This is a genomic window from Acidovorax sp. sif1233 (assembly GCF_019218755.1).
Lineage (GTDB): Bacteria > Pseudomonadota > Gammaproteobacteria > Burkholderiales > Burkholderiaceae_C > Acidovorax.
Genome location: NZ_JAHUWZ010000001.1, coordinates 1,298,722 through 1,354,876, shown reverse-complemented (window position 1 = coordinate 1,354,876; position 56,155 = coordinate 1,298,722). Strand labels below are relative to the sequence as shown.

Sequence of the window (56,155 nt, the reverse complement as noted above, 5' to 3'; positions counted from 1 at the left end):
CTTTTCCTGCGAATGGACGGCCGGGAACACGCCAGCGGCCAGGATGCCCGCCGTGCCCTTGAGCAGCGAGCGGCGCTGCACGCCTGCAGCCTCGGTAACGACAACAGCGGGGGAATCGGCACGGGAATCATCGGACATGGGAAAACTCCTTGGGTTGCGGAAGGGGACGGGTGGAAAAAGAGGGGACGTGGCGGCGCGGTCAGGCGGCGACGGCCATTGCGGGAGCGGGCACAGACAGCGGGTGCGCCTGGTCGGGCGTCCAATGCAGCTGCACCGCCTGCCCCACCGTGTAGGGCTGGGCGGCAAAGGCGGCTTCCGAGACCATCACCGAGTAGGCGGCCGTGGCGTTGGCCGACAGCGCCACGCCCTGCTTTTGCAGGCCCAGCAGCACATAGGTGCCCTGGTATTCCACGTCGGTCACCACGGCCTGCATGCGCTGGGCACCCCAGGGCAGCCCGGCACTGGCGGGGGCGATCTGCAGGTGGTCGGTGCGCACACCCACCTTGCCTTCGGGCGTGTCGATCACGTTGTGGCCGCCCATGAAGCGCGCAACGAACTCACTGGCGGGACGGTTATAGACCTCGTGCGGCGAACCTACCTGCTCGATCACGCCGTGGTTCATCACCACCATGGTGTCGGCCAGGGCCATGGCCTCTTCCTGCGAGTGGGTCACGTGGATGAAGGTCAGGCCCAGCTCCTTCTGCCAGCGGCGCAGCTCGGCGCGCATCTGGATGCGCAGGAAGGGGTCGAGTGCCGAAAGGGGTTCGTCCAGCAGCAAGACACGCGGCTGGGTGATGAGGGCCCGCGCCAGCGCCACGCGCTGCTGCTGCCCGCCCGAGAGTTCGGCGGGCTTGCGCTCGGCCAGGTGGCCCATGGCCACGCGCTCCAGCAGATCGCGCGCCTTGGCTTGCCGCTCGGCCTTGGCGACGCCCTTCATCTTGAGGCTGAAGGCCACGTTGTCCAGCGCCGAGAGGTGCGGGAACAGCGCGAAGCTCTGGAACATCATGGCCGTGCCGCGCGCGGCGGCGGGCAGGTCGGTGATGTTGCGGTTCTCCAGCAGGATGTCGCCGCTGGTCACCGACTCGTGCCCGGCGATCATGCGCAAGGTGGTGCTCTTGCCACATCCCGAGGGGCCCAGCAGGCAGCAGTAGCTGCCGCTGGCGATGCGCAGGTTGATGGCGTCCACGGCGGGCTTGCCGCTGGCGTAGCGCTTGGTGAGCGCGACGATTTCAATGGCAACCGGGGGCTGGGCAGGGATGGGAGCTTGCATGGCACCCATGAACGCAAGGCCCATGCCAACTTTGTACACAATTTTTCATTGAGTTTGCGTACAAATCGCACCATCCTTGTGCCCGGCCTGTGCCGGCCCCGCGCTGCGCGCACCATCCTTGCCGCTTCGGCTCCTTTTTCTGGTGCACGGAAACGTTTGCGGGGCCCATGGCACACGCCTGAAACATATTCGTATGGCTATACTGAAATCGCAGCAGAAACAATTTCTTACGTAGCGCGCCCTCTTCCCATTCACGCTGGATGACGAACCTCGACCCGCGCTCCATGATCGCCATGGCGGGCTTCATGTCCGCCGTCATGGCCATCGTCCTGCTTTTCATGAGGCGCTACTACCCGCCGTCGATCCAGGGGGTGGGCGCCTGGGCGCTGGCGCCGCTGCTGTGGCTGGCGTCCACGGTGCTTTTCAGCGCGCGCGGCTTCATCCCGGACTGGCTGAGCCTGGTGCTGGCCAACCAGCTGCTGGTGCTGGGCACCGTGACCTACTACATGGGCACGCGCAGCTTCATGGGCAGGCCCTCCACCTGGCGCACTTGGTCCTGGGTCATGGCGGGCACCACCCTCGTGTTCATCTGGCTGACCTACTGGATGCCGCACTACGGCCTGCGGGTCGGGTTCTTCACGGTGGCCATGGGCATCGTCTATGCCGCACAATTGCGCTTCATGCTGCGGCACGGCGGGCGCAACTTCCCCGTGCGGCTGGTGGAGGTCGTCCTGGCGCTGCACATGGGCGTCCTTGCCGTGCGCCTGGGCTCCATCATGGCCGGGCGCGCCGGCGCGGACCTGATGGAACCTTCGCTGTTCCAGACCCTGTACATCGGCGCCTACGTGCTGACGGTGCTCATGCTGTCCATCGGCGCGGTGCTCATGGCCACCGACCGCCTGCGCACCGAGCTGGAACATCTGGCGACGCACGACTCGCTCACCCAGACACTGAACCGGCGCGCGCTGCTGCAGCGCTGCGAGGACGAGCTGGAGCGCGCACAGCGTTACGGCAACGGCCCCTCGATCATGATGCTGGACCTGGACAACTTCAAGTCCGTGAACGACACCCATGGACACCAGCACGGAGATGCCGTGCTCGTGCATTTCGCCGAACGGACGCGCCAGGTCCTGCGCCGCGCGGACCGCCTGGGGCGGTATGGCGGAGAAGAATTCATGGTGCTGCTGCCAGGCACGCAGGGAGTGGCGGCCCGGAGCGTGGCGCAGCGCATCCACGCCGCGCTGGCGACGGGCCACCCGCTCGACTGCGAGGTCAGCATCGGACTCACCAGCTGGGCAGGCCCCGGCGAGACGCTGGACGGCATGCTCTCGCGCGCCGATGCCGCGCTGTACCGCGCCAAGGAGCAGGGGCGCAACCAGACGGTCGAGGCCTGAGAGACAAATCGCACGCCGCCGGGCGCCAGGCGGTGGAAGGCTGCGCCGCAGGGGCGCCGCCCCCTGGTTCAGGCTGTCTGGGTGGCGACCCCGGCCGACTCGAAGCTCGCCATCTCGCTGAGCACCGCGCACGCCGACTGCAGCAGCGGCCAGGCGAGCGCAGCGCCCGAGCCCTCGCCCAGGCGCAGGCCCAGGTCCAGCAGCGGCTCGGCCTGCATCTGCGCGAGCATGAGGCTGTGGCCGCGCTCGCCCGATCGGTGGGCGAACACGCAGCGCTGCAGCACGGCCGGCTGCAGGCGGCTGGCCACCAGCACGGCGGCGCTGGTGATGAAGCCATCCACCACGATCACACGGCGCTCGGCCGCGGCCTGCAGCACCGCGCCCACCAGCGTGGCGACCTCGAAGCCGCCCAGGGCGGCCAGCGCATCCAGCGGGCCGGTGGCCCCGGCGTTCACGTCCAGCGCCTGCTGCAGCACCGCGCGCTTGCGCTCGATGCCGGCCGCATCCAGCCCCGTGCCGGCGCCCGTCACCTCGGCCAGCGGCAGGCCGGCCAGCCGTGCCAGCAGCAGCGAGGCCACGGACGTGTTGCCGATGCCCATCTCGCCCAGCAGCAGCGCATTGCCGGGCAGGCCGCGCACCACCTCCGCGCCGTTCGCCAGGGCCCCAGCGCACTGCGCCGCCGTCATCGCGGGCCCGACGGAAGCGTCCTGAGTGCCCAGCGCCACCTTGCGCAGCAGCAAGTGCGGCTGGCCGGGCGCTGCCTCGCGCGCGGCGATGGGTTTGGCCACGCCGCAGTCCACCACCGTCAGGCCCAGGCCGTGCTGGCGCGCGAGCACGCTCACGGCGGCGCCACCGGCCAGGAAGTTCTCGACCATCTGCCACGTCACGTCGCTCGGAAACGCCGACACGCCCCTTGCGGCCAGCCCGTGGTCGCCCGCGCACACCAGCATCTGCGGCGCATGCAGTGCAGGCGTCTCGGTGCCCAGGATGAGCCCCAGGCGCAGCGCCAGGCGCTCCAGCAGCCCCAGGGAGCCGAGCGGCTTGGTCTTGTAATCGATCACGTGCTGCAGGCGGCTGGCCAACGCGGCATCATGGAGGTCATCAACGGGTGGAAGAATGAAAGGTGCGGTCATGGTGGTAGAGAACACGAAGAAAGATGCCGTGCACGCAGCGGCACAGCGGGGTTATGCGAATGAGGCCCAGACATACGCGCGCGGCCGGCCCGACTACCCGGCGGCGCTGTCGGCCTGGCTGGGGCAGACCCTGGGCCTGGGCCCCGGCCGCCAGGTGGCCGATGTGGGCGCGGGCACGGGCAAGTTCACCGCGCTGCTCGCGGCCACCGGGGCCGGTGTGGTGGGCGTGGAGCCCGTGGATGCGATGCGCGCCAGGATCGATGCCCTGCAATTGCCCACGGTGCGCGCCGTGGCGGGAACGGCCCAGGCCATTCCGCTGCCGTCCGGCGCGCTCGATGCCCTGGTCTGTGCGCAGGCCTTCCACTGGTTTGCCACGAACGAGTCTCTGGATGAATTCCACCGCGTGCTGCGCCCCGGCGGCCGGCTTGGCCTGGTGTGGAATGTGCGCGACGAGTCGGTGGACTGGGTGGCGGAACTCACGGACATCATCACGCCCTTCGAGGGCGATGCGCCGCGCTTCTACAAGGGCGACTGGCGCCGGCCCTTCCCGCACCCCGGCTTCAGCCCACTGGCCGAGACCCGGCTGCCGCATGAGCATGTGGGGCCGCCACAGCAGGTCATCATGGACCGCTTCATGTCGGTGAGCTTCATCGCCGCCCTGCCCGACAGCGAGCGGGCCCAGGTGCGCGCACGGATCGAGGCACTCATCGCCCACCACCCCGCGCTGCGCGGGCAGGGCACCGTGCGCTTCCCGTACACCACGCTCGCATACCACTGCGAACGGGTGTAAAGCGCCGAGGCCCGCCACCGCGGCAGCCCTACGCGGCCACCAGCGCATCCAGCACCCCGGGCGTGAAACAGGGGCCGATGGCGTGCGCCAGGCCGTCGAACACGCTGTCGAGCGTGGGCACCGGCGCGGCGAGCCGCGCACCGAACAGCGCCTGGAGCGCCGCCCCGTCCTCGAACAGGCCGTGCAGGTACACCCCCAGCACATTGCCCGCCGCATTGCTCCAGGCCAGGCCTGGCATCACCTCGTGTGCCACATCGCCCTTGGCCGCCATGGCCGGGTGCTGCGCGGTCTGGCCGTGGTGGATTTCATAGCCCGCCACCTCCACCCCCGACAGCGCCCCCCAGGCGCCCGGCAGCGCACCGCAACGCGCGCGCGTGAGCCGCACCGTCTTGTCGCGCGCGAAGGCGGTGACCAGCGGCAGCAGGCCCAGGCCGGGCGCATTGCCGTCGATGCCCTCGGTGTCGATCAGCGCCTCGCCCAGCATCTGCAGGCCGCCACACACCCCCAGCACGGCCCCGCCGCGCGCGGCATGGGCCGCGATGGACTGGTCCAGCCCCTGCGCGCGCAGCCAGGCCAGGTCGGCGGCCGTCGCCTTGGAGCCGGGCAGCACCACCCAGTCCGTGGGCTTCAGGCCGCCCAGGTCGGCCGGGCTGCGCGCCCACAGCAGGCGCACGCCGGGCACATTCTTCAGGGGCTGGAACTCATCGAGGTTGCTGATGCGCGGATAGGCCACCACGGCCACGGTGGTGTGCACGGTGCCGGCCGAGGTGCTGCGGTCGTCGAACACGCCATCCTCCTCGGGCAGGCCGTGGCGCCAGTGCATCGGCACCGTTGCCACGGTGGGCACGCCGGTCAGGTCCTGCAGCATCTGCGGCGCGGGCGCCAGCAGGCGGGCATCGCCGCGGAACTTGTTGAGCACGAATCCATGGATCAGTGCGCGCTCGTCCTCGGGCAGCAGCGCCCAGGTGCCGTACAGGTGCGCAAAGGCGCCGCCCCGGTCGATGTCGGTCACCAGCAGGCAGCGGGCGCCGGCATGGCGCGCGACGCGCATGTTCACGATGTCGCTCGCGTGCAGGTTGATCTCGGCGGGCGAGCCCGCGCCTTCGATCACCACCACGTCGTTTTCGGCGCGCAGCGCATCGAGCGCGGCGGCGATCTGCGGCCACACCTTTTCGCTGCGGCCGCGCCAGGGCATGGCCGTGAGCTCCGCGCTCACCTGCCCCATCAGCACGACCTGGCTGTGCGTGTCGGCCTCGGGCTTGAGCAGCAGTGGGTTCATGCGCACCTCGGGCCCGGCGCGGGCCGCGAGGGCCTGGAAGTACTGCGCGCTGCCGATCTCGCCCAGCAACCCGCCGGGGCCGGGCACGACGCGCGCGTTGTTGCTCATGTTCTGCGCCTTGAACGGCGCGACCTTCAGGCCCAGGTTGCTGTAGTGGCGGCACAGCGCGGTGGTGAGCCAGCTCTTGCCGGCGCCGCTGGTGGTGCCCAGCACCATCACGCAGCGCGCCATGCGCGGAGAAGTGGATGCGTTCAAGGCAGGGGCCTCACCATGCGGTCCATGATGTGGTCGAGCGCCGCCGCCGCGTCGGTGCAGCGGCCGGTGTGCACGGGCGATGTCTGGATGACGGCGCTGCGCCTGGCGGTGAGCCAGTGAAAGCGCGAGCGGTAGGGCAGCCGCGCAATCGGCCCGCAGCCCTCGTCCCCGGCGCAAATGGCCACGATGGCCGCCAGGTGGCGGCGCACGGTGTCGATGTCGGCCCGCGGGTCGATGGCCAGCAGGCGCGCCTCGTCGAGCGCGATGGCGGCCTGCAGGAAGCCGCTGCGCTGGCACGAGAGGATCACGCCCGCGTTGATGAACTCTTCGCGCTCCACGCGCGGCACCACACGCACGATGGCGTAGTCGTACACCTCAGCCGCGTGCATCGATGGCCCCCTTCACCCAGGCCTCGCGCCCCGCGATGCGCGCCGCGAAATGGTCCACATAGGCCTGGCGATGGCTGGCCGGGGCCGACAGCGGGCCCTCGGCATGCTCGGCGCCGGCCAAGGCCAGGAATTCATCGGGCACATCCGCCAGGATGCCCGTGAGCACCTCGCGCGTGAGCAGCGCCGCCAGTTCGCCGTCCACCTCGCCGATGGCCGTGGCGCGGTGCAGCAGCACATGGTCGGCAATCGGCGCGAAAGGCCTGGCGGGCTGCGCCACCGCGCCATTCCACGCATGGTGGAAGGTGAGCGAGGCGCCATGGTCGATGAGCCAGGGCTTGCGGTGCCACACGAGCAGGTTGGTGTTGCGCGCCGTGCGGTCCACATTGGCCACCAGGGCATCGAACCAGACCAGGCGCGAGGCGAAGTCCTCGGACACCTCGTCCACCGCGGGGTCGAAGTTGAGCGCGCCCGACAGGTAGTCGAGCCCCACGTTGAGACCGCCGCTGGCGCGCACCAGGTCCTGGATTTCGGGGTCGGGCTCGGTCTGGGCCAGGCCCGTGTCCAGCTGGGCGAGCACGATCTCGGGCACGGGCAAGCCCAGGGCCCGCGCCAGGCCCCCGGAAATGAGCTCGGCCAGGAGGGCGCGCACGCCCTGCCCCGCCCCCCGGAACTTGAGCACGTACAGCCCGAGGTCGTCGCCTTCGACCACGGCGGGCATGGATCCGCCTTCACGCAGCGGCGTGACGTAGCGGGTGACGGTGATGGTTCGCACGGGGGCCGGGCCTCCTGAAGAGATAGGGAGAGGAAGATGCATGGATGAATCCGGCATGGTAGCGCCCGCGCGGCGCGGGATCAGCGCCCCCATGCCTGCAGCAAAGCCTGTTGCGACGCTGGCGGCAGCACCCCCAGCCGCACATGGCCCGGCAGGCCGAACGAGGTGCAGTCGCGCAGCTTGATGCCCTGGCCGCGCAGCCCGGCCAGCCGTTCGGCCAGGGACTGGGGATCGGGCCCGCCGTCAGGCCGGGCGCAGAAGTAGTTGGCCTGGCTGCCCGCCCGCACCGCCCAGCCCAGGCCCGCGCACAGCGCCAGCTGGCGCGCTTTCCAGTCGCGCAGGGTGGCAAGGCTGCCCACCACCCACTGCTGCACGGCGGGGTCCAGCCAGGCCTGCAGCAGGGCCACGCCGTGCGCGCCCAGCGGCCACGAGGGAGCCAGCGCAACCAGTGTGTCCACCTGCCCTTCGGCACCCGCGGGCGCCACGGCATAGGCCGCACGCACGCCGGTGAGGCCCAGTGCCTTGTTCGGCGTCCACACCTGCCAGCAATGGGCCGGGGTGGTGGCGGGCCGGCCGGTCCAGGCGCCCGGGCCCTCCAGCCGCAGCGGCGCATAGGCGCAGTCGAGCACGCGCAGGACGCCGGGGACGCCGCCATCGGCCGGCGCATGCCAAACATGCGCGGCAGGGTCTGGCCGGCCCAGGGGACTGGAAGGGTCGCAGGCCCATTGCAAGCCCGCCAAGCCCGCCAGGCCCGCGCCCGCTTCGCCTGCGCGCGCCAGTGCCAGGCCCCGCGCCTGCGCGGCCTGGGCGTAGTCGCCATAGCTGTGCGCGGGCAACGCGACCTGCACGCAGCCCTTCTGCACGGCCAGCGCAGTGATGCGGTGGATGAACTCGCTGGCGCCGCCCGCCAGCACGATGCGCCGGGGGGCCACGCCGTGGAATGCCCCCAGGCCCTCGCGCAGGGCGGTGTAGGCCGGGTCGGGGTAGCGGGTGGCATCGGCCGCCCGCACGGCATGCAGCGCCCCCGGGCATGGCCCGCAGGCATTGCTGTTGGTGGAGAAGTCATGGAGCGCGGCGCCCATCGCATCCGGCCCGCCGTGCTCGGGGGCGGCCGCGCTCCAGCGCAGGGGCCCGCTCATGCCGTGCACACCATCACCAGCAGCAACTGGGCGGCCGCCAGCAGCGGAACCAGCGCCAGCACCGCGTTGCCGCCCAGGCGCGCCGCGCGCCGCGTATCCAGCGGACCGGCCGCGCGGCCCGCGCCATGCAGCGTGTACACGCCGGGCTTGGCCAGCCGCACCCCGAGCGCCAGCGCCATGGCCGCCATCGGCCAGCCGCTGTTGGGCGAAGGCGTCTTGCGGGCCTGGCGCGCCAGCGTGCGCAGCCGCATGCCGCGTGCGCCGGCCACCAGCAGCAAGGCGGTGATGCGCGCCGGCAGCCACGACAGGACATCATCGGCATGCGCGGCCCATTTGCCCGCCCACTGCCAGTAGCGTCCCCCGCGCATGCCGGGGTAGCCCCACATGGCATCGGCCGTGTTGGCAAAGCGGTACAGCGCGGCACCGGGCAGGCCCAGCAGCACGAACCAGAACAGGGGCGCCACCACCGAATCGTTGAGGTTCTCGGCCAGCGATTCGATGGCCGATTCACGCACCTCGACAGCGCTCAGGGCGCTCACGTCCCGGCTCACCAGCCGCGACAGGCGCGCGCGCCCTTCGGGCAGCGACTGGCCCAGCGCCACCTCCACCGCCAGCACCTCGTCGCGCAGCATGCGCCAGGCGAGCAAGGGCTTGAGCAGAAAGGCCAGCACGGCCGCGGCAAGCAGTTCATGCAGTGCGAACGCCGCATGCTGCAACACCGCGGAAACTATCAAAACAATAGCTGCCAGCGCACACCAGACAAGCGCTGCAAGCCAAAAACATCTCCAATCCTGCGCCACGGGCACCGTGGGGGCCAGCCGCTCGCCCCCGCGCTGCAGCGCCTTGCCCATCCACACCACGGGGTGCCAGGCCGCGGGCGGCTCGCCCAGCCACCAGTCGATCACCAGGGCCAGCGCGGGTACCCACACGAGCACGCGCCATGCGGCCCAGCCCGCGCCGGGAACCAGCCCCGCGACTACGCCGTCCATGCGCCTCCCGCATCGCGGGCCGGCCCCTGGGCGCGGGCGGCGCGCCGCCGTGGCACCAGCACCCGCCACGCGATCACGCACGAAGTGGCACACAGCGCGACACCCAGCAGCGAAAGCTCGACGATCAGCCAGGTGCGCAGCACAGGGCGCGCGAGCAGCGGCGCGAAATCCAGGCTGTGCAGGCCGTGGTACAGCACGCGCTGCCACGCCGTGCCCGCGTCGGTGCGCAGCACGATGCGGCCCGACGCCGGGTCGGCATACACCGCCACCCCGTCATCGGCCCAGCGCGCGCGCCACACCGGCAGCGGCCGCGTGTGCAGGGCAGCGCCGTCCTGGCGCCGCGCATAGTAAAGGTCGTCGTAGTGCTCCATCTTCTCCACGGCAGGTGCCGGTGCTTCGGGGCGCAGCATCTGCAGCCGCGCGCGCAGCATGGCGTCGGGCAGTGCCCGCGCCATGGTGGCAGACGGACCATCCGCCCGCACCAGCCATTGTGAAGGAATGCCCGCGGATTCCCGGCCACGCACCCGGTACCAGGCCTGGCCCGCGATGCGCAGCAGATCCAGCTCCTGCACGACCATGCCCTGCGCCGCCGCCAGCACCACCGCATCCCGTGGCCCCCGGCTGAGCGGGGCGGGCTCACCGGCCCACTGCGCCCGCGCCTGGGGCCCCACGGCCGCGCCGCCGAACACGCCAAACGGGTTCATCGACATCAACCCCGAGAACATCCAGGTGAGCGTGAACACCGCGGCCACCAGGCCCAGGATGTGGTGCCAGCGCATCCAGAACCTGCGGTACGGAATCCACCGCTGGCGGTTCAGGAACAGCTGCCAGACGCCGAGCACGATGCCCGTGGCGGCCAGCAGCACCCCGGGGATGGAAAGCCACACCACCACGTGGTGCCAGGCCCTGGGGAACTGCCGCAGCACGGTGGGGTAGATCCAGTGCGGCACGGCGCCCACCCAGTTCCAGAAGCGTTCGGCGCGGCGCGTGTCGCGCACCACCTCGGCCGCGCCGGGCGAGACGTACAGCTGCAGTCCGTCATCGCCGTCCAGCAGCACCTTGATGAGGGGACGGTGCACATCCAGGCCCTGCGGCACCGTCCACTGGTCGCGCTCGACCCACTCGGTGCCCGTGGCGCGGCGGCCGCTGAAGGCCTCGGCCACCCGGGCGGCCGCGTCCGGCGACAGCGGCGCGAGCAGCGTCCCGCTGCGCGCGTCCACGGTGCGCCAGCGCGGCCTGGCATCGGGCTGCGGCGCACGCGCCACGGCGCGTGCCGGCACCGCGTCTTCCGTGGCCAGCAGGCGCCACACCGGCGCATCGCCCAGCATGCCCAGGCGCGCCTCGCCGCCCACCGCAGGCCGCAGTCCCGCGCGCTGGGCGGCATCCTGCGCCGCAAGGCAGCATCCCGGGCCTTCCAGCGTCAGGGCGGGCAAGGCGGCCAGCCGCTCCGCCGCCGTGAGGCTGGGGAACGGCACGAAGTACAGCACCACCCCGCTCACGAACCACATGAGGAAGAACAGCGCCAGCACCACGCCCAGCCACTTGTGCACGAAGATGACGAGCTTCTTCAGCATGCGCCGCGCCTTGCCCGGTTCGCCGCGATCAGAACGTTGCGCGCGCGGTCAGCTGCACGGTGCGCGGCGCACCCAGCAGCCAGCGCGCGTTGGCCGTGCCGGCCAGCGCATAGTCGCGGTCGGCCAGGTTCTTCACGGCCAGGCCGAGCTTGAGGTTGCGCGAATGGTCGTAGGCCAGCGAGGCATCCAGCACCACATACGACGGCAGTTGCGTGGTGTTGGCGGTGTTGCCCTGGCGCGCACCCACGTAGCGCGCGCCAAAACCCGCCTGCCACTGCGGCAGGAAGCGGTAGGTGGTCCAGATGCTGGCGGTGCGCTCGGGCACGCCGGTGGGCGTGTTGCCATCGCGCGAGACCAGGGCGCCGGAGACCAGTTCCTTGAATGCGTCGTAGCGCACACGCAGCAAGGCGGCATTGGCGTCGATGGTCCAGCCGCGCACGGGCTCGGCCGCGAAGGCCAGCTCGATGCCGGTGGAGGACTGCTGGCCCACCTGCTGCGAGAGGTTGGGGTTGCCAGCGTCGCGTGACAGCAGGTTGCGTTTTTCGATCTTGTACAGCGCCACGGTCCACTCCCCGCGCACGGCGGGCACCGCGCCCTTGGCGCCGACCTCGACCTGGCGGCCCTTGGTGAGGTCGAAGGTGTTGCCGCCGCCCGGCAGCGACAGCGCGCCGGACAGCGGGTCGGTGCCGGTGCCGAACTGGCCGTAGAGCGACAGCGCCTCGCTGGGCGACCACACGGCGCCCAGGCGGCCGGTGACGGGCGAATACTTCTTGACCAGGTTCACGCCCGTGCGCAGGTCGGTGGTGTCAAGCTCCATGCGGTCGCTGCGCAGGCCGGCCACGAGCTTCCATTCCTTGGTGAGGTCGAGCGCGTTCTCAGCGAACAGCGCGGTGGTCTGGAGTTCGGACGCGCGGCCCGGGAGGGTGGGCACGGGGCTGATGAAGCCGCCCGGGGCGAAATTGAACGGGTCCACCGTGCTCGCGCCGCCGTACGGGGAGTTGTTGGTGTGCAGCAGCCTGGTGCGGTACCAGTCCAGGCCCACGATGAAGCGGTTCTTCATGCCGCCGAGGTGGCCGTCGAACGCGGTGTCGAGGCGGTTGCCGGTCTGCTGCTGGTCGTGCAGGATCTCCAGGTAGTCGCTGCGGTTCACGGCCGTGCCGGCGGCGTTGAAGGCATAGGCCTCGGCATTGCGCCAGTGGCGGTCGGTGGTCAGGTGGTAGGTCTCGTTGCGCAGGCGCACGCCGGCGGCGGCCTGCCAGTCGACCTTGGCGCGCCAGATGCGGTCGTCGTACTGGACCACCGAGTCGGCCACGTTGAAATTGGTGCGGCGCAGGCGCTCGTCGAGCACGCCATTGCGCAGCGGGGTGCCGAAGTAGCGCGCATCGTCGTTCACGCCACCGTCCAGCGACAGGGTCACATTCAGGTCGGGGCTGGCGCGCACGGCCAGGGCCAGCGCGTAGTTGTGGCGCTGCGTGTCCATGAACTGGCGGTAGCCGTCGCTCTTTTCGGCATCGAGGTAGACCGAGTAGGCCAGCACATCGTTGATGGGGCCGCGCAGGCCCACGCCGCCCTGCACGCTGCCGAACGAACCCACGCTCAGGAACGCCTCGCGCTGCGGCGTTCCGAAGACCGGGCGCTTGGTCACGTAGTTCACGGCCGCGCCGATCGCCCCGTCACCATAGAGCACCGAGGCCGGGCCGCGCAGCACCTCGACCGACTCCATGGGCCAGGTCGAGAACGGGTAGGTGATGGTGCCCGAGGCCACGATGAGGCGCGTGCCGTCCACCATCTGCGCCACCGAGCTGTGGCCCGCAAAGCCGCGCGCCACCAGGCTGGTGCCGCCGTTGCCGGGGGCCGGCGCCTCGGTGATGCCGGGCATGCGCACGGCCACGTCCTGCGCGCGGGTCAGGCTGCGCTCGGCGATGTCGGCCGCGCCCAGGCTGCTCACGCTGGCGGGCGTCTCGCGTGCGGTGAGGCCCAGGCGCGAGCCGGTGGTGCCAGGCAGGTCGAGCCCCAGCGTGCTGCCGGCCGTCTCACGCGGCGCCGTCACCTCCACCGGCAACAGGGTGGCTGACTCGGCCGCAGCCGGTGACTGCATGCCAAAAGACCAGAGGCACAGGGAAATGGAAGTCAGGGAAACGCGCATGGAACAGGACCTTGGGAAAGCGGAAGGGCGAAAGCATAACGCAACCAAGTTGCATTATTGACGCGAAGCGACTTTGAACGTGCTCAGTCCTCGATGCCGCGCTGTGCGGGAATGCCCGCCTTGAACGCGTGCTTGACCATCTGCATCTCGGTCACCGTGTCGGCCAGCTCGATGATCTCGGGCGGGCAGCGGCGGCCGGTGAGGCACACATGCACCTCCTTGGGCCGCTCGCGCAGCGTCTGCAGCACACCCTCCAGCGGGAGCCAGCCGTAGATCAGCGGGTAGGTGATCTCATCGAGCACCACCAGGAAGTGCTCACCCGACAGGATGGCGGCGCGCGCCTTCTCCCAGCCGTCGCGCGCCAGCTGGGCCGAGTGCTCCAGGTCCTTGCTCTTCCAGCTGAAGCCGTCGCCCAGGCCCTCGATGGGCAGGCCGAGCTGCTCGAACATGCGGTGCTCGCCGAAGCGCGCGGTGGGCACCTTCATGAACTGGAAGATCTTCACGGCCTTGCCCCGGCCGTGGGCGCGCAGCGCCAGGCCAAAGGCCGCCGTGCTTTTGCCCTTGCCGTCGCCGGTGTTGACGATGACGATGCCGCGGCGCTCGCCCTCGGGCTTTTCATAGCGCTTCTCGGTGGGTGGGGTTTCGATCTGCATGGTGGGGGTGCTTTCAAGAAGGGTCGATTCACGCGCGGGCCAGGCCGGGCGCGGCGGACAGTGAGAACGGACGGCGCGCCTGCCACGCAGCGCCCGCCAGCACCACCAGGGCCATGACCAGCAGGGCCACGATGCCGGCCATGCGCTCCACGGGGCTGGGTTCTTGGGCGGTGTCGGGGGCATCGCGCTCGGGCTGGCGCTCCAGCAGCACGCCCATGGCGGGCACGGTGGGTGCGGCGGGCGGGGCTTCTGCCTGGGCGGGTGGCGCAGGCAGGTCGGCAGCAGGCGGCACGGGCCGCGGCGCCGGCGCGGCAGGCGACTGCGGCGTGGCCACGGCCATGCCTGCGGGCGCGGATTCCGCCGCTGGCGCACCCTGCGCGGCCTGCTCCACCCAGCGGCGCACGCTGGGCAGCTCGGCCGCCAGCGGTGCGGCACGCGTCAGCTCCTGGTACATCTGCGCGAGTTGCTTTTGCGTGGCGGCATCGGCCTGCCAATATCCCTGGCGCTGCGCCTGCACCAGGCGCTCCAGCGACTGGGCATAGGCCTGCGGATGCTCCTTCAGCCATTCAGGCAGGCCCAGCTGGTGCTTGTCGCGCACCAGCACGTCATAGAAACTCTGCCAATGGTCGCTGCGTACCGTGTCGGGCGCCACGGCCTGCCAGCCCCAGGCGAACTGCACGGCCTTGAGCACCTGCAGCGTGCCCGAATAGCCCTCGGCCTTCTGCGCCTGGAGCCAGCCCGGGTGCAGGTAGCGCGACTGCATCTCCAGCGCAATGGCGCGCTGCGCGGTTTCGGTGGTGGGCTCGCTCACATCCTGCAGCTGGGCCACGTGCAGCTCCAGCCCCTGCGACCGGCCGGCCACACGGGCTGCGGCCGACAGGCCGCCCAGGTACTGGAACGGGTCGTCCGAGCTGACCATGGCGTACAGGTTCGAGCTGCGCGACAGGATGGCGGCGTCGGTACGGCGCAGGTGGGCCCCCAGCGCCTTCGCGGCCGTGCCGCCCGCAACCCCCGTCACCGGTTCGCCCTCCAGATAGGGCTGGCTCATGCGTTCGAGGAACATCTGGCCCAGGCGCGCATCGTTGGTTTGCAGGCCGTCGCTCTGCACCGCGTCGGACAGGCCGGTGCCATAGTCGCCCACCGCGTTGCCGAACGAGCGCACGCGCGCCAGTTGCTCGGCCTGCGCGCGGGGCACACCCTGCTTGCGCAGCTCCTTGCCGATCTGCTCGGTGTTGCGCGCAATCACATTGCCGGGCTCGGCCGTCGCGGCCTGGGCCACGGCGCGGTCGAGGAGCGCCATCAGCGCGGGGAACTGGTCGCGGTACGAGCCGGTGATGCTCATGAGCACATCGACGCGCGGGCGTTTGAGTTCTTCTGCGGCAATGGTCTCCACACGCACCGGGCGGCCCGCGTCGTCCCACACCGGGCGCATGCCCAACGCCACGAGGGCCTGCGCTTCCATGATCCCCTGGTGGCGCAGTGTTTCGCCCGCCCACAGCGACAACGCCATGCGCTGCGGCACCTGGCCGCCATGGCGCGCCTGGTAGTCCTTGAACCAGTCGTTGAACAGCGTCTGCGCCACGGCATAAGCCTGGCGCGTGGGCAGGCGGCTCGGGTCCAGCCCCGTGAGGTTGCGGCCCGTGGGCAGGCTCTCGGGGTTGCGGATCGGATCGCCACCGTACGCAGCGGTGAGGAAACGGCCCTCCAGCCCTGCGAGCAGGCCGGGCATCTCGCCTTCGGTGGCCAGCAGGCGCTCCAGCTCCTGTGCGCGCTGCGCCAGCTGCAGCAGCGCGGGCGTGTCGATGGGCTTGCGCGCGGCGCGGTTGGGCACATGGTCTTCGGCGCGCACCACGTCGGATGCACCCGCCGCACCCGGCGTTGCAGCCTGCGCTGGCAGCACGGGGCGCAGGTCCAGCACGCTGGCGGCCTGCGCGTCGGTCAGCGCCACTTCCAGCCAGCGCGCGGGGCGTGCAGCCAGCACCGCGTCGTGCTTGATGAGAAAGGCCTCATCGATGTCCTCGCCCAGCGCCTCGATCAGCGGCTTGCGCAGCGCCTGCAGGATGGTCTCGCGCCGCTGCTCGGGCGCGGGCACGCGGCCGAACACGGCCAGGCCCTTGGGCTGCGAGCTTTGTGCGAGCTGGTCCAGGTAGGGGTGCAGGATTTCCAGGAAGCCGCTGAAGTCGGCCGCGATGCGCTCGGCGCTCCAGCCCAGGTCGCGGTGCAGCTGGTGCTCCACAAACTGCGCCACCAGCTGCTTTTCGAGCGCGCGGCGCGTGGGGCCTTCGTCCACGGTTTCCCATTCGTGCATCACCTCGTGCATGTGGGCCATGCGCGCCTCGAAGCCTGCAGGCGCGAACACGGGCGTGCGGTGGCTTACCAGCACGGCGCGGCCCCGGCGCTTGGCCGTGAGGGCCTCGCCGAGGTTGTCCACGATGTAGGGGTAGACCACGGGCAGGTCACCGAGTGGCAGCAGCGCGTCGTCGTGCACATCCAGCGCACGCGCCTTGCCACCGGCCCATTCCTGCGTGCCGTGCGTGCCGAAGTGGATGAGCGCATCGGCCTCCAGCTGCGCCCACAGGTACACCGCCAGGTAATGGTGCGACAGCGGCGCCTTGCTCTTGTGCATGAAGGGGTTCTGGCCCAGGCGCAGGGTTTCCTCACGCGGGGGCTGGGGCAGCACGGCCAGCTGGCCCACCTGCAGGCGTGGGATGGCGAACACTTTTTCGCCCTGCCACTCGACCACGTAGCGGCTCTTTTCGGGCGGGCCCCAGTGCGCGTTCATGCGCTCGCGCACGGCCTTCGGCAGCGTGGCCAGGTGCTGCTCATAGCGCGCCAGTGGCAGCGCGGCGGCCTGGCCGTTTTGCAGCAGCGCGCGCACATCGGCGCCGGGGTAATAGGCGGCCAGCAGCGGCTTGAGCCCGTCGATCCAGCCCTGTTCGGGCACCTGCTGCGTGCGGTAGCCCGCCTGGGCCAAGCCGCCAGAGACCTGCTCCAGGCTGCGCGGCACGTTGAGGAACGAGGCGCCGAAGTTGGTGCCGCCCGGCGGGTAGTTGTAGACCATGGCCACCAGGCGCTTGTCTGCTGCCGGTTTGGTCTGCAGCGCGATCAGGCGCCGTGCCTTGGCGGCCACGGCCTGGGCCTGGCGCTCGATGAGGCGAAAGTCTTGCCCCTCGGCGCCGTGGGCGGCGACCAGGACCGGGTCGATGGCACCCGCCGCCTCAGGCTGCGCCAGGTAGAACGGCACATCGGACAGCGACAGGCCCGTGTCGCTGGCCTCCCACGCGGCGGCATCGCCCGCGCGGTAGGGCTGCGTGCCCAGCAAGGGTGCGCCCCAGCGGGCCAGCAGCGGCTGCAGCGCGGCGGCCTGGGGCACGAGCTGGTGCAGCACCAGGGCGGAGGCATGCAGGCGGCCGGGGCCGGTGCCGCTCTCGGAGGGCAGCTCCAGCACGTCGGCCAGGGTCTGCGCCGTGACCTGCTGGCCGAACGCCGCATAGGCGAACAGGCCTTGCTGGCGGAAGGTGCGCAACCAGGCATCGAGCCATTCGGTGCTGCCATCGACAAAATGGTGGCGGTGCACCAGCACGGCCACCGCCGGCAGGCCGCGCAGCGCGGGCTGGCCCTGGCGCCATGCCTCGAGCGCCATGGCGTTGGGCAGCAGCCGGGGCGCGTCGGGGTGGTAGATGCCACGGGGGGGCAGAATGTCGGGCGCGGGCAAGGCGGGCATGGCAGCACCCGCCACGGTGGCACGCGCCAGGGCGATGGCGCTCTTCAGGTTGCGCGGGCCACCGGCCTGCAGGTAGGCCACCATGCGGGCGGGCGCATCGAGCGCGGTCAAGTCGGCGGCGGGGGCGCCCGCAGGCACCCACACCACGCGGCCGGGGGAACGTGTGGCACGGCCATCGAGCTGCGCCCCCGCCATGCGGCGCAGGCGTGCCTCCACGCTGGCATGCGGCGCATCCACCCACACCAGCGCAGCGCCCGCCAGCGCGCGCTCCAGCGTCCGGGCCTGTGCTGCGTCGAGCACCGCCGGCCCGGCGAGCGGGTAGTCGATGTGCGCAAAGCCCAGGCCTGCCTCGGTGGCCAGGCGCTGCACCATGGCCGTGCGCGTGGCCGTGGTGATGTCGGAGGTGAGCCACAGCAGAACGGGTGCGGCCTTGTTGGCGCCCGCTGCGCCCTGGGCCTTGTCCGCCTGCACGGCATGCGCCAGCGGCGCAGCCAGCAGCAGGCACCAGAGTGCCGCGCGCAGGATCAGCGCCTTCATGGCTTGGCGGGTGCCGGCGTGGCGGCGCCACCCGCGCCACCGGCCGAAGCGCCGGCAGGAGCAGCGCCCGTTTCAGGGATGTAGACGATGTTGCCGTCTTCGAGTTGGTAGGCCACGCCCGCGCGCACGCCCTGCCCTTGCGCCGCGCTGCCCGCGCCCTTGAAGCGCACCTCCTTGCCCTGCTCGCGCACCACCACTTCCATGTCGGGCTGGCCGGGGTTGCGGATGATGGTGACGCTCTCGTTGGCGCTGGTCTGGGTCTGCACGGCCACGGCCGTGAGCAGCGCCACCACGAGCACCAGGAACACGTCCACCAGGTTCACGGCCGACAGCATCGGATCGTCGTCGTCCTCGGCCAGCACATTCAGGTGCTTCAAGGTCATTGCGCCACCCCGCGCTCCTTGCGCACCACCAGCAGTTCGGCCAGCAGCCAGCGGCGGCGCACCGAGTACACCACCAGGCCCACCGACGCGGCGGCCAGCGCCAGCACCACGCCTGCAAAGGCGCCGCTGAACACCGCCAGCGCCTGCTGGCCGTTGCCCGCCGCCACGCTCTGCAGCGCGGGGCCCAGCGGGATCATCGTGGCGATCAGCCCCAGCATGGGCGACAGGCGGCTGAGCAGGCGCACAGGCTCCACCTGGCGCACCAGTTGCAGCTCCAGCTCTTCCATCGACAGGCCAGGGGCCACCCGCAGCGAGCGGTACTGCGGCTGGCGCCAGCGCTGCCAGGCTTCCATCAGCGTGGCGCCGCCCGACCACAGCGCGTAGACAAACGCCAGCCCCACCAGCACCAGCACCGGCCACAGCAGCGACTGCGCGACCTGCGAAAAGCCCGATTCGATGTTCATGCTTTCACTTCCTTCATTCCTTGGTTGTTGTTCTTGCGTTGCAGGGAGGGCAGCGCCATCCACATGCCATCCAGATGCCGCACATGGATGCGGTGGTCAAACACGCTCTCCAGCGCGGCGTGGGTATCGGGCGCATCGCAGGCGCCCTGGTGCAGCACGCGGCCCTGTGCCATCACCACCATGTCGTCGGCCTGCAGCGCGAGCGACACCTCGTGCAGCACGCTGACCACCGTGCCGCCCGCATCGACCAGCGCGCGCATGGTGTGCAGCCAGTCCGTCTGGTGGGGAGGGTCGAGGTTGGCCAGGGGTTCATCCATCAGCAGCACCTGCGCCTGCACGGCCAGGGCGCGGGCCAGCAGCACGCGCTGGCGCTCGCCGCCCGACAGCTGCGCCAGCGGGCGGTGGCGCCAGTCCCAGGCCTGCGTGGTGCGCAGCGCCTGCTCGACCGCCGCGTGGTCGGCAGCACTCGGCGGCGCCAGCCAGGCCTGGTGCGGCAGGCGGCCCAGCATGGCCACGTCGTAGCTCGTGAGGTCGTCGGCCGAGCCTTCGTTCTGGCCCAGCCAGGCGAGCTGGCGGGCACGTTCGCGTGCGGGGATCTGCGCGAGTGGGCGGCCCAGCAGCAATACTTCGCCCTGCACCGCAGCACGTGGCAGCAGGCCCGCCAGCACCTTGAGCAAGGTGGACTTGCCCGCGCCGTTGGGGCCGACGATGCTCGTCCAGCGCCCGGCGGGCAATTGCAGGTCAATGCCCTGCAATATCGAGCGATTCCCGATGCTGGCGCTTATTCCATTTGCACTGATAGCTATTGATTTCATAGCGCGCCTCCTTGCGAGGTGCGCCGGTGCATGAGCCACAGCAGGTAGGTGCCGCCCAGCGCCGCCGTGAGCACGCCCACGGGCAGCTCCTGCGGCGCCAGCAGCCAGCGCGCCAGGATGTCGGCCGCCATGAGCAGCACCGCGCCCATCAGGCTGGAGAGCACGATGTGCCGTTCGTGTGTCACGCGCACGATGGAACGCACCAAGTGCGGCGCGGCCAACCCCACAAACGCGATGAGCCCCGTTTGCGCCACGGCCGTGCCCGTGGCCAGCGCCATGGCGGCCACCAGCCCGACGCGCATGGGCATGAGCGGCAGGCCCAGGCTGGCCGCCGTGGCCTCGCCCAGCGTGAGGCCGTCGAGCGCGCGCGCCAGCATCCAGGCGACCACCGAGCACAGCCCCCAGGCCACGGCCATGAGCACGCAGGCCATCCAGCCCACAAAGGCGGTGCTGCCCAGCGTGAACGCCTGCATGGCCTGCAGGATGTCGGGCGAGGCCAGCTCCACCAGGTCGCGCAGCGCGCCCAGCACCACGCCCACGATCACCCCCGCCAGCAGCAGGCGCAGCGTGTGCTGCACGCCTTTGGCCAACAGCAGCGTGAGCACCACCGCCCCCGCCGCGCCCAGGAAAGCCATGCCCGTGATGCCGATGCGGGCCATCCACTGCGCCGCCACCGGCGACACACCGAACAGCGCCATCGCCACCGCCCCGCCCAGCGCGGCGCCCGAGGCGCTGCCCAGCAGGTACGGGTCGGCCAATGGGTTGCGAAACAGCCCCTGCGCCACAGCACCCGACAGGCCCAGCAGCGCGCCCGCCAGCCACGCGCCCAGCGTGCGCGGCAGGCGGATGTCCCACACGATCTGCCAGGCGACGGGGTCGCCGTGCATGCGCAGCACGCTGTCAAAACCCGTGCTGCCCACGCTGGCGCCACACACGGCCAGCACAACACTGGCCAGCAGCAGCCAGGCGGCACACCATGCCGCGCGGCGGCTGGCGGAACCTGTTGGCAAATCCATGGCAAGGCTGGTCATGGAGCTTTCTCCACCAGACAGCGGGCCATGATGCGCGCGGCCTCGGCCATGCGCGGGCCAGGTCGCACCACCACATCCGAATCACCGGGGCCAAACACGCACAGCCGGTTGTCGCGGATGGCACGCATGCTGGCCCAGCCGGGGTACGGCACCATGGCCTGCATGCTGCGGTTGCCGATCATGATGATGTCGGGGTTGGCGCGCACGACGAACTCGGGGTTCAGGCGCGGGAACGGACCGAGCGACGCAGGCACCACGTTGCGCACCCCCAGCCGGGTGAGCGACTCGCCGATGAACGACGCCTCGCCCGCCGCATAGGGCCCCCGGCTCACCTCGAAGTACACGCGCGCATTCTTCGCCTTGGGTGGCAGGGACTGCGCCGCCGCCAGCACACCCGCATCGATCACGCGCCAGAGGCGGTCTGAGCCTTGCGCGCGGGGCACGCCCAGCAGGTCGCTCACGGTGCCCAGCACGCGGCGCACGTCGGCATGGGTCTTGGGCTCCAGCTGCACGACGGTGAGGCCCAGTGCCTCCAGCCGGTCGCTGGCGCGCGAGCTGACGGACATGAGCACCAGGTCCGGCTTGAGCGCCACGATGGCCTCGATGCTGGGATCTATGCCGCCGCCCATCTTGGGCAGCTTGCCGACCACGGCCTCGGGCCAGTTGGAATAGCGGTCCACCCCCACGAGCCGGTGGCACTGCTCCAGCTCGCACACGCTTTCGGTCAGCGAGGGCAGCAGGCTCACGATGCGCTCGGGCGGGCGGGGCAACGCGATCTTGCGGCCCTTGTCGTCGGTGATCTGCACAGGCTGCGCCCGCGCCAGCCCGGCCATGAGCAGGCCCAGCAGCAACAGGATGGCGATCACCCACAGGATGCGGCGCACGGGGGTGGGTTTCATCAGCGAGGTTCTTTCAAAGTGAGGGGCAGCCCGGCGGCCATCAACGTGACGCGGGGGCACGCCTGGGCCACCTGCTGGTTCAGCGTGCCCAGCGCATCCACGAAGGCGCGCACCTCGCGCCCCATCGGGATGACCCCCAGGCCAATTTCGTTGCCCACCAGAACAACGGGGCCGGGGGATTTCCGAATTGCTATCAAAAACATAGCTTCTTGCGCTTTCCAATCAAGCGACAGAGCCTGTTTTTGCTTCAAATCCATGTCTTCGCAGCCCATGGGCATGGTCCAGTGGGTGAGCCACAGCGTGAGGCAGTCCACCACCACCAGGGTCTGCGGCGTGCTGTGCAACACCACGGCAGCGGCCACATCGTGCGGCTCTTCCACCGTCTGCAGACCCGGCACGCGCTCGGCGCGGTCCCGCTGGTGGCGGGCGATGCGCTCGCGCATCTCGTCGTCCCAGGCTTGCCCCGTGGCGATGAGCACGGCGCGGTGGTCGCTGGACTGCGCCAGCCAGTCGCGCGCCAGCAACTCGGCGCGGCGCGACTTGCCGCTTTTCTGGCCGCCCAGAATGAGCTCGGTGGCGATGAGGTGCGGGGTGGCAGTCATTCAGAGACGCCTCCAAGCAGATACGCCGTCGCCTCGGGGCTGGACGGGAACCACGCATGAAAGTAGCTGGCGTGGAGGCTGCCCTGCTGGTACAGCGCCTCGCCCGCATCCGGCGCAACCGCTGCTTCATGGGGGCGGGCCGTGCGGGCCACCACGGGGGCGCTGCTGTCGCTGGTCGAGTAGTGGAAGGTGTGGCCGCGCAGGGCGTGCCCCGCCACCGCCAGTTGCTGCGGCCCGAGCGCCGCCAGGCGTTTTTGCATGGTCACTCGGCCGGGCAGCAGGCCCCACAGCGGGGCCGTGCTGCCGTCGGCCAGCGTGATGGATTCAAACAGCGCCATCATGCCGCCGCACTCGGCCCACAGGGGTTTGCCCGCGGCCCCATGGGCGCGCAGGCTGGCCTGCATGCCGGTGTTGGCCGCTATCTGAGCGGTGTGCAGCTCGGGGTAGCCGCCGGGCAGCCACACGGCATCGCAGTCGGGCAGCGCGGTATCGTGCAGCGGCGAGAAGAACACCACGCGCGCGCCCATCTGTTCAAGGCATTGCACATTGGCGGCGTAGATGAAACAGAACGCGGCGTCGCGCCCCACGGCCACAGTGCGGCCCGCCAGCAGGGGCGGCACGGCCGCAACCATCGCGGGGGCCGGAGAGTCCACGGCCCAGCGCTGCAGGTCCTCCAGCGTCATCTGGCCCAGGGGCGTCGCCGCCAGGGCATCGGCGGCGGCGTCCAGCCGCTGCAGACTGTCGGGCAGCTCATGCGCCGCGACCAGACCCAGGTGGCGTTCGGGCAGCAGCGCCGCACCGGCCTTGCCCGCAGCGGGCGCAGTGCCAGACTGCACCCGCATCAGCGCTCCCATCCAGTCGTCGGCGTCGTGCAAGCCACCCTGCAGCATGTCGGCATGGCGGGCACTGCCCACGCGGTTGGCCAGCACACCGGCCCAGGGCAGGCCCGGCCGGTAGTGGCGAAGGCCATAGGCCAGCGCGCCAAAGGTGCCCGCCATGGCCGAGGCATCGACCACGGCCAGCACCGGCACGCCGAAGTGCCGCGCCAGATCGGCCGCGCTGGGGGTGCCGTCAAACAGCCCCATCACGCCTTCGATCAGGACCAGGTCCGACGTCCGGGCGGCGTCGTGCAGGCGCTGGGCACAGTCCGCCTCGCCGTTCATCCACAGGTCGAGCTGGTGCACCGGCGCTCCGCTGGCCAGCTGGTGCCAGTGCGGGTCCAGAAAATCCGGGCCGCACTTGAACACCCGCACCCGCCGCCCCTGGCGCGCATGCAGGCGCGCCAGGGCGGCGGTGACGGTGGTCTTGCCCTGCCCGGAGGCCGGGGCGGCGATCAGCAGCGCGGGGCACCTGGTCATTTCAGCAACCCTGTGGGACACATTCCCGGCATGCCGATGAAACTGGCACGCACGAAGCCAGTGCCACCGTGGAACTGGCTCCGCCAGGCCCCGGGTGGCATCCCCCCGTGGGGGGAAGGCGCGCAGCGCCTCAGGGGGTGCTTCACTGCGGGGCCCACTTCACGCCGACGTAGGCGGTGCGGCCCGCGGTGGCGTAGGTGCGGGCCAGCTCATAGTGCTTGTCGGCCAGGTTGTCCACGCGCGCCACCAGGGTGAAATCGCGAGCAACCCGCGTGCTGGCATACAGGCTGACCAGCGTGTAGCCGCCCAGCACCGTGGTGTTGGCGGCGTTGTCGAAGCGGCGGCCAGAGGCCTGCACCTCGGCGCCCACCGTCCAGCCAACGAGTTGCGTGTCGGCTCCCAGTGTGCCGTGGCGCTTGGAGCGGCGGGCCAGCAGCTTGCCCGTGGCCAGGTCGCGCGGGTTCTGCAGATCGAGCGAGCCGCGCAGCTGCACGCCGCCGAGGCGGTACGAACCCGCCAGCGTCACTCCCTTGTACTCGGCCCGCGCGGTGTTCACGTAGCAGCCGAAATCCGACGGACAAGGCCCTGCGGCCCCGAACGTGATCAGATCCTGCACCCGGTTGCGGTAGGCGGTGGCGGAGAAGCTGCTGCCGCCCTCGGCCCAGCGCAGGCCCACCTCGACATTGCGGCTGCTCTCGGGATTGAGCGACCCCGTGCCGTACTCGCTGAAGCGGTGGTACAGCGTGGGGGCCCGGAAGGCCGTGCCCACCGATGCCGTCGCGCGCCACTGGGGCGCAAAGGCGTAGCCGTAGGCCAGGCTGCCCGTGCCCTTGCCGCCGAACTCGCTGTCCGCGTCGTGCCGCACATTGGCCTGCACCGTGTGGCCGCCCGCGCTGTAGCCATAGCCCAGCGCAACGGCGTCCTGCGAGCGCTTGCGGTCGATGGGCTTGTTTTCCAGGTTGTCTTCGCGGCGCTCCAGCGCGGCGGTCAGCAGGTGCGCACCCTCGCGCCATTCATTCTGGAACAGGTAGCCGCGCAGGTGGGTATCGCTCAGGTACACCGAGGGCTTGGTTTCGTACCTGTCGCGCGAATCGGTCAGCTGCAGGCGCGTCTTGTACTGCGGGGTCCATTGCGCCTGCCAGTTCAGGCCCAGGGCATGCAGCCTGTGCTTGTTGCGGTCATCCTTGCCCAGGCCGCTGTCGTAGCCGCTGTCGAGGTCGTTGACCAGCAGCGTGCCTTCCAGCCGGTGCATGGCGTTGACCTGCAGGCCCACCCGCGCGTTGGCAGAGGTGCTTTCATACCCGTCGCGGTCGGGGTTCTGCGTGGCGACGGTGCGCGCGTTGAAGCCCTTGCTTTCCTCGCGTGCAATGCCCAGCGCGTAGTCGATCGTGCCGCTGGCACCGCTCACACCGGCTTCGATCTTGCGCGTGCCGTGGCTGCCGAACCCCACGCCCACATAGGGCGCGGTGCCGTTTTCGCCGCGCTTGGTGAAGATCTGCACCACCCCACCCATGGCGTCGGAGCCATAGACCGCGCCCGCCGGGCCGCGCAGCACTTCGATGCGGTCGATCTGCGCCAGCGGGATCGACTCCCATGCCGCGCCGCCGGTGGATTGGGAATCGATGCGCACGCCGTCGATGTACACGGCCGTGAAGCGCGACTCAGCGCCGCGCAGGAACACGCCCGTGGTCGTGCCGGGGCCGCCGTTGCGCGAGAACTCGATGCCGGGGACACGGGCGAGCACGTCGGCCAGGCCGGTGGCGCCACTGGTTTCGATGGTCTCGCGATCCAGGACGGTCACATCGGCCACCAGGTCGGACAAGGGCTGGGGCGTGCGCGTGGCGGTCACCACGGTTTCGGTCAGCGAGGGCGCGCGCAGGTTCTGCGCCAGCAGCACGGGGCCGCCGGCATCGGCCTGCTGGGCCTGCACGGAGCAGGCGCCCACAACGGCCAGCGCCACCAGCGCGGGACGCAGGCACAGCGGCGCAGCAAGGCGCGCACGAGAGGTACGGATTTTCATGGGGAACATCGTCAACAAACAAAACCCGCGCCGGCCTCCCCGCCAGCAAATGGGTGATACGGCTGCGCGCATCCTGATCGGGCGCGTGCAACCACCGTGTTGGCCGGTATCCGGGCTGGCGGAACACCCTTCAAAGCCTTCCCAGGGGCTTGTTCAAGGCACCCAGTGGCATGTGTATGAAGGGGGAATCGGAACGATTCGTCCGCTGACCGTTGCGGGGGCAGCGCAGGCTGGGCGCACCATGGTTGGCGGCACCTCCCTGCTTCCCGTTGAACTGCGGCATGTGAACCACACCGCGAGCACCAACAACGGGATTTTACGACCGTTTACAACCGCCAACCCTACAATCGACAGCTGTATGGCAACACCGTCCACCACCGACCAGATCGCCGAGCGCGTCGAACGCCTGCTGCTGCGGCACGCGGAACTGCAACGCACCAACGCGCTGCTCGCCGATCAGGTGGCCGCCCTCGCGCAGGAGCGGGATTCGCTCAAATCGCGCCTGAGCGCGGCCCGCGCCCGGGTTGACGCGCTGCTGGAGCGGCTGCCCGCGGCGGCCCCTGTCACGAAAGAATCCGAATGAAGCAAATCGAGGTGCAGATCCTGCAGCAAAGCTACCTGCTGACCTGCCCCGAGGGGCATGAAAGCCGCTTGCTGGATGCCGTTGAACGCGTCGACACGGCCATGACCCGCATCCGCGACGCCGGCAAGGTGCGCGCCCGTGAACGCATCGCGGTGCTGGCCGCGCTGAACCTGGCTTTCGAGATTGCGGACCGCGAGGCGGCCGACCTGGCGGCGGGCGCGGCTGCCAAGTCCTCCCCGCCGCCTGCGGCACAGCCCGGAGCACAGGCCGCCTTGCCCCTGCCCGAGCGGGACGAGGACCACCTCAAGGTCCTGGTCCAGCGGCTCGACGAGGCATTGGGCGAGGACGGGCGCCTGCTCTGACGCGGCGCCCCCCGGCACCTCTGAACCCGGCGCGCCGCCCTGCGTCTTTACATGTCCTGGCGCCGGCGTCGGACTCCGCCAGCGCCTACAATCAGGCTGTCTGCGATGCTGTCGGGCTTTATATTTCCTTGAACCAATGCTCAACGAGCTCGGGCTTGGTACATTGCCCGGTGAGCGTGATCATCTCGCGTCAGATGAACCCAATGCTTGGCTGCCCTCGCCCACCTGAACCCCCGGTTCAGGATGAGAGTCCGGTGGCAATCGCAGACACCTTCTTCCTTCCCCATGCCGCTGTCGCCGCCGCCTCACCTTCCCGCTGAACGGCCGACCGGGCGCCGCCTCCCCGCCCCTTGTTCCCTCCCCTTCTCCCTTTTTGCCCCATGCTGGATCCTCTCCTGATCGTTGAACTCGGTGTACTGGGCCTGGCAACCGGCTTTCTGGCCGGCCTGCTCGGCATCGGCGGCGGCATGCTGCTGGTGCCGTTCATGACGTACATCCTGGGTGCCCAGAAGGTGGCACCGGACCTCGCGGTGAAGATGGCCATCGCGACCTCCATGGCGACGATCATGTTCACCTCGATCTCCAGCGTGCGCGCGCACCACCAGCGTGGGGCGGTGCGCTGGGACATCGTCAAGCGCCTGGCGCCCGGCATCGTGCTCGGTGGATTCATCGCCAGCCTGGGCGTGTTCGCGCTCCTCAAGGGCTCGTTCCTGGCGATCTTCTTCGCGCTGTTCGTGAGTTTTTCGGCCTCTCAGATGTTCCTGGACAAGAAGCCCGCCCCCTCGCGCCAGATGCCTGCCGGCGCGGGGCAGGTGGCGGCGGGCGGCGTGATCGGGTTCCTGTCGGGGCTGGTGGGTGCCGGCGGCGGCTTCGTGAGCGTGCCGTTCATGACGTGGTGCAACGTGCCCATCCACAATGCCGTGGCCACCAGCGCCGCGCTCGGCTTTCCCATCGCCCTCGCCAACGTGGTGGGCTACGTGATTGGCGGCCAGAACGTGAGCGGATTGCCCCCGGCATCGCTGGGCTACATCTGGCTTCCCGCCCTGGCGGTGATCGCGACCTGCAGCGTGCTCACCGCGCCCCTGGGCGCCAGGGCGGCGCACAGCCTGCCGGTCAAGCAACTCAAGCGCGTGTTCGCATCCCTGCTCTTCGGCCTGGCGGCCTACATGCTCTGGAAGGGCATCGCGGCCTCCTGAGGCTCTGCCGTGGGGCCACGGCGCAAGGGCAGCGGAGATGGTGGCCAAGGCGGTGGTGCGAAGCCCTTGGCCTCGCGCGCCTAGGTCTGGACGGAATTGCGCCGGCCCTGCGCCTTCAAGGGCAGCGGCTTGCCCAGCAGGGCACGAAACTCGTGGGCAGGAAGCCCGGGCGCGCACAGAAAACCCTGGTAGTGGTCGCATTGCATCTGAAGCAGCACCGCCTGCTGGGTTTCGGTTTCCACGCCCTCCGCCACCACCTCCACATGCATGGCGCGCCCCATGCTGATGATCGCGCTCACGATGGCCCGGTCGCCATCGTCGTCGGGCAGCCCGCGCACGAACGACTGGTCGATCTTGAGCTTGTGGATCGGCAGCTTCTTCAGGTACGCCAGGCTGGAATAGCCCGTGCCGAAATCATCGATGGCGAGGCCAATGCCCAGGCCGGCCAGCACGCGCAGGCGCTGCTCCATCTCCTGCGCATCCTGCAGCAGGATGGTTTCGGTCAGCTCCAGCTCCAGCAGCGTGGGCGGCAGCTGGTGCACCGCCAGCAGGCGCGTGATCCGGTCCACGAAATCGGGCTGGCGAAACTCCAGCGCGGACACGTTCACCGAGATCATGATGGGCATGCCGCTGTGCATCCACACCGCCGCCTCGCGCACGGCCTGCTCCATGACCCAGGCACCCAGCGTGACGATGTAGCCGGACTCCTCCGCGAGGGGGATGAACTGCCCGGGCGAGACCGCGCCGAATTCAGGGTCGGTCCAGCGGATCAGGGCCTCGGCGCCCGTGATGCGCCCCGTGGCCATGTTGACCTGCGGCTGGTAGTGCACCGCCATGCGGTCCAGCCCCAGCGCCTGGCGCATCGCATGCTCCATCTGCATGCGCGACAGCAGGTTGGCGTTCATTTGCGGCTGGTAGAAGCCATAGCTGCCCCGGCCGCGCTCCTTGACGCGGTACATGGCGGTATCGGCCTGCTTGATGAGGTCGTCCAGCGTGGCCCCGTCCTGCGGGTACAGCGCCATGCCGATGCTGCACTGGATGGAGAAACCCATGCCGTCGAGCATGAAGGGCTTGAGCATGTCGTCCAGGATGCGGCGCGCCACGCTCTCGGCCACCACGGCATCCCCACCGTGCAGATAGATGACGAACTCATCCCCGCCCAGCCGGCACAGCATGTCCGTCTGGCGCAGGCAGGCCTGCAATCGCTCGGCCACCAGCTGCAGCACCCGGTCGCCAAAGGGATGGCCCAACGAGTCATTGATGATCTTGAAACGGTCGAGGTCCAGGAACAGGATCGCGAAACCGGTGTCGCTCTGGCGGGCGCCCTGGATGGCCGTGTCCACCCGCTGCGACAGAAGCAGCCGGTTGGGCAGCCCTGTGAGCACATCGCTGTACGCCAGCTCTTCGATGCGCTTCTGGGCCGCATGCTGCAGCGTCAGGTCGCGCATGAAGCCGATGCTCTGCACCAGCCGCCCCTCGTCGTCGCGCAACGCCACCCACGACAGCTGCACCGCGCAATAGGTCCCGTTGTCCCGGGGAAGCCACAGCTCGCCTTCCCAGAAGCCTTCGCTGGACCAGCCTTGCAGCACCTGTTCCATGAACGCCGCATCGGGGCCGCCGCCAAAGAGAGAGGCCGCCGTGTTGCCTTCGAACGACTTGGCCGACGGGCCCACGAGGCGCTCGCATCCCGGGTTCATGCGCAGGACCCGGTGCTGGCTGTCGGCGATGAAGATCGCGTCCAGGCTGGATTCGAACACCCTGGCGGCAAGGCGCAGGCTGGCTTGTATCTCGGTCTGCCGGGTGATGTCCCGGAACGAGTACACACGCCCCACCGGCCGCCCCTGGCTGAACTGGGGGACCGTGCGCAGCTCCAGCACCGCGCCGTTGCGCAGCACCAGGATGTCGGTGCTCTCCTGCATCGGCTCGCGCGCAATCGCGGCCAGGCGCTCCGAATAGGCCGCCGCATCGTTCACCTGCGTGGCCATGTGGGCATACACCGCCCCATCGTCACGCTCAAGGAGCAGGTCGCGCGGAATGTTCCACAGCTGTGCAAGGCGCTGATTGAACGCCCGCACCCGGCCATCAAGGCTGCAGACGAGCATGCCGTCGGCCGCGGAGTCCAGGGTTGCGCGCAGTTCGGACAGCAGGGTTTCCAGTTCGCGCTCGGTGGCCTCCTGGGCACTGCGGTCCAGCATGGTCAGCATGTACACCGTATCGCCGCCCGCTGCGCCCCAGGGCACGCGGCTTACCTGCCGGTCCACGGGCACCAGCGTGCCATCCGCACGCAGAAGACGGGTGTGGGAATGGATGCCGCCCGCCACCACCTCGGCGGGCTCCCCCCAGAACGCCTGGTCCTGCGGCGTGGTGGCCAGGCCAAGCACCGATGCACCGACCATGGCGGACACGGGGGTCCCTACCAGCCGCTGCGCGGCGGCATTCGCGTGCAGGATGAGCAGGCTGGCCTCATCGACAAGCCAGACGGCTTCCTGCAGCGCGTCAAGCCAGCCGTGGGATTGCGAAACCCTCACGAACCTGCCTCTTCATTGCCGGGACTGACCGCACGCTCGAAAAAGTAACAGATGCGCTGACGGGGAGAGAGATAGTCCAGCGCATCGCGTGGCAGCTGCGCGGGCTTGAGGCTGCGCCGGATGCCCAACTCGGGCACCGTTTCCAGGTCCAGGATCGGTGCTTCGTCCTTGGGCACACGGGAATCGTGCACGATGACCTTGGGCCGCAGGGGCCGCGACGAGTTGACCGAGGCAACGATCGCATAGCGGTCATTGACCAACTGGACAATGGAGCCCGGCGGGTACACCCCCATCATGCGGATGAATGCCCCCAGAACCACGGAATCGAAGCGCGCCTTGAGCTGCGCGAAGATGACGGACAACGCCTCGTGGGGCGTGAGCGCATCCACGCCGTTGGCCGGGTTGCACATGCGGTCGTACCGGTTGACCAGCGCCAGCACCTGCCCCGCCCGTCCCAGGTCAGGCCCCGACAGCCGCAGGGGGAACCCGCTGCCATCGGCCATTTCGTGATGCCGCGCAATGGCCGTCAGCACCGCTTCGGGCAGCCCCATGCGCGTGGCGAATGCCACGGACTCGCCCACGTGGGACTCGTAGCGCGTTCGCTCCATGGGGATCATCGAGGGCGTGGGCTGGCGCAGGTTCGGCGGCAGCTTGAGCTTGCCCAGGTCATGGATCAGGGCCGCGATGCCGAGATCATGCAGCTCGGAGCTCTTCATGCCCAGGGCACGGCCCAGCAGCAGGGAGATCACCATCACGTTGATGGGGTGCAGGGCATTGCGCTCGCCAACGCCCTCCGACAGCAACCGGATGACGGAGTCACCGTTCTCGAGGAGTTCCGATACGCAGCCAGCCACCAGCGCATCGCCCTTGGTGCGGGCCTGGTCCGGGTGCTCGGACGCAACGCGTTCGAGTGCCTGGTACTGCCGGGTGGCCTCTCCGAACCGCTGGTTGCAGGCCGCCAAGGTGCGGTTCTGCGCCTCCAGCAATTCGCGCCGGCGCTGCGCCTCCGGGTCCACGGTGGCCGTGGCGCCGGGGGCATCCGGTCCCTGGGCCGAGGGCACCGTCATCTCCGGCACGCTCCAGGCGGCCGGAACCAGCTCCCGTTGCTCCGGATCGCTTTTCTTGGGGACGTATCGCACCTCGGTGAGCCCCAGTTCCCGCAACGTCGCGATCTGGTCCGCCGATGCCACCCGGAAACTGCTCACCGGGAACGGATGGTGCATCCAGCCCACATCGAGCTGGATGTACATGCCGACGCGCAGTTGGCTGATATCGATGAGGATGGAGGAGTTCACTTCGGGGCGCGCGAAACATGGAGACGTGAATGCCACCAATAGTTACACAGATTATCGCCAGTTCGAAGGCCTTGTCGAAGGAGCCCACCCGCGCCGCGGCGGCACGGCAACACTTGCCTGCCCGAAGGCGCGGGGCGGGGCAATCCCCCTCATGGGGATGTGGGTTACCGAAACCGCCGCGCCCTCAGGCCGCCGCGGCCCGAATGCACGCTAGCGGCACCACAGCGAGGGTTTGTAGACGAGGTCCATCCACAGTGCCCAGCTTGCCACCGCGCAGAGCAGGCCACCGGCGGCGCGCGTCCCCCAGTCCGCGCGCACGGTGTTGAGCCGGGCCCGCAACCGCGTCCAGGCCCAGGGCCCGCCGACCAGCCAGACGCCGCTGCCAATGCCAAAAAGCGCCATGGACAATGCGCCCTCCAGGGGCCCTCCGCTCAAGGCAGCCACCAGCAGCGCCGAATACAGCAAGCCACAGGGCATCAGCGCCCAGAGAAACCCCGCGGCAAGAATGCCTCCCGGGGCACGGACCAGAGGCCGCACGCGCTCCCACACGCCACGGCCCGCCTGCTCCACCCAGAGCGGCTGCCGCGCCTGGACCATCAGCATCAGCCCCCACGCCATCACCGCGACGTGCATCAAGGTCCACGCCGGGCGCAGTGCCATGGTCTGCTGAGTGAGCCACGCCAGGCTGTCCATGGCCAGGGCGGCCAGCCCGCCCGCCAGCGCATATCCCGTCAGGCGGCCCGCATGAAAGGCCACGGCCCGCCGGGCCACGCCACCGCGCGGTGCCCACCGCACCGCCTGCACCTTCGGGGGAGCCCCCTCCGCCGGCGCCCCGGCGCCCGGGGCGGATGCGCAGCCCGCGCTCCCCTGCCCCACCACGGCGCCACAAGGTGCCGAGCACATGGCCAGGCAATGGGACCCGCCAACGAGCCCCATCAACAAGGCAGTCGAGGCAACCGTTGCAAGCATGGGATTCAGATGATGCGTGAAAAACGCGCGCGGTTGCGGTCTGCCTGCAGATATCGGTCGAAAACCATGGCGATGCCGCGCACGAAGAACCAGCCCATGGCCGTGACCTCGACACCGTCGGGCCTCACCTTGACCAGCCCCTGCTCGGCCATGGTGTCGAGTTGCGCCAGTTCGGCGGAGAAATAGTGCCGAAAATCGAGGAGCCAGGCCTGTTCCATGGGCTCGAACAGCAGTTCTCCCTGGCACATCAAGGACATGATGACGGCGCGGCGCACGAGGTCGTCCCGCGTCAGGGCCAGGCCACGCACCACAGGCAGACGCCCCTGGTTCAGCAGGTCGTAGTACTCATCCAGGGTCTTGGCGTTCTGGCTGTAGGTGGCGCCGACCCTGCCAATGGCCGACACGCCCAGGCCGATCAGGTCGCAGTCGGGCTGGGTGCTGTAGCCCTGGAAGTTACGGTGCAGGCGGCCCTGCCGCTTGGCGACGGCCAGCGAGTCCTCCGGCAGCGCGAAGTGGTCCATCCCCACATACACATAGCCGGCGCCCATGAACGCGTCGAGCGAACGGGAGAGCATCGACACCTTGCCGGAGGCTGCGGGCAGTTCGGCGGAGAGGATGCGGCGCTGGGGCTTGAACCGCTCCGGCAGGTGGGCATAGGCATACAGCGCAATGCGATCAGGTCGCAACTGAACCACCTGCGCCAGCGTGCGGTCGAACGACTCCGGCGTCTGGCGCGGCAACCCGTAGATCAGGTCCACATTGATCGATTCGAAGCCGAGCGAGCGCGCGGATTCCACCAGCGAAAACACCTGTTCGGCGGGCTGGATGCGGTGCACCGCCTTCTGGACCTCGGGGTCAAAATCCTGCACGCCAAAACTCAGCCGGTTGAATCCAAGCTCCGCGAGCACGGCAAGCCGGTCGGCATTGACGGTACGGGGGTCCACCTCGATAGAGTACTCCCCGCCCGGCGCCAGGGTGAAGCTGCGCTGGAGCATCGCCATGAGTTCCCGCAAGCCATCGTCCGACAGGAAGGTGGGGGTGCCGCCGCCCAGGTGCAGCTGGCTCACCACCTGGCCCGTGCCGCAGTGCGCCGTGTGCAGATCGATCTCGCGGCTGAGATAGCGCAGATAGACTTCAGCCCGGTCGTGGTGCTTGGTGATGATCTTGTTGCAGGCGCAGTAGTAGCACAGCGACTCGCAAAAGGGGATGTGCACATACAGGGACAAGGGCAGCGCCTTGGTCAGGGTGCCCATGCGGCGCTGCTCGAGGGCGAGGGCGTAGTCCTCCTGGCCGAAGGCTTCCACAAACCGGTCGGCCGTCGGATAGGAGGTATAGCGGGGGCCTGGTACGTCAAAACGGCGCAGCAGGTCAGGCGAAACAGCGGTCATGGGGCGAATCCTTGCGTACACCTTGACTGTGCCGTAAGCTGCCCCCCATGTCCTTGACATGAATCAAGTGATGGAGTGGCCGGAACAGCGACAATTTGATGCATGTCAGTCGCCTGCCCGCCCTTCAAGAGACTCCCTCTTCGGCCATCGGGCGGTATGCTCGAAACCTAACTCCGCCCTGTGCCTATGAACCCGCTCACCATCAAAGTCGCCTGTTCCAATTGCAACCTGCGCGAGCTGTGCATGCCGGTGGGCCTGAGCGAAGAGCAACTGCACCGCATCGACGAGGTCGTTGCAGTTCGCCGCAAGGTGAAGCGCGGCGGCACGCTGTTTCGCAATGGTGAGTCGTTCACCTCGCTTTATGCCATCCGCACCGGCTTTTTCAAGACCTGCGTGGCCACCGAGGACGGGCGCGACCAGGTCACGGGGTTCCAGATGGCGGGCGAGATCATCGGCCTGGACGGCATCGTGAATGACCATCACACCTGCGATGCGGTGGCCCTGGAAGACGCCGAGGTCTGCGTCATGCCGTTTGACCGCATCGAGGAACTGTCCCGCGAGGTCACCGCGCTGCAGCACCACGTGCACAAGATCATGAGCCGCGAGATCGTGCGCGAACACGGCGTGATGCTGCTGCTGGGCAGCATGCGTGCCGAGGAGCGCCTGGCAGCGTTCCTGCTCAATCTGGTGCAGCGCCTGCACGCCCGCGGATTCTCGCAGTCCGAGCTGGTGCTGCGCATGACGCGCGAGGAGATCGGCAGCTACCTGGGCCTCAAGCTCGAGACCGTGAGCCGCACCTTCTCCAAGTTTGTGGAAGAAGGCATTGTCGAAGTCAAGCAGCGCCATGTCCGCATCCTCGAGACCGACGCGCTCAAGCGCATCGTGAACAACCAGTCCGCCTGCCACTGAGCAAGGCGAGCCAGGACCGCCCGTCCCGGCAACGCCTTGCCACCGGAGCCCGGCCGGTGCGCTGTTCAAGGGCAGGATGATGTCTTTCGGCAATCATCAGGGCGCTCGCCTTCGGGCACGGGGCAGCGGTTGAGTTCAAAGGGCGACATTGCCAGCAGCGTGGTCAACGCGCTGGAGGCCATGGTGATGGCCCAGAACGCAAAGAACGCGAGCGTGTAGACGCCCTGGCGCGACAGGGCCAGCGGCTGCCCGAACCAATGCAGGTCCTGCGGGTCCACCATCGCAAAAACCAGCATCTCCATCGCGCCCGCCATCAGAAAGGCGGGCCATGCAATCCACATCAGGCGTTGCGTCCACATCGGGGTTGTCTCCTGGTAAGGCCGCGCAGACCCGCTGCTCGGCCAGGGGTTTCAGCGTGGCTGGTCCTGAACCGGCGTTGCCGCGTGGTTGCGGCCCTTCATGGCCGGGGCCAGGCTCTTCTCCGGAGCCTCCAGCGTCTTGTTGATTTCTATGCCCTGGCGGTAGTAGTCCTCGGCGACCACGGGGTCTGGCCGCGAAATCGCCAGCCACAGCGTGACAAAGCCCGCCACGATGACGATGGCAGGGCCGGCGATGATCAGCCAGACGTGGCCGAATTTCCACCAGGGCGCAGCGGTGGCGGGGGCGGAGCCGATGGCTGGATTGGATGGCATGGGTGCTTGCTCCTCAAAAATCTTCTCGGTCATACAACGTCCCCGGGGCCGTGCACCGGGGTGCACGTCGCCTCATCGGGGCACCAGGAATACGGACTTCTCGGTCACATGGGCCGCAGCGCCCACCGCCTGCACATCGAACTGCACGGCATGGGAGCCCGGGGGCGCGGAGCCATACGGTATCTGCAGGCGCACGGCCACCCACCGGGACTCCGCGGGGCCAATGTCCACCTCGGCTTCAGAGGCCACCTCCAGCCCGTCCAGGCCGCGGGCGCCGATGCGGTAGTGCTGGGGGCCTTCGGTGGCGTTCATGATCTGCAGGCGGTAAATATTCTCCAGCTTGCCGCCCGCCACGATGCGCGACAGGGCCGCGCGGTCGCGCACCACATCCACCTTGAGCGGCGTGCGGGTGACCAGGCTGGCCATCATGCCCACGCACAGTGCCACCAGCACGGCGGTGTAGATCAGCACGCGAGGCCGCAGGACGCGCCGCAGGATCTGCGACTGGCTCCAGCGCTGCGCCACGCCGTTCTGCGTGGAAAAGCGGATCAGCCCCCGGGGGTAGTGCATCTTGTCCATCACCGTGTTGCACGCATCCACGCACAGTCCGCAGCCAATGCACTCGTACTGCAGGCCCTTGCGGATATCGATGCCCACGGGACACACCTGCACGCACAGGGTGCAGTCAATGCAGTCGCCCAGGCCCTTGGCCTTGTGGTCGATCGTCTTGTTGCGCGGGCCGCGCGGCTCGCCGCGTTCCACGTCATAGCTCACGATCAGGGTGTCCCGGTCGAACATCGCGCTCTGAAAGCGCGCGTAGGGGCACATGTACTTGCACACCTGCTCGCGCATGTAGCCCGCATTGCCATACGTGGCAAAGCCGTAGAACAGCACCCAGAATATCTGCCAGTTGCCCTGCAGCGCCAGCAGTTCCGCGCCGAGCTCGCGGATGGGCACGAAATAGCCCACGAACGTGAACCCCGTCCACAGCGCCACGGTGATCCATACCACCTGTTTGAGAAACTTCTTGCGGATCTTCTCGAAGGTCCAGGGCCCGTTGTCCAGCCGCAGCCGGGCACTGCGATCGCCTTCGATCTTGTGCTCGATCCACATGAACATTTCGGTGTAGACCGTCTGGGGACAGGCAAAACCGCACCACAGCCGCCCCGCCACGGCCGTGAACAGGAAAAGCGACAGCGCCGAGATGATGAGCAGGCCCGTGAGATAGATGAAGTCCTGCGGATAGAGCACCAGCCCGAAAATATAGAACCGCCGTGCCCCCAGGTCGAACAGCACCATCTGGCGCTGCCCCCACTCGAACCAGGGAAGGCCGTAAAAGACCAGTTGCGTGAGAAACACCATGCCCCAGCGCCAGCGTGCGAACAGGCCACTGATGGAGCGCGGGTAAATCTTCTTCTGCGCTTCGTACAAGGAGACGATCTCGCCCTCGGACGAGGCATCGGATGCAACCGGTGCAATCGGAATGACCTTGCGGGCTGGCCCGCTGGGTGGCTTCATGGTGGTGTCGACCTATTGGCTTGGTGTGTCTTCAGCAATGGGGCAAAAAGCCGGGCGCAGCGCCAGGGGGCGCGCCACCCGGCCCAGATCAGCGCACCGCGGCAGCCTGCTTGCCGTTGGACAGGCCCCATACATATGCAGACAGCACGCCGATCTGCGCTTCCGTCAACTTGTCGGCCTGGGCCGGCATCTGGTTGACCTTGCCGTTGTTGACCATGGCGGTAATGGCCGCCTCGCCCCAGCCATGCAGCCAGACGTCGTCGGTCAGATTGGGGGCACCCAGCGCCTGGTTGCCCTTGCCGTCCATGCCATGGCAGGCCGCGCATGCCGTGAACTTGGACTTGCCCAGCGAAGCACGCAGCGAATCGTGCGGGCTGCCCGACAGGCTCAGCACATAGTGCGACAGGTTGCGCACGTCTTCGGGCGTGCCCACTGCAGCCGCCATGGGAGGCATGTTGCCCACACGGCCCTTCTCGATCGTTTCACGGATCTTCTCGGGCGCCCCGCCATGGAGCCAGTCACCGTCCGCCAGATTGGGGAAACCCTTGCTGCCGCGCGCGTCGGAACCATGGCACTGAGCGCAGTTGTTCATGAACAGGCGCTCGCCAATGGCCTGGGCCTGCGGGTCCCTGGCCACGTCTTCCGGCTTCATCGAGGCGAAACGGGCATACAGCGGCTCCAGTTCAGCCTTGGCCTTGGCCATCTCGGCTTCGTATTCGCCCTTCTGCGTCCAGTTCAGCTTGCCGGTGAAACTGCCAAGGCCTGGGTAGGCGGCCAGGTAGCCGAAGCCGAAGACGATGGTGATGACGAACAGCCAGACCCACCAGCGCGGCAGGGGGTTGTTCATCTCGACCAGGTCCTCGTCCCAGACGTGGCCCGTGGTGTTGTCGGCCGTGGCCATCACCTTCTTGCGGCCTGCCATCCATAGCAGGATGCCGCAGGCGATGATGCCGACCAGGGTCAGCGTGGTCACAAAGACCGACCAGAAATTGCTGGTGAAGTCACTCATGGGGTGTTCTCGTTCTGGTGGGGGTCAATCTTGTTCAAAGGGCAGCCGAGCGGCCTCGTCAAACCGGGCCTTGTTGCGGCCCCGGTAGGCCCAGACCCAGATGCCGACGAAGCAGGCCATCGAGGCCAGCGTGGCGACGATGCGCATGGTGGTGATGTCCATTGCGAACCTCCTTTACTTGAGCGCACGGCCCATGACTTGCAGGTAGGCGACCAGCGCCTCCATCTCGGTCTTGCCCTTGACGTCGGCCGCGGATGCCGCGATCTGCTCGTCCGTGTAGGGCACGCCGACGGTGCGCAGCGCCTTCATGCGCGGCGCAACGCTCGCGGGGTCCACCGCGTTCTTTTCCAGCCAGGGATAGGCGGGCATGTTCGACTCAGGCACCACGTCGCGCGGGTTGTTCAGGTGGATGCGGTGCCACTCATCGCTGTACTTGCCGCCCACGCGGTGCAGGTCGGGTCCGGTGCGCTTGCTGCCCCACTGGAAGGGATGGTCGTACACGAACTCGCCCGCTACCGAGTAGTGGCCGTAGCGCAGCGTCTCGGCGCGGAAGGGGCGGATCATCTGCGAATGGCAGTTGTAGCAGCCCTCGCGGATATAGATGTCGCGGCCCACCAGTTGCATGGCGTTGTAGGGCTCCACACCCTTGACCGCCTCGGTCGTGGACTTCTGGAAGAACAGCGGCACGATCTCCACCAGGCCGCCAATGGCGATCACGAGCAGGATCAGCACGATCATCAGGAAGTTGTTGGTCTCGACTTTCTCGTGGGAGAAGCCGGTCGAAGAAGATGGATTGTTGTTGGACATGGGTTATCTCCTTCGGCTCAGGCGTGCGCCGCATTCACGGCGGGAATGGCAACCTTGACCGAACGGCCCGAGATCGCTGTCACCCACACGTTCCAGGCCATGACCACCATGCCCCCCAGATACAGCAGGCCGCCAGCCACACGGATCACATAGAAGGGGTACGTGGCCTTCACGCTCTCGACGAAGGTGTAGGTGAGCGTGCCATCGGGATTGATGGCGCGCCACATCAGGCCCTGCATCACGCCGGCGATCCACATGGCGGCGATGTACAGGACGATGCCGATGGTGGCCATCCAGAAGTGCAGCTCGATCGCCTTGATGGAGTGCATCTTCTCGCGGCCGAACAGGCGGGGAACCAGGTAGTACAGCGACCCCATCGAGATCAGACCCACCCAGCCCAGGGCGCCGGAGTGCACGTGGCCCACGGTCCAGTCGGTGTAGTGGCTCAGGGCATTGACGGTCTTGATGGACATCATCGGGCCCTCGAACGTGGACATGCCGTAGAACGACAGCGACACGATCAGGAAACGCAGGATCGGGTCGTCGCGCAGCTTGTGCCAGGCGCCGGACAGCGTCATCACGCCGTTGATCATGCCGCCCCAGCTGGGGGCCAGCAGGATCAGCGAGAACACCATGCCCACCGATTGCGTCCAGTCGGGCAGCGCGGTGTAGTGCAGGTGGTGGGGACCGGCCCACATGTAGGTGAAGATCAGCGCCCAGAAGTGGACGATGGACAGGCGGTAGCTGTACACCGGACGGCCTGCCTGCTTGGGGATGAAGTAGTACATCATCCCGAGGAAGCCCGCCGTGAGGAAGAAGCCCACGGCATTGTGGCCATACCACCACTGCACCATCGCATCCTGCACGCCCGCATAGGCCGAGTAGCTCTTCATGAAGCCGGCGGGAATCGCTGCGCTGTTGACCACATGCAGCAATGCCACCGCCAGGATGAACGCACCGAAGAACCAGTTGGCCACATAGATGTGCTTGACCTTGCGCACACCGATGGTGCCGAAGAACACGATGGCGTAGGACACCCAGACCAGCGTGATCAGGATGTCGATGGGCCATTCAAGCTCGGCGTACTCCTTGCCGGAGGTGTAGCCCAGCGGCAGGCTGATGGCGGCGGCCACGATGACCAGCTGCCAGCCCCAGAACGTGAACGCCGCCAGCGGCCCGGCGAACAACCGGACCTGGCTGGTGCGCTGCACCACGTAGTAGCTTGTGGCAAACAGCGCGCAGCCGCCAAACGCAAAAATCACCGCGTTGGTGTGCAGGGGGCGCAAGCGCCCGTAGCTGAGCCAGGGTATGCCAAAGTTGAGTTCAGGCCAGGCCAGCTGGGCGGCGATGATGACGCCCACCAGCATGCCAACCACCCCCCATACCACGGCCATGATAGAAAACTGCCGCACCACCGTGTCGTTGTAGTGCGCAGCATTTGTTTTTGGAGAATCCATCGGGCACCTCTTTGTATTGCATTAAGAGTTTGTTGCAGCCAGCTTTTCAGGGCATTGACACAAGTCAATCGTCTCGGAGAATCCGTTCACCTTCTTGCTCGACGCTCTCGAACTGGCCGTGATGAACCGCCCACCACAGTCCTGCAAGAACCATCAAGACCAGCACCACGGACAGCGGAATCAGCAGGTACAGAATGTCCATCAGGCGGCCTTCAGCGTTGTCTTGGTGATTTCAATGGCCGGAGCACCCTCTGGCGGCAGCGGCGCCGCGCCCGAGGAAGACAACGGCGGAAGATCTCGTGCGAGGCGCGCGGCATTGAGGACCACCAGCAGCGAACTCAGCGCCATTCCCAGCCCGGCAAGCCAGGCGGGCATGAAACCCGCCACGGCCAATGGAACACACAGGGCGTTGTAGCCCGCGGCCCACCACAGGTTCTGGCGCACCACACGCAGGGTGCGCCGCGCCAGCAGCACCGTTTGCGGCACCAGCGCCAGGCTGTCGCCCAGCACGACAAAATCGGCCTGCGCCTGCGCCAGCGGCACGGCGCGGCCAAACGCGAAGGACACATGGGCGCCTGCCAGCACCGGGCCATCGTTCATGCCATCGCCCACCATGGCCACGTGGTGGCCGCCGGCCTGCAGCGCCTGCAACGCGGCCAGCTTGCCCTGGGGCGTGCACTCCCCCGCCGCCTGCGCTATGCCCGCCTGCGCAGCCACGCGCCGCACCGACACGGCCCGGTCACCGGACAGCAGCTGCACCGCCATGCCGGCATCCGCCAACGTCGTCACCACGGCCGGGGCCTCGGCGCGCAGAGCCTCCACCAGGTCGAAGCGCGCCAGTTCCAGCACCCGCCCGTCGGGGCGCTGTTCCGACAGCACCACCTGCAGTGCGGCGCCGTCCTGCGGCGCCACGCCCGCATGGCGAGCGGAGCCCAGCCGGAACGTGCGGGCAGGCTCCGCGCCCAGGCCATCCCGCGCCACGGCCACCAGGCCGAGCCCGGCTTCCTCCTGCAGGCCGCTCACGATCCAGCGCCCGTCGTCCTGCGCGCCAGCAGCGGCCACCACGGCGCGCGATGCGGGATGCATCGATTGGCGCGCCAAGGCGGACGCCAGCGCCAGCGCGCCCCGCGCCGTCCATCCTTCGGTGGCATGCACGGCTTGCAATGCCATGCCGTCCCGCGTGAGTGTGCCGGTCTTGTCAAACACCACGGTATCCACACGGGCCAAGGCCTCCAGGCCCTGCAGGTTGCGCACCAGCACGCCATGGCGCGCCAGCGTGCCCGCCGCCGTGAGCATGGCGACCGGTGTGGCCAGGGACAGTGCGCAGGGGCAGGTCACGATGAGGACCGCCACCGCCACCATCAGCGCATGGCCAGGATCGGAGGGCCACCAATACGCGGCCGCCAGGGCCGCGGCCGCGAGCACCGCCACCAGGAACGGCCGCGCGATGCGGTCGGCCAGCTGTGCCAGCCGGGGTTTCTGCAGCGACGCGCTTTCCATCAAGGCCACGATCTGCGCGAAGCGCGTCTGCCCGCCCGTGCCCTCCACCTGCACCTCCACCGGCGCCTGCAGGTTGTAGCTGCCGGCCGTGACCACGCTGCCCACGGGCCGCGCCACCGGGGTGGACTCTCCCGTCAGAAGGGATTCGTCGGCCTGGGTGCTGCCCCGGGTGATGCGCCCATCGGCCGGAAAGGCCTCGCCCGGCAGCACGCGGATCGTGTCCCCCACGGCCAGGCGGCGTGTGGCCACGCGCACGAAACTGCCATCCGCCGAGCGCCGCTCCACGCTGTCGGGCAGGCGATTCATCACGGCTTCCAGCGCGCCGGCAGTGCGGTCGCGCAGGCGCAGCTCGAGCCAGCGCCCCGTGAGCAGGAAAAAGACGAACATGGTCAGCGAGTCGTAGTACACCTCTTTCCCGAAGATGCCCGTGGGGTCGAAGGTCCCGGCCGTGCTCACCGCGAAAGTGATGGCCATGCCCAGCGCCACGGGCAGGTCCATGCTCACGCGGCGCAACCGGATATCGCGCAGCGCGCTGGAGAAGAAGGGTCCGCACGCAAAGACCACCATCGGCAAGGTAATGACCCAGGAAGCCCAGCGCAGCAGCTGCTCCATCTCCTGCGTGAGGTCGCCCGGCTGTGCCACATAGGCCGGCCACGCGTACATCATGACCTGCATCATGCAAAAACCCGCCACCAGCCAGCGCCACAGCGCGCGGCGGCTCTCGCGCAGGCGCTGCTCGCGTGCAAAGGCGTCCATGGCGGGCATGGCGCGGTAGCCTGCCTTGTGCACTGCTTGCATCCACTGCGAGGGGCGCACCTGCGCCGGGTGCCAGACCACGCGCGCGCGCCGCGTGGCGGCGCTCACATCGGCCTGCTGCACGCCCGGCACGGCGCGCAGCGCGTCTTCGATGGTGAGCGCGCAGGCCGCGCAGTGCATGCCCTCCAGCACCACCTGGGATTCCCAGGCGCACGCGGCAAGGTCCGCGGGAGCACCACCCGCCTGAGCACACGGGCGGCCGAATGCCGACCATTCCTGCGGGTCGTCCAGCAGCACGGCCTGCGGAGCGGGCGCGGCCGCCGGCCACGCGTCCGTCCCGGCATCTGTCTGATGCACCGGGGATGAGGCCGGCGCACCGGGTCCAAACATTGACATGGTTCAAGCCTATCGTGAGGGCCCGGCAGGTACATTGACCTGGATCAAGCCCCGGAACATGATTGATCCTAAGCTTGTTCCATCACTTTGAGGAGCCCTTTATGTACAAACGCATCCTGATTGCCACGGACGGTTCGGCCCTGTCGGACAAAGCGGTGGAGCACGGCCTGTCCCTTGCAGCCCTGTCGGGCGCCACGGTGGTGGCCCTCAAGGTCGTGCCACGCTATCCCCGCAGCTACTTTGAAGGCGGCATGCCGGTCGACATGAGCGACGTCAAGCGCATCGAGAAACAGTGGGGCGACGCCGCGCAGGCCATGGTCGATGGCGTCAAGACCGAAGGCATCGCCCAGGGCGTTGCCGTGAAGGCCGTCATCGCCAAATCCGATCTCGTCGCGGAAGCGGTGATCTCCGCCGCCAAGAAACACAAGTGCGACCTGATCGTCATGGCATCGCACGGCCGCAAGGGGCTCAAGCGCCTGCTGCTGGGCAGCGAAACCCAGCATGTGCTCACGCACTCGCACATCCCCGTGCTGGTGCTGCGCTGAGCACAGGACAGAGGCCCCGCCGCGCGGGCCTTGCCCAACGGCAGGGGCGGAGCCACGGCCGTGGCCGCCCCCGGGGAGCGGGCTGAAGGCACGCGGCGCATGCAGGCCTGCCGGCAACATACAGGTCTGTATCACATCTCCGCGCGATGTGGGAAAATCTGCGCATGAGACCACCCGGAACCCGTGACGGCACCCCGTCCTCGCGAGCTGCCTCCTCCGCCACGCCCGCGGCCATGCCGCCCGGCGATGTGCAGCAACGCATCCTCGACACCGCTTCCCAGCTTTTCTACAACGAAGGCGTTCGTGCGGTGGGCATCGACCTGATCATCGAGCGCGCGAAGATCGCCAAGACCAGCCTCTACCGCTACTACCGCACCAAGGATGACCTGATCGCGGCCTTCCTGGAGCGCGAAGACCGCGAGTTCTGGCAGCAATGGGACGACGTTGTCTCAACGCACGGCCCCGATCCCGCGGCGGAGCTCGACGCCCTGCTCCAGTGGGTGGGCGAGCGGGTGGCCCGCCCGGGCTACCGGGGTTGCCCCCAGCTGAACGTGGCCGCGGAATTCGCGGACCCCGCGCACCCTGCCCGCGCCATCTCGGCCCGCCACAGGCTGGAGCAGCGCAAGCGGCTTTCGGCGCTGTGCCGGCGGCTCGGTGTGAAAAAGCCGGACGTGACCGCCGCCCAGCTCTCGCTGCTCGTGGATGGCGCGTTCAGCAGCGGCGCGCTGCTGCTGGGCGACAGCGCGGCCAAGGCCCTGCGGGCGGCCGGACGCGCCCTGATCGGCGGCGGGCACTGACTGCGGCGGGCAGGTGCCAGCAGGCCGCGCCTGCGGCAGCCGCCAGCCCACGGGGTCAGGAAAACAGTGCCTTGTGCTGCTCGCGCAGAAGGTTCTTCTGCACCTTGCCCATGGTGTTGCGCGGCAACTCGTCGGCCACGAAGCAGCGCTTGGGGATCTTGAAGTTGGCCAGCTGCGACTTGAGCCGCGCCACGATGGCCTCGCCGTCGAGCTTCACGCCCGGCTTGGCGATGACCACGGCCACGCCCACTTCGCCGAAATCCGGGTGGGGCACGCCCACCAGCGCGCTTTCGGCCACGCCGGGCATGTCGTTGATGTAGCCCTCGATCTCGGCGGGGTAAACGTTGTAGCCGCCGCTGATGATCAGGTCCTTGCTGCGGCCCACGATGCTCACGTAGCCGCGCTCGTCCACCTTGCCCACGTCGCCGGTCTTGAACCAGCCGTCAGGCGTGAACTCCTCGGCCGTCTTCTCGGGCATGCGCCAGTAGCCCTTGAACACATTGGGGCCCTGGACCTGGATGTTGCCGATCTCGCCCACGGGCAGCCGCTTGTTGGCATCGTCCACCACGCGCAGGCCCACGCCGGGGAGCGGGAAGCCCACGGTGGCGCCGCGCCGCTCGGTCTGGCCGGCATGGCGCGCGTCGGCCGCGTAGGGGTTGGATGTGAGCATGATGGTCTCGCTCATGCCGTAGCGCTCCAGGATGGTGTGGCCGGTGCGCTGCTGCCATTCGTTGAAGGTCTCGATGAGCAGCGGCGCCGAGCCCGCGACGAACAGGCGCATGTTCTTCGCCGCCTCCTTGGTGAGGCCGGCCTCGCCCAGCAGGCGCACGTAGAGCGTGGGCACGCCCATGAAGACGGTGGCGCACGGCATGGCGGCGAGCACGGCCTTGGGGTCGAATTTGCTGAACCAGATCATCTTGCTGCCATTGATCAGCGCGCCGTGGATGGCCACGAACAGGCCGTGCACGTGGAAGATGGGCAGGGCGTGGATCAGCACGTCGCCACGGCCATCAGGCCCTCCGGTAGCCGTCCAGCCCCAGTACTCCTTGAGCACCTGCGCGTTCGACAGCAGGTTGCCGTGCGTGAGCATGGCGCCCTTGCTGCGGCCCGTGGTGCCGCTGGTGTACAGGATGGCGGCCAGGTCATCGGCCGCGCGCTGCACGGGCGTGTGGCTGTCGCCATGGTGCGCCGCGCGCTCCAGCAGGCTGCCGGTGCGGTCGTCGCCCAGGGTAAAGACGTGCTGCGTGCCCAGCGTGAAGGCGATCTTCGACACCCAGCCGAAGTTGCCCGGGCTGCACACCACCACCGCAGGCTCGGCGTTGCCGATGAAGTACTCGATCTCGGCGCTCTGGTAGGCCGTGTTGAGCGGCAGGAACACGTAGCCCGCGCGCAAGGTGGCGAGGTACAGCAGCATGGCTTCGACCGACTTTTCCACCTGCACGGCCACGCGGCTGCCCTCGGGCAGCTTGAGCGAGGCCAGCAGGTTGGCGATGCGCGCGCTGGCATGGTCCAGGTCGGCCCAGCTGTAGTGCAGCGGGGTGCCGTCGGGCGCCGTGGTTTCCACGGCGGTGCTGCCCAGGTCGGAGGGAAAGGCTGCGCGCAGGGCGCTGAAGAGGTTGTGTTGGCTCATGGCAGTTGGGCGGGGTTGCAAATGGTCAGATCCACAAGAGGAATGGAAATGGGCAAGGCCCATCAAAACACGGGGGCGCGTTTTTCAAGGAACGCGGTGATGCCTTCGCGGTGCTCGGCGCTGTCCGCGTACGCATAGGGGTCAGGCACATCGTTTGCTATATATTTAATAGCTGATTGCGCATTTACAGCAGGCGCCACAGGCACTTTCAATGCCCGAAATGTCTGTTTGTTCATGCGGGCGGCCTGGGGTGCCAGCGCGGCAATGCGCTGCGCGCTGCCCACCGCCTCGGTGGCCGTCCTGTCGTCGGCCACCACGCGGCTCAGGAAACCGCGCGCCAGCATGTCGGCGGCGCTGAAGGTGGCGGCTTCCAGCAGCATCTGCCGGGCCGTCACATCGCCCACGGCGCCGGCCACCAGCTGCGCCTCGCGGGGGGCCATGGGGAAGCCGAGCTTGGCGATGGGGGCACCAAAGCGGGCCGTACCGCCCGCGATGCGGATGTCGCAGCAGCTGGCGATCTCCACCCCGGCACCCATGCAGGCCCCGCTGATCTGGGCCACGATGGGGACGTCGCACAGGAGCATGGCGCTCAGCCCGCCCCAGACGTCGTTCTCATGGAAATCGCGCAAGGCCGCGGTGTCGAAGCGAAAGCCCGGGTACTCCGAAATGTCGCCCCCCGCGCAGAAGGCATCGCCCTCGCCGGCGATGAGCACGCAGCGCACATCGCTGCGCCGCTGGATGTCTTGAAACACCTCGCGCAGTTGCCGCCACATGCCCCGCGACATCGCGTTCAGCCGCCCGGCATGGCGCAAGGTGACATGCACCACGCCACGCTCACCGGCATCCATCAACACTTCACCTGACATATTCGTTGCCCATCACGTTTGCAAAGTCCACGCCCCACAACAACTGGCGCAACGCCATCGCCAGTGCCACCGTGGAACTGGCTCTGCCAGGCCACGGGTGGCGTCCCCCTCAGGGGGATGGCGCGAAGCGCCTCAGGGGGTCAATCAAGTTTTGCGCCAGAAGCCTTCACCACCGCCGCCCAGCGCTTGACCTCGCTGCTGACCATGCCGGCGAACTGCTGCTGCGTGAGGCCGCCGTATTCGGCGCCATTGCTGGCCCAGATGGTCTTGAGCTCGTCGGCCGCGCCGAGCTTGCGGATCTCCTCGACGATGCGCGCCTGGACATCGGCCGGCGTTCCCTTGGGCGCCCACAGGCCATACCAGGTGGTCACGGTGTAGTCGGGCAGGCCCACTTCGGAAGCGCAGGGCACGTCCGGGAAGGCCGCGTTGCGCTTGGAGCCGGACACCATCAGCGCCTTGATGCGCCCCGCCTTGATATGCGCGGCCGACGAACCCAGGCCATCGAACATCATGTCCACCTGCCCACCGATCAGGTCCTGCAGCGCAGGGCCCGCGCCACGGTAGGGGATGTGCGTGATGAAGGTGTTGGTCTGCTGCTTGAACAGCTCGCCCGCCAGATGGTGCGATGTGCCCGCGCCCGCCGAGCCGTAGTTGAGCTTGGCGGGGTTGCGCTTGACATGGTCCATGAACTGCTGGAAGTTGCCCACCGGCACGTTCTTCGGGTTGACCACCACCACCTGCGGCACGTTGGCCAGCAGGTACAGCGGAATGAAGTCCTTCTCGATGTCGTAGTCGAGCTTGGGGTACATCGACGGGGCGATGGCGTGGTGCACCGCGCCCATGAACAGCGTGTACCCGTCGGGCGCGGCCTTGGCGGCAAAACTGGCGCCCACGGTGCCCCCCGCCCCGCCCCGGTTGTCGATCACCAGCGTCTTGCCGGTGGCGCGGGAAAACTGCGCGGCCAGCGGCCGCGCGAACGCATCGGTGCCGCCTCCGGCCGGAAAGGGGACGACCAGGTTCACGGGCTTGGAGGGCCAGGCGGAGGCCTGCGCCCAGCTGCCGCCGCTGCCCAGGCCCAGGCCCGCTGCCGCCGCTGCGGCCAGCAGGCTGCGGCGCTGCACCGCTCGGTCGTCGATTCGCATGTTGTCTGTCATTTCCTTGTCTCCTGTCGTCGTTGTAAAAATGGAAACCGGCCCGTGGCGTGCGATCGGCCATCGGCCACCGGTTGCTGCCTGCACTTCTACCAGAAAGACGCCGCGCCCCGGGCGCCACGCCTGCCAGGCGGGCAGGTCAGCCGCCTTTCGGCCCCCGGCCCACCGGCCCAGGGCCAAAACAGTGCCGCCCGCCGCGCGGGCGGCACGGATCAATCACCACGGCACAGGCTGTCGATGTCCCCCGACACCGGCACCTTGCCCTGCGCAAGCAGGCTGCGGTGCTTGTCGATGCGCTTGAGGTCATACAGATAGTTCACCATCAGCCCGTACGACTGCTTGAGCCCCTTGCCGGAAGGATCGCCCGCCCAGTTCAGCCGTTCAACCCGCGCGCCGTTGCCCAGGTGAAAGCGTGCCACCGGGTCGACCGGCTTGCCTTCGTGCAGTTCGCGCCCCAGGTAGCGGGCGGCGCATTCCAGCAGCATCTGGCGCACGGGCGATTTGGCGTCAAGCTCCAGGGCCTTGTCGATGGCGGCCAGCAGGTGCGTGGGCTGCGGGGGCTCGAAGCCCACCGCGCGGCCCAGCTCGGCGCGGCGCTTGTCATCCAGGCGCTCGAGCATCGCCCCCGCGTGCTTGCCCAGCCACGAGCGGAAGCCCGGAATGGGCGACAGCGTGGCAAAGGTGCGCAGCCGCGGGAACTCCGCGGTGAGCGTCTCCACCACGTGCTTGATGAGCGAATCGCCGAAGCTCACGCCGCGCAGGCCCGTCTGTGTGTTGCTGATCGAGTAGAAGATCGCCGTGGTGGCCCGGGAGATGTCCACCGGCGCGGCCGCCTCGTCCAGCAAGGGCGTGATGCTGGCAGAAATCTTGTCCACCAGCGCCACCTCCACGAAGATCAGCGGCTCGTTGGGCAGGCGTGGGTGAAAGAAGCCGTAGCAGCGCCGGTCGCTGTCGAGCCGGTTCTTGAGGTCCGCCCAGCTGCGGATGTCATGCACGGCCTCGTACTTGATGAGCTTTTCGATCAGCGAGGCCGGCGAATCCCACGACAGGCGGCGCAGCTCCAGGAAGGCCACGTCGAACCAGGTGGAGAACAGGTGTTCCAGCTCCGCATCCAGCGCCAGCAGGCGCTTGTCGGCCTTGAGCAGCGGCAGCAGCTCGGCCCGCATGTCCACCAGGAAGCGCATGCCCTCGGGGAACACGGAAAAGCGCTGCAGCAGCCGGGTGCGCGGCGACACCAGCGCGCGGCGCAGGCTGATCTCGGCCTGCCCCTCTTCGGCCGTGCCCGCCGCGGCCTCGTAGCGCTGGCGGGCCGACTTGAAACGCGTGGCGTCGGGCGCGAACTGCTCGCACATCAGGAGCCACATGTCGCGCCGCATCTCGGTCTCGGCCCTGGCATACCACTCGGCCACCGCCTGGGCGCGGCGCCCGCCCTCGAGCTCACTCACCTGCGGGGCCACCACCTCCTGCAGGTCCGCCAGCAGGCGGCGCAGCGCGCGCGGCGACAGCGCCTCCTGCCCGCGGCGCAGCGTCGCCTGCAGACGTTCGTGCGTGGAGCGCGGCACGGCCACCTTGGCCACCACATCCGTCACCGACTTGTCGATGGCGGCCCTCGCGGGCTTCTCGCCGGACTTGTCGGCCGCCTTGTCCGTGGCAGGCGCGGCGGTGCGCAGGCGGGACACGCTGCGGGCGATCCATTCGGGGGTACTGTTCATCATGGTGTCAGCCTCGATTGCTGGTTGCGGGCAACGTCGCGCAGCGCATCGCGCTGGCGCAACAGGTGGGTGCGCATGGCCTCCTCGGCAGCGTCGCAGTCGCGCGCCTTGAGCGCGGCGAACACGGCCAGGTGCTCGGCCAGGCTTTGCTGCAGGCGGCCCGGCGCATGCAGCGTCTGCAGCCGCGCCAGCCGCAGGATCTTGCGCAGGTCGCCGATCACCTGCGCCAGCCAGCGGTTGTCCGCCAGCGTGATGAAGGCCTCATGGATCGCGTAGTTGGCTTCGTAGTAGTCGGTAAGGAGTCCGTCCGAGGCGCATTGCTGCAGGCGCTCGTGCAGCACCTCCAGCGCCGCGACGTCGGCGGCGCCCGCCTTGCGGGTGGCCTCGTGCGCGGCCCGCCCCTCCAGCAAGGCGATCACCGGGAACAGGTCGTCCAGGTCGCGTTCGGAGATCTCTGCCACGAAGCACCCCCGGCGCGGCTCGTGGCGCAGCAGTCCCTCGGCCACCAGCACCTTGAGCGCCTCGCGCAGCGGCGTGCGCGAAATGGCCAGCCGCTCGCACAGCGCCGCCTCGTCCAGAAAACTCCCCGGCGGCAAGGCCCCGGCGAAGATCTGCTCGCGCAGCCGCGAGGCGGCTTCGTCGTGCAATGAGTTGGGAATCGGGCGCATGGTGCGGGTGAACTCCAGTGGCAGAGGCGGCACAGTCAGATTCTCTGACGCCTTTGGCCGCCAACACGCCGCCAAAAGCTCACAAATACCGGGCTTTCTCTGATTTCTACGTAATTTCTCATAATTATGAAAAATTACAAGACCTGGAACGCCCAATTCGTTGAATTTCGCAAAAAAATGCGGGCCGGTGGCTCCCACACCACATCCGCGCGCACTCAGCGGGCCATGGGGGCACGCTGGAAGAGGTCACGGAGAAGCCAGGCGCTTCGCGCACGTCGGGATGAGGTTGGCGGGGCTGCCCGCCCCCAGTGGCAAGGCCTGCACGGCCGCCGGACTCACCGGAAAACCGGTGCCCCAGGCCCTGCAGGACGCGCCGCGCGCATGGCACGGGTTCGGGTTCGGCGCCAGCCAGGGCCCCGCCGCGAAGGAGCGCCCTGCGGAAGGCAGCGGAAGAAGCCGCGTGCGCAAGCCCGCCACCCCGCGATACAGGCTGCGGGATGAGCAGCCGGCCACAGCCCGCTGTTTGCTATATTTTCAATAGCTGCCAGCGCTTGATCATCAAGCGTCAGAAGTATTTTTTACTTGAAACCGGGCACGGGGGCCGGCTGCCGCTGTGCCCACAGCCACAGCGCGACGCCGGCGACGATCATGGGCACGCAGAGCCATTGGCCCATGCTCATGCCCAGCGACAGGACGCCCAGGAAGGCGTCGGGCTCCCGGAAATACTCGGCGATGAAGCGGAATGCGCCGTAGCCCACAAGGAACGCCGCCGCCACCTGGCCCTGGCGGCGCTCCTTGCGCGCATAGAGCCACAGCAGGATGAACAGCAGCAGCCCTTCCAACAGGAACTGATAGATCTGCGACGGGTGGCGTGGCTGCATGGAGCCGCTGTGCGCGAAGACCATGCCCCACGGCAGGTCGGGGCTGGAAAAGCGGCCCCACAGCTCGCCGTTGATGAAGTTGCCGACCCGCCCCGCCGCCAGCCCCGTGGGCACGCAGGGCGCCACGAAGTCGGCCACCTGCAGCCACGGACGCTTGCGCGAATGGGCAAACCACAGCATCGCCGCGATCACGCCCAGCAGCCCGCCGTGAAAGGCCATGCCCCCCTGCCACACCGCGAAGATCTCCAGCGGGTGGCTCAGGTAGTAGCCGGGCTTGTAGAACAGGCAGTAGCCCAGGCGCCCACCGACCACCACGCCTGCCACGCCGAGGAACAGGATGTCCTCCACATCCTTGCGCGTCCACGCGCCGGGCCCCGTGATGGACGCGAATGGCGGGTGCCGCAGCCGGGCGATGCCCAGCAGCATGAACAGCCCGAAGGCCGCCAGGTAGGTCAGGCCATACCAGTGGATGGCCAGCGGGCCCACTTGCAGGGCGACGGGATCGATGTGGGGGTAGATCAGCATTTGGGCGGTATTGTGCCCGCGCGCCGTGGCGGAGGGCAGCCGGCAGCCCCGCGGGGCGTGGGGGCAGCCGCGGCGCGGGCCGCGCGCCCCATTTGCGCCCCAATGAGAACGCTTCTGATCCCGGTACGCATGCAGAGCGGCAAGCCGGGGGCATTGCCCACAAAGGCCACGGTCCGCGCGATACTCCCCACCAGAAATTCAAGGATAAGAACATGCAGGGAAACCCACAAGTCGTCGAGTATTTCAAGGATCTGCTGCGCGGCGAGCTGGCCGCGCGCGACCAGTATTTCGCGCACTCGCGGATCTACGAGGACCAGGGCTTCGTCAAGCTCTATACCCGTCTCGACCACGAGATGCAGGAAGAAACCCAGCATGCCGACGCGCTGCTGCGCCGCATCCTCTTCCTGGGCGGCCGCCCCGACATGCGCCCCAAGGAATTCACCCCCGGCGAGACCGTGCCCGAGATGCTGCGCAAGGACCTGGCCACCGAGTACGAAGTGCGCGCCGCCCTGCAAAACGGCATGGCCCTGTGCGAAAGCGTGGGCGACTACGTGAGCCGCGACCTGCTGCTGGCCCAGTTGCGCGACACCGAGGAAGACCACGCCTACTGGCTCGAAAAGCAGATCGGCCTGATCGACAGGATCGGCCTGCAGAACTACCTGCAGTCACAGGCATCGGCGTAAGAACCTGTTCAAGGCCTTTTCGGCCTAGAACAACTCCAGGGATTGCTATCCCGGCAAGGCTGTGCCCGGCCGCAGCATGCGGCGCGCCTCATGAACGAACTGACTGCGCGCCGATGTCGACCCGTTCGGCAAGGAAATCCAGGAAGGCGCGCACGCGCAGCGGCAGGTAGCCTCCCTGGCCGACGAACACGGCATGCACTTCCTCCAGGTCGCCCGGATTGGATTCCTCCAGCACGGGCCGCAACCGGCCTGCCGCCAGGTCGTCGCGGACCTGGAAGGCGGCCAGGCGCGCCAGCCCCAGGCCGGCCAGCGCCAGGTGGCGCAGGGCTTCACCGTCGCTGGCCTGGGCATTGCCCGCCACCGGAACCGCCACGTCCACACCGTTGTGCCGCAGCGGCCAGCCGGCCTGGGCGCGCACGTAGCTGGTGCCCAGCCGGTTGTGCAGCAGCAGATCATCCGGCGCCGCCGGCATGCCCTTGCGCTCCAGGTAGCCGGGCGCGCCAACGATGACCATGCGCGTCTGACCGAGCTTGCGCGCCATCAGGTTCGAGCTCTTGAGCGGACCCGCGCGCACGGCCACGTCGGTGCGCTGCTCCAGGATGTCGATGACTTCATCGGTCAGCACGATGTCCAGGGTGACATCGGGACAGCGCTCAAGGAACTGCGGAGCAAGCGGCAGCAGGAAATGGTGCCCGAACGGCACGTTCGCGTTCACCCGCAGCCGCCCGCGCGGCGCGGCGTGCGCATTGGCGCAGCGCTCGGCCTCGTCCAGATCGGCCAGGATGCGCACGCCACGCTCGTACAAGGCACAGCCCTCGGGGGTGAGCTGGAGCTGCCGCGTGGAGCGGTTCACCAGCCGCGTGCCCAGGCGTTGCTCCATGCGCGCGACCAGCTTGCTCACGGCAGAGGGCGTCATGCCGCAGGCACGGGCTGCCGCGGAAAACCCGCCCAGCTCGATGACACGGACAAATACCTCCAGTTCGCCGGAGCGATTGACATCCAGACGGGCCATCGCGGCTTCCTCGGTGAATTCAAATCACAAATGTTCTTCCGGGGAGAAGTCTAGTTTATTCATGTCTTTGAATTCATCATTGAATCTTACAAAGCCAATGAATTCAACAATATGAAAACCCTCCCTGCCCTCTCGGCGTCGGCGCTGCTGGCCATTGCACTTTCGGCTGGCGCGGCCGCGCCCCACGCTCCAGCGCCTGTCCGTACGTCCACCTGGGTGGCAACCTGGGGCGCAAGCCCCCAGCCTGCCTGGGGACCGGACTTCCTGTTCCCCACCCACCTTCCGCCGGTGCTGCATGGCCAGACGGTGCGGCAGGTGGCGCGCGTCAGCCTGGGCGGGCCCCGCGTGCGCATTGTCCTGTCCAACGCCTACGGCCGGCAGCCGGTGGCGCTGGGCAAGGCGACGGTCGCGCGGCCAGCTCCCGGTGGGGCCGTGCTGGCAGACAGCCTGCACACCGTCACTTTTGGCGGCCAGGAGGCGGCGACGATCCTGCCCGGCGCGTCGCTGGTCAGCGACCCCGTGGGGCTGGCCGTGCCCGCGCTGGCGCAGCTTGCGGTGAGCCTGTACCTCCCCGATGAAACGCCGGTGAGCACCTTCCATTGGGACGGACGGCAGACCACCTGGATCGCCCCCGGCGACCAGGCCACCGCCCCGGAGCTGGTCGCCGGAGGCGCAGCGGTGCAGAGCACCACGGCGCGCCCGCTGCTGGCGGGCATTCAGGTGGAAGCCGCACCGACCGCGCGCGCGGTCGTCGTGATCGGGGACTCCATCACCGACGGGGCCACCGCCAGCCTGGACAATGACCGCCGCTGGCCGGATTTCCTGGCCACCCGCCTGGCGCCGCACGGGGTGGCGGTCGTCAATGCCGGCATTTCCGGCGCCCGCCTGCTGTCCGACGGCATGGGCGCCAATGCGCTGGCGCGGCTGGAGCGCGACGTGTTGGCCCAGCCTGGCGTGCAAAGCGTCATCGTGATGCTGGGCATCAACGATATCTCCTGGCCGGGCACCGCGTTCGCCCCGGCAAGTCCCCGGCCGACGCTGCAGGCGCTGGCGGCTGGCTACCGCCAGCTGATCGCGCAGGCACGCGGCCACGGACTGAGGGTGATCGGCGCGACGCTCACGCCGTTCGAGGGTGCCTTGCCTGGCACGCCGCTCAGCAACTACCACCATCCCGACAAGGACACACTGCGCCGGCAGGTGAACGACTGGATCCGCCACGGCGGCGCATTCGATGCGGTGATCGACTTCGATGCGGCGCTGCGCGACCCGGCCCACCCTGCCCGCATCGCGGCGCGCTTCGATTCAGGCGACCGGCTGCATCCGGGCGATGAAGGCAACCGCGCGATGGCCGAGGCCGTCGATCTGAGCGCCGTCCTGCCCGGCATCGGCGCACCGCCGTCCCCGCGCTGAATCGCCTGGCGACTGCCCCGGCCCCGGTGCGAACGCCGGCGACCCGCCGGAAGCACCCTGTCCCCCAGGCCGCCCTCCAGCCAGTGGCCAGATCTGTGGGGATGTTGTCGTTGCAGCCAACCCACGGAGCCTTCACACTGGCGCCATGCACCCTCCATCCCGCGCTGTCGCCTGCCTCCTCTACCCCGGCGTCATGAGCCTGGACGTGGTCGGCCCCATGCAGGTGTTTGGCTCTGCGAACGCAGAGCGCACGGGCCATGGCCTGCCGCCGGCTTACACGCTGCACCTGCTGGCCGAAGCGCCAGGGCCCGTGCCCACATCGGCCGGGTTCGCGCTGGTGGCCGATGGCGCCTGGGGAACCCTGGATGCGGCTGGCTTCGACACCGTGCTGGTGGCGGGCGGCGATGGGGTGATTGCGCAGCTGTCCAATGCCGGCCTGTGCGAGTGGCTGCGCCACGCCGAGCCGCGGGTGCGGCGGCTGGGGTCGGTGTGCTCCGGCGCGCTGCTGCTGGCACAGGCGGGGCTGCTGGACGGACGGCGCGCCACCACCCACTGGTCGCGCCTGGACCGCCTGCGCCAGAGCCACCCGAAGGTGCTGGTGGAGCACGACTGCCTGCACACGTACGACGCCGCCAGCCCACACGACAGCCATGTCTTCACTTCGGCGGGCGTCACCGCCGGCATTGACCTGGCCCTGGCGCTGGTGGAGGCGGACCTGGGCCGTCCCCTGGCCCTGGCCGTGGCGCGGCGGCTCGTGATGTTCATGCGCCGCCCGGGCGGGCAGGCCCAGTTCAGCCCCCTGCTGGCGCCCGAGACCCTGCACGCCCCACGGCTGGCCGCGCTGCTCGAATGGATTCCCACGCAGCTGGGCGGCGACCTGTCGCTTGATGCCCTGGCCGAACGTGCCTGCATGCCCACCCGCACGCTCTCGCGCGTGTTCCAGCGCGAGCTGGGCATGACGCCCGCCCGCTACGTGGAACGCGTGCGCGTGGAAGCTGCGTCCACGCTGCTGGCGCAGGCCCAGGCATCGATCTCCACCGTGGCCCGGCTGTGCGGGTTCGAGCACCCGGAGAACCTGCGCCGCAGTTTTCACAAGCACCGCGCCGTGAGCCCGCAGGCCTATGCGCAGCGCTTTGGCGCGGGTGTGCCGCTGGACTGACCGCCCCGCGGCCCGGCCCCTTTCCTTCCTACGCGCCCACCGGGGCGCACCACCGAAAACCATCCATGCTGCTCTTGCGCAATGCGTCCGTTCGCCTGCTGTTCGCGGGCCAGGCCCTTTACTGGGGCTGCTCCA

The 56,155-nt window shown here is 68.9% G+C and carries 52 protein-coding genes and 1 riboswitch (2 of these 53 running past the window's edge); of the genes, 12 read left to right on the top strand and 40 right to left on the bottom strand.

The features are described from left to right. Positions 1-138 carry the 5' end (the start) of a PotD/PotF family extracellular solute-binding protein gene (locus KW843_RS06180; protein WP_218294172.1) on the bottom strand. The gene continues 1,158 nt to the left of window position 1, outside the view, so the window shows 138 of its 1,296 coding nt (coding positions 1-138); it begins with the start codon at positions 136-138; its stop codon lies beyond the left edge, outside the window. 61 nt (positions 139-199) lie between these two features. Continuing rightward, positions 200-1,270, bottom strand: coding sequence for an ABC transporter ATP-binding protein (locus KW843_RS06175; protein ID WP_370628443.1), 1,071 nt, complete (start codon positions 1,268-1,270; stop codon positions 200-202). Positions 1,271-1,530: 260 nt separating this feature from the next. On the opposite strand from KW843_RS06175, the gene KW843_RS06170 reads away from it, so the two are divergent. After that, positions 1,531-2,664 carry a GGDEF domain-containing protein gene (locus KW843_RS06170; RefSeq protein WP_255591397.1) on the top strand — a complete coding sequence of 378 codons (1,134 nt, stop codon included), beginning with the start codon at positions 1,531-1,533 and terminating at the stop codon, positions 2,662-2,664. Between the two features lie 68 nt (positions 2,665-2,732). Here KW843_RS06170 and cobT read toward each other — a convergent pair whose 3' ends face one another. After that, positions 2,733-3,797: a nicotinate-nucleotide--dimethylbenzimidazole phosphoribosyltransferase gene (gene cobT / locus KW843_RS06165; protein WP_218294171.1), complete on the bottom strand. Its 1,065-nt coding sequence runs from the start codon at positions 3,795-3,797 to the stop codon at positions 2,733-2,735. Here cobT and KW843_RS06160 point away from each other — a divergent pair. Then, positions 3,796-4,587, top strand: coding sequence for a class I SAM-dependent methyltransferase (locus tag KW843_RS06160; RefSeq protein WP_218294170.1), 792 nt, complete (start codon positions 3,796-3,798; stop codon positions 4,585-4,587). The genes cobT and KW843_RS06160 overlap by 2 nt on opposite strands. 28 nt (positions 4,588-4,615) lie before the next feature. Here KW843_RS06160 and KW843_RS06155 read toward each other — a convergent pair whose 3' ends face one another. The 17 genes from KW843_RS06155 to KW843_RS06075 all read right to left on the bottom strand — a co-directional run bounded on the left by KW843_RS06155 (position 4,616) and on the right by KW843_RS06075 (position 25,616). Further along, a complete protein-coding gene (locus KW843_RS06155) occupies positions 4,616-6,082 on the bottom strand; it encodes a cobyric acid synthase (RefSeq protein WP_218294474.1) in 1,467 nt (488 codons plus the stop codon). Positions 6,083-6,117: 35 nt separating this feature from the next. Then, positions 6,118-6,510 carry a DUF3037 domain-containing protein gene (locus KW843_RS06150; protein ID WP_218294169.1) on the bottom strand — a complete coding sequence of 131 codons (393 nt, stop codon included), beginning with the start codon at positions 6,508-6,510 and terminating at the stop codon, positions 6,118-6,120. Continuing rightward, positions 6,497-7,282: a HipA family kinase gene (locus KW843_RS06145; RefSeq protein WP_218294168.1), complete on the bottom strand. Its 786-nt coding sequence runs from the start codon at positions 7,280-7,282 to the stop codon at positions 6,497-6,499. Before KW843_RS06145 ends, KW843_RS06150 begins: the two co-directional genes overlap by 14 nt. Before the next feature lie 80 nt (positions 7,283-7,362). After that, on the bottom strand, positions 7,363-8,421 hold the full coding sequence (locus KW843_RS06140; RefSeq protein ID WP_255594562.1) for an aminotransferase class I/II-fold pyridoxal phosphate-dependent enzyme: 1,059 nt from the start codon (positions 8,419-8,421) through the stop codon (positions 7,363-7,365). After that, complete coding sequence (gene cbiB, locus KW843_RS06135; RefSeq protein ID WP_218294167.1) at positions 8,418-9,410, bottom strand: adenosylcobinamide-phosphate synthase CbiB; 993 nt, start codon at positions 9,408-9,410, stop codon at positions 8,418-8,420. Before cbiB ends, KW843_RS06140 begins: the two co-directional genes overlap by 4 nt. Continuing rightward, complete coding sequence (locus KW843_RS06130; protein WP_218294166.1) at positions 9,398-10,984, bottom strand: PepSY-associated TM helix domain-containing protein; 1,587 nt, start codon at positions 10,982-10,984, stop codon at positions 9,398-9,400. Before KW843_RS06130 ends, cbiB begins: the two co-directional genes overlap by 13 nt. A 28-nt stretch (positions 10,985-11,012) precedes the next feature. Beyond that, complete coding sequence (locus tag KW843_RS06125) at positions 11,013-13,130, bottom strand: TonB-dependent siderophore receptor (RefSeq protein WP_218294165.1); 2,118 nt, start codon at positions 13,128-13,130, stop codon at positions 11,013-11,015. Between the two features lie 83 nt (positions 13,131-13,213). Further along, on the bottom strand, positions 13,214-13,783 hold the full coding sequence (gene cobO, locus KW843_RS06120) for a cob(I)yrinic acid a,c-diamide adenosyltransferase (protein ID WP_218294164.1): 570 nt from the start codon (positions 13,781-13,783) through the stop codon (positions 13,214-13,216). Between the two features lie 28 nt (positions 13,784-13,811). After that, on the bottom strand, positions 13,812-18,044 hold the full coding sequence (cobN, locus tag KW843_RS06115; RefSeq protein WP_218294163.1) for a cobaltochelatase subunit CobN: 4,233 nt from the start codon (positions 18,042-18,044) through the stop codon (positions 13,812-13,814). Beyond that, on the bottom strand, positions 18,041-18,427 hold the full coding sequence (locus KW843_RS06110; protein ID WP_218294162.1) for a DUF2149 domain-containing protein: 387 nt from the start codon (positions 18,425-18,427) through the stop codon (positions 18,041-18,043). Before KW843_RS06110 ends, cobN begins: the two co-directional genes overlap by 4 nt. Then, positions 18,424-18,891, bottom strand: a complete 468-nt coding sequence (locus KW843_RS06105) for a hypothetical protein (RefSeq protein ID WP_008906167.1) — start codon at positions 18,889-18,891, stop codon at positions 18,424-18,426. The genes KW843_RS06110 and KW843_RS06105 overlap by 4 nt, the downstream gene beginning before the upstream one ends. Continuing rightward, complete coding sequence (locus tag KW843_RS06100) at positions 18,888-19,706, bottom strand: ABC transporter ATP-binding protein (protein WP_218294161.1); 819 nt, start codon at positions 19,704-19,706, stop codon at positions 18,888-18,890. The genes KW843_RS06105 and KW843_RS06100 overlap by 4 nt, the downstream gene beginning before the upstream one ends. Then, positions 19,703-20,737: an iron ABC transporter permease gene (locus KW843_RS06095; RefSeq protein ID WP_218294160.1), complete on the bottom strand. Its 1,035-nt coding sequence runs from the start codon at positions 20,735-20,737 to the stop codon at positions 19,703-19,705. Before KW843_RS06095 ends, KW843_RS06100 begins: the two co-directional genes overlap by 4 nt. After that, on the bottom strand, positions 20,734-21,636 hold the full coding sequence (locus KW843_RS06090; RefSeq protein ID WP_218294159.1) for an ABC transporter substrate-binding protein: 903 nt from the start codon (positions 21,634-21,636) through the stop codon (positions 20,734-20,736). The genes KW843_RS06095 and KW843_RS06090 overlap by 4 nt, the downstream gene beginning before the upstream one ends. After that, positions 21,636-22,238 carry a bifunctional adenosylcobinamide kinase/adenosylcobinamide-phosphate guanylyltransferase gene (locus KW843_RS06085; protein WP_218294158.1) on the bottom strand — a complete coding sequence of 201 codons (603 nt, stop codon included), beginning with the start codon at positions 22,236-22,238 and terminating at the stop codon, positions 21,636-21,638. Before KW843_RS06085 ends, KW843_RS06090 begins: the two co-directional genes overlap by 1 nt. Further along, the gene (locus KW843_RS06080) at positions 22,235-23,596 is read right to left on the bottom strand and encodes a cobyrinate a,c-diamide synthase (protein WP_218294157.1); all 1,362 of its coding nucleotides are present in this window, start codon (positions 23,594-23,596) and stop codon (positions 22,235-22,237) included. Before KW843_RS06080 ends, KW843_RS06085 begins: the two co-directional genes overlap by 4 nt. 142 nt (positions 23,597-23,738) lie before the next feature. Beyond that, positions 23,739-25,616, bottom strand: a complete 1,878-nt coding sequence (locus KW843_RS06075; RefSeq protein WP_218294156.1) for a TonB-dependent receptor domain-containing protein — start codon at positions 25,614-25,616, stop codon at positions 23,739-23,741. A gap of 83 nt (positions 25,617-25,699) precedes the next feature. Beyond that, positions 25,700-25,938: riboswitch (cobalamin riboswitch) on the bottom strand. Positions 25,939-25,974: 36 nt separating this feature from the next. On the opposite strand from KW843_RS06075, the gene KW843_RS06070 reads away from it, so the two are divergent. The 3 genes from KW843_RS06070 to KW843_RS06060 all read left to right on the top strand — a co-directional run bounded on the left by KW843_RS06070 (position 25,975) and on the right by KW843_RS06060 (position 27,757). Continuing rightward, positions 25,975-26,199, top strand: coding sequence for a DUF904 domain-containing protein (locus KW843_RS06070; RefSeq protein ID WP_218294155.1), 225 nt, complete (start codon positions 25,975-25,977; stop codon positions 26,197-26,199). Next, complete coding sequence (locus tag KW843_RS06065; RefSeq protein WP_218294154.1) at positions 26,196-26,561, top strand: cell division protein ZapA; 366 nt, start codon at positions 26,196-26,198, stop codon at positions 26,559-26,561. The genes KW843_RS06070 and KW843_RS06065 overlap by 4 nt, the downstream gene beginning before the upstream one ends. A 380-nt stretch (positions 26,562-26,941) precedes the next feature. Further along, the gene (locus KW843_RS06060) at positions 26,942-27,757 is read left to right on the top strand and encodes a sulfite exporter TauE/SafE family protein (protein ID WP_218294153.1); all 816 of its coding nucleotides are present in this window, start codon (positions 26,942-26,944) and stop codon (positions 27,755-27,757) included. A gap of 80 nt (positions 27,758-27,837) precedes the next feature. On the opposite strand, the gene KW843_RS06055 is transcribed toward KW843_RS06060, so the two are convergent. The 4 genes from KW843_RS06055 to hemN all read right to left on the bottom strand — a co-directional run bounded on the left by KW843_RS06055 (position 27,838) and on the right by hemN (position 33,937). Beyond that, complete coding sequence (locus KW843_RS06055) at positions 27,838-30,285, bottom strand: bifunctional diguanylate cyclase/phosphodiesterase (protein ID WP_218294152.1); 2,448 nt, start codon at positions 30,283-30,285, stop codon at positions 27,838-27,840. Continuing rightward, positions 30,282-31,580: an HD-GYP domain-containing protein gene (locus KW843_RS06050; protein WP_218294151.1), complete on the bottom strand. Its 1,299-nt coding sequence runs from the start codon at positions 31,578-31,580 to the stop codon at positions 30,282-30,284. Before KW843_RS06050 ends, KW843_RS06055 begins: the two co-directional genes overlap by 4 nt. Before the next feature lie 210 nt (positions 31,581-31,790). After that, positions 31,791-32,549 carry a sulfite exporter TauE/SafE family protein gene (locus tag KW843_RS06045; RefSeq protein WP_218294150.1) on the bottom strand — a complete coding sequence of 253 codons (759 nt, stop codon included), beginning with the start codon at positions 32,547-32,549 and terminating at the stop codon, positions 31,791-31,793. 5 nt (positions 32,550-32,554) lie between these two features. Beyond that, entirely contained in the window at positions 32,555-33,937 is a 1,383-nt protein-coding gene (gene hemN / locus KW843_RS06040) for an oxygen-independent coproporphyrinogen III oxidase (protein WP_218294149.1), read from the bottom strand. A gap of 186 nt (positions 33,938-34,123) precedes the next feature. On the opposite strand from hemN, the gene fnr reads away from it, so the two are divergent. Continuing rightward, positions 34,124-34,846, top strand: a complete 723-nt coding sequence (fnr, locus tag KW843_RS06035; protein ID WP_218294148.1) for a fumarate/nitrate reduction transcriptional regulator Fnr — start codon at positions 34,124-34,126, stop codon at positions 34,844-34,846. A 65-nt stretch (positions 34,847-34,911) separates the two neighbouring features. Here fnr and KW843_RS06030 read toward each other — a convergent pair whose 3' ends face one another. The 9 genes from KW843_RS06030 to KW843_RS05990 form a co-directional block, all read right to left on the bottom strand. Further along, a complete protein-coding gene (locus KW843_RS06030) occupies positions 34,912-35,205 on the bottom strand; it encodes a hypothetical protein (RefSeq protein ID WP_218294147.1) in 294 nt (97 codons plus the stop codon). 51 nt (positions 35,206-35,256) lie between these two features. After that, complete coding sequence (locus tag KW843_RS06025) at positions 35,257-35,538, bottom strand: FixH family protein (RefSeq protein ID WP_218294146.1); 282 nt, start codon at positions 35,536-35,538, stop codon at positions 35,257-35,259. A 72-nt stretch (positions 35,539-35,610) separates the two neighbouring features. Beyond that, entirely contained in the window at positions 35,611-37,056 is a 1,446-nt protein-coding gene (gene ccoG, locus KW843_RS06020) for a cytochrome c oxidase accessory protein CcoG (protein WP_218294145.1), read from the bottom strand. A gap of 88 nt (positions 37,057-37,144) precedes the next feature. After that, positions 37,145-38,065 (bottom strand): cytochrome-c oxidase, cbb3-type subunit III, encoded by a 921-nt coding sequence (gene ccoP / locus KW843_RS06015; protein WP_218294144.1) that lies wholly within the window; start codon positions 38,063-38,065, stop codon positions 37,145-37,147. Positions 38,066-38,089: 24 nt separating this feature from the next. Then, positions 38,090-38,227, bottom strand: coding sequence for a cbb3-type cytochrome c oxidase subunit 3 (locus tag KW843_RS06010; RefSeq protein WP_010460656.1), 138 nt, complete (start codon positions 38,225-38,227; stop codon positions 38,090-38,092). A gap of 12 nt (positions 38,228-38,239) precedes the next feature. Further along, the gene (ccoO, locus tag KW843_RS06005; protein ID WP_218294143.1) at positions 38,240-38,872 is read right to left on the bottom strand and encodes a cytochrome-c oxidase, cbb3-type subunit II; all 633 of its coding nucleotides are present in this window, start codon (positions 38,870-38,872) and stop codon (positions 38,240-38,242) included. Between the two features lie 17 nt (positions 38,873-38,889). Beyond that, positions 38,890-40,329, bottom strand: a complete 1,440-nt coding sequence (ccoN, locus tag KW843_RS06000) for a cytochrome-c oxidase, cbb3-type subunit I (protein WP_218294142.1) — start codon at positions 40,327-40,329, stop codon at positions 38,890-38,892. A 64-nt stretch (positions 40,330-40,393) separates the two neighbouring features. After that, the gene (ccoS, locus tag KW843_RS05995; RefSeq protein WP_056169616.1) at positions 40,394-40,531 is read right to left on the bottom strand and encodes a cbb3-type cytochrome oxidase assembly protein CcoS; all 138 of its coding nucleotides are present in this window, start codon (positions 40,529-40,531) and stop codon (positions 40,394-40,396) included. After that, positions 40,531-42,975 (bottom strand): cation-translocating P-type ATPase, encoded by a 2,445-nt coding sequence (locus tag KW843_RS05990; RefSeq protein ID WP_218294472.1) that lies wholly within the window; start codon positions 42,973-42,975, stop codon positions 40,531-40,533. The genes ccoS and KW843_RS05990 overlap by 1 nt, the downstream gene beginning before the upstream one ends. Before the next feature lie 107 nt (positions 42,976-43,082). Here KW843_RS05990 and KW843_RS05985 point away from each other — a divergent pair, with 107 nt between their 5' ends. Both KW843_RS05985 and KW843_RS05980 read left to right on the top strand, forming a co-directional pair. Beyond that, positions 43,083-43,526: a universal stress protein gene (locus tag KW843_RS05985; protein ID WP_218294141.1), complete on the top strand. Its 444-nt coding sequence runs from the start codon at positions 43,083-43,085 to the stop codon at positions 43,524-43,526. 164 nt (positions 43,527-43,690) lie between these two features. Beyond that, positions 43,691-44,323 (top strand): TetR/AcrR family transcriptional regulator, encoded by a 633-nt coding sequence (locus tag KW843_RS05980; protein ID WP_218294140.1) that lies wholly within the window; start codon positions 43,691-43,693, stop codon positions 44,321-44,323. 55 nt (positions 44,324-44,378) lie between these two features. On the opposite strand, the gene KW843_RS05975 is transcribed toward KW843_RS05980, so the two are convergent. From KW843_RS05975 to lgt, 6 genes are all read right to left on the bottom strand, one after another. Beyond that, entirely contained in the window at positions 44,379-45,953 is a 1,575-nt protein-coding gene (locus tag KW843_RS05975) for a malonyl-CoA synthase (protein WP_218294139.1), read from the bottom strand. 62 nt (positions 45,954-46,015) lie between these two features. Next, on the bottom strand, positions 46,016-46,819 hold the full coding sequence (locus KW843_RS05970; protein ID WP_218294138.1) for an enoyl-CoA hydratase/isomerase family protein: 804 nt from the start codon (positions 46,817-46,819) through the stop codon (positions 46,016-46,018). 140 nt (positions 46,820-46,959) lie between these two features. After that, entirely contained in the window at positions 46,960-47,973 is a 1,014-nt protein-coding gene (locus KW843_RS05965) for a tripartite tricarboxylate transporter substrate binding protein (RefSeq protein WP_218294137.1), read from the bottom strand. A 209-nt stretch (positions 47,974-48,182) separates the two neighbouring features. Next, positions 48,183-49,682 (bottom strand): malonyl-CoA decarboxylase, encoded by a 1,500-nt coding sequence (locus tag KW843_RS05960; protein WP_218294471.1) that lies wholly within the window; start codon positions 49,680-49,682, stop codon positions 48,183-48,185. After that, on the bottom strand, positions 49,682-50,350 hold the full coding sequence (locus KW843_RS05955; RefSeq protein ID WP_218294136.1) for a GntR family transcriptional regulator: 669 nt from the start codon (positions 50,348-50,350) through the stop codon (positions 49,682-49,684). The genes KW843_RS05960 and KW843_RS05955 overlap by 1 nt, the downstream gene beginning before the upstream one ends. A 578-nt stretch (positions 50,351-50,928) precedes the next feature. Then, positions 50,929-51,756 (bottom strand): prolipoprotein diacylglyceryl transferase, encoded by an 828-nt coding sequence (gene lgt, locus KW843_RS05950; protein ID WP_218294135.1) that lies wholly within the window; start codon positions 51,754-51,756, stop codon positions 50,929-50,931. Positions 51,757-51,968: 212 nt separating this feature from the next. On the opposite strand from lgt, the gene bfr reads away from it, so the two are divergent. After that, on the top strand, positions 51,969-52,439 hold the full coding sequence (gene bfr, locus KW843_RS05945) for a bacterioferritin (RefSeq protein ID WP_218294134.1): 471 nt from the start codon (positions 51,969-51,971) through the stop codon (positions 52,437-52,439). Between the two features lie 88 nt (positions 52,440-52,527). Here the strand turns inward: bfr and KW843_RS05940 are convergent, their stop codons facing one another. Next, the gene (locus KW843_RS05940; RefSeq protein WP_218294133.1) at positions 52,528-53,451 is read right to left on the bottom strand and encodes a LysR family transcriptional regulator; all 924 of its coding nucleotides are present in this window, start codon (positions 53,449-53,451) and stop codon (positions 52,528-52,530) included. A 111-nt stretch (positions 53,452-53,562) separates the two neighbouring features. Between KW843_RS05940 and KW843_RS05935 the strand changes: the two genes are divergently transcribed. The 3 genes from KW843_RS05935 to KW843_RS05925 form a co-directional block, all read left to right on the top strand. Beyond that, positions 53,563-54,861, top strand: coding sequence for an SGNH/GDSL hydrolase family protein (locus KW843_RS05935; RefSeq protein ID WP_218294132.1), 1,299 nt, complete (start codon positions 53,563-53,565; stop codon positions 54,859-54,861). Positions 54,862-55,006: 145 nt separating this feature from the next. Continuing rightward, positions 55,007-56,020 carry a GlxA family transcriptional regulator gene (locus KW843_RS05930; RefSeq protein ID WP_218294131.1) on the top strand — a complete coding sequence of 338 codons (1,014 nt, stop codon included), beginning with the start codon at positions 55,007-55,009 and terminating at the stop codon, positions 56,018-56,020. A gap of 65 nt (positions 56,021-56,085) precedes the next feature. Continuing rightward, positions 56,086-56,155, top strand: the 5' portion of a protein-coding gene (locus KW843_RS05925; RefSeq protein ID WP_218294130.1) for an MFS transporter. It continues 1,106 nt past the right edge of the window; only the first 70 of its 1,176 coding nucleotides appear in the window; it begins with the start codon at positions 56,086-56,088; its stop codon lies off the right edge, out of view.

Bases quoted from the DNA above. Each gene is read 5' to 3' on its own strand.
- KW843_RS06175 (WP_370628443.1), bottom strand. From the start codon at position 1,270: ATGCAAGCTCCCATCCCTGCCCAGCCCCCGGTTGCCATTGAAATCGTC.
- KW843_RS06170 (WP_255591397.1), top strand. From the start codon at position 1,531: ATGACGAACCTCGACCCGCGCTCCATGATCGCCATGGCGGGCTTCATG.
- KW843_RS06160 (WP_218294170.1), top strand. From the start codon at position 3,796: ATGGTGGTAGAGAACACGAAGAAAGATGCCGTGCACGCAGCGGCACAG.
- cobT (WP_218294171.1), bottom strand. From the start codon at position 3,797: ATGACCGCACCTTTCATTCTTCCACCCGTTGATGACCTCCATGATGCC.
- KW843_RS06155 (WP_218294474.1), bottom strand. From the start codon at position 6,082: ATGGTGCTGGGCACCACCAGCGGCGCCGGCAAGAGCTGGCTCACCACC.
- KW843_RS06150 (WP_218294169.1), bottom strand. From the start codon at position 6,510: ATGCACGCGGCTGAGGTGTACGACTACGCCATCGTGCGTGTGGTGCCG.
- KW843_RS06140 (WP_255594562.1), bottom strand. From the start codon at position 8,421: ATGAGCGGGCCCCTGCGCTGGAGCGCGGCCGCCCCCGAGCACGGCGGG.
- cbiB (WP_218294167.1), bottom strand. From the start codon at position 9,410: ATGGACGGCGTAGTCGCGGGGCTGGTTCCCGGCGCGGGCTGGGCCGCA.
- KW843_RS06130 (WP_218294166.1), bottom strand. From the start codon at position 10,984: ATGCTGAAGAAGCTCGTCATCTTCGTGCACAAGTGGCTGGGCGTGGTG.
- KW843_RS06125 (WP_218294165.1), bottom strand. From the start codon at position 13,130: ATGCGCGTTTCCCTGACTTCCATTTCCCTGTGCCTCTGGTCTTTTGGC.
- cobO (WP_218294164.1), bottom strand. From the start codon at position 13,783: ATGCAGATCGAAACCCCACCCACCGAGAAGCGCTATGAAAAGCCCGAG.
- cobN (WP_218294163.1), bottom strand. From the start codon at position 18,044: ATGAAGGCGCTGATCCTGCGCGCGGCACTCTGGTGCCTGCTGCTGGCT.
- KW843_RS06110 (WP_218294162.1), bottom strand. From the start codon at position 18,427: ATGACCTTGAAGCACCTGAATGTGCTGGCCGAGGACGACGACGATCCG.
- KW843_RS06105 (WP_008906167.1), bottom strand. From the start codon at position 18,891: ATGAACATCGAATCGGGCTTTTCGCAGGTCGCGCAGTCGCTGCTGTGG.
- KW843_RS06100 (WP_218294161.1), bottom strand. From the start codon at position 19,706: ATGAAATCAATAGCTATCAGTGCAAATGGAATAAGCGCCAGCATCGGG.
- KW843_RS06095 (WP_218294160.1), bottom strand. From the start codon at position 20,737: ATGACCAGCCTTGCCATGGATTTGCCAACAGGTTCCGCCAGCCGCCGC.
- KW843_RS06090 (WP_218294159.1), bottom strand. From the start codon at position 21,636: ATGAAACCCACCCCCGTGCGCCGCATCCTGTGGGTGATCGCCATCCTG.
- KW843_RS06085 (WP_218294158.1), bottom strand. From the start codon at position 22,238: ATGACTGCCACCCCGCACCTCATCGCCACCGAGCTCATTCTGGGCGGC.
- KW843_RS06080 (WP_218294157.1), bottom strand. From the start codon at position 23,596: ATGACCAGGTGCCCCGCGCTGCTGATCGCCGCCCCGGCCTCCGGGCAG.
- KW843_RS06075 (WP_218294156.1), bottom strand. From the start codon at position 25,616: ATGAAAATCCGTACCTCTCGTGCGCGCCTTGCTGCGCCGCTGTGCCTG.
- KW843_RS06070 (WP_218294155.1), top strand. From the start codon at position 25,975: ATGGCAACACCGTCCACCACCGACCAGATCGCCGAGCGCGTCGAACGC.
- KW843_RS06065 (WP_218294154.1), top strand. From the start codon at position 26,196: ATGAAGCAAATCGAGGTGCAGATCCTGCAGCAAAGCTACCTGCTGACC.
- KW843_RS06060 (WP_218294153.1), top strand. From the start codon at position 26,942: ATGCTGGATCCTCTCCTGATCGTTGAACTCGGTGTACTGGGCCTGGCA.
- KW843_RS06045 (WP_218294150.1), bottom strand. From the start codon at position 32,549: ATGCTTGCAACGGTTGCCTCGACTGCCTTGTTGATGGGGCTCGTTGGC.
- hemN (WP_218294149.1), bottom strand. From the start codon at position 33,937: ATGACCGCTGTTTCGCCTGACCTGCTGCGCCGTTTTGACGTACCAGGC.
- fnr (WP_218294148.1), top strand. From the start codon at position 34,124: ATGAACCCGCTCACCATCAAAGTCGCCTGTTCCAATTGCAACCTGCGC.
- KW843_RS06030 (WP_218294147.1), bottom strand. From the start codon at position 35,205: ATGTGGACGCAACGCCTGATGTGGATTGCATGGCCCGCCTTTCTGATG.
- KW843_RS06025 (WP_218294146.1), bottom strand. From the start codon at position 35,538: ATGCCATCCAATCCAGCCATCGGCTCCGCCCCCGCCACCGCTGCGCCC.
- ccoG (WP_218294145.1), bottom strand. From the start codon at position 37,056: ATGAAGCCACCCAGCGGGCCAGCCCGCAAGGTCATTCCGATTGCACCG.
- ccoP (WP_218294144.1), bottom strand. From the start codon at position 38,065: ATGAGTGACTTCACCAGCAATTTCTGGTCGGTCTTTGTGACCACGCTG.
- KW843_RS06010 (WP_010460656.1), bottom strand. From the start codon at position 38,227: ATGGACATCACCACCATGCGCATCGTCGCCACGCTGGCCTCGATGGCC.
- ccoO (WP_218294143.1), bottom strand. From the start codon at position 38,872: ATGTCCAACAACAATCCATCTTCTTCGACCGGCTTCTCCCACGAGAAA.
- ccoN (WP_218294142.1), bottom strand. From the start codon at position 40,329: ATGGATTCTCCAAAAACAAATGCTGCGCACTACAACGACACGGTGGTG.
- ccoS (WP_056169616.1), bottom strand. From the start codon at position 40,531: ATGGACATTCTGTACCTGCTGATTCCGCTGTCCGTGGTGCTGGTCTTG.
- KW843_RS05990 (WP_218294472.1), bottom strand. From the start codon at position 42,975: ATGTTTGGACCCGGTGCGCCGGCCTCATCCCCGGTGCATCAGACAGAT.
- KW843_RS05985 (WP_218294141.1), top strand. From the start codon at position 43,083: ATGTACAAACGCATCCTGATTGCCACGGACGGTTCGGCCCTGTCGGAC.
- KW843_RS05980 (WP_218294140.1), top strand. From the start codon at position 43,691: ATGAGACCACCCGGAACCCGTGACGGCACCCCGTCCTCGCGAGCTGCC.
- KW843_RS05975 (WP_218294139.1), bottom strand. From the start codon at position 45,953: ATGAGCCAACACAACCTCTTCAGCGCCCTGCGCGCAGCCTTTCCCTCC.
- KW843_RS05970 (WP_218294138.1), bottom strand. From the start codon at position 46,819: ATGTCAGGTGAAGTGTTGATGGATGCCGGTGAGCGTGGCGTGGTGCAT.
- KW843_RS05965 (WP_218294137.1), bottom strand. From the start codon at position 47,973: ATGACAGACAACATGCGAATCGACGACCGAGCGGTGCAGCGCCGCAGC.
- KW843_RS05960 (WP_218294471.1), bottom strand. From the start codon at position 49,682: ATGAACAGTACCCCCGAATGGATCGCCCGCAGCGTGTCCCGCCTGCGC.
- KW843_RS05955 (WP_218294136.1), bottom strand. From the start codon at position 50,350: ATGCGCCCGATTCCCAACTCATTGCACGACGAAGCCGCCTCGCGGCTG.
- lgt (WP_218294135.1), bottom strand. From the start codon at position 51,756: ATGCTGATCTACCCCCACATCGATCCCGTCGCCCTGCAAGTGGGCCCG.
- bfr (WP_218294134.1), top strand. From the start codon at position 51,969: ATGCAGGGAAACCCACAAGTCGTCGAGTATTTCAAGGATCTGCTGCGC.
- KW843_RS05940 (WP_218294133.1), bottom strand. From the start codon at position 53,451: ATGGCCCGTCTGGATGTCAATCGCTCCGGCGAACTGGAGGTATTTGTC.
- KW843_RS05935 (WP_218294132.1), top strand. From the start codon at position 53,563: ATGAAAACCCTCCCTGCCCTCTCGGCGTCGGCGCTGCTGGCCATTGCA.
- KW843_RS05930 (WP_218294131.1), top strand. From the start codon at position 55,007: ATGCACCCTCCATCCCGCGCTGTCGCCTGCCTCCTCTACCCCGGCGTC.